The organism is Vibrio sp. 1288, from assembly GCF_033344475.1.
The window spans coordinates 115,344-173,014 of record NZ_JAWPOX010000005.1; the positions used below are offsets into that span (position 1 = coordinate 115,344).

The following is a 57,671-nucleotide window of genomic DNA, read 5'->3' on the forward strand; positions in this document are numbered from 1 at the left end:
ACTAAACTTACAAACAATACAGGACGTGTCTCCTTCATTTTGTGTAGATTCAGGCGTGCTGGTGCTATCAATTACACTCGTTTCCAACGCGAATGATGGCGCTGAAAACAGCGTACCCAACAACATTGCAAGCGGCGTCATCATCCACTTTGTTGTGTGCTGCATGTTTTGAAACTTCCATGAGAATTAAGTTTATTAGAATAAACTTAAAGACAAACAGATTATTGGGATGAAATTCCATAAAAATTCAGATAATCAACCCCAATAAACCTATCAACCATAAAATTACTCTTATGGTTAAATCCTTATTTAATTTTTTAATACTATTTATCTGAGTATTGTCGCGTTCTACTTTGCTTAAAAACGCACTTTAAAATGACTTTTTATAAACAAAGCCACTCACCACAACATTAAAGAAGCAGCAAAGCAACGCCATTAAAAAAAGTTAAAAGACAATTATTATCAACAATTTAAAATCAACAAAAACAGTTAAAATGAATGAGTCAAAATGTATAAGTTAAAATACAATAAAAATATAAGAACATCATTCCGTTTAATTTTAGTCGTTATTGTATTGAGAAAGTTTAATTTTCAATTTCTAAAATTGGTGGGATACACATAAGAGAAATCATCAAAACCATCCGTTGTTAATAATGAATTTCGCATTTAAAACAAAAGATAGAAACAAGATCAAATTCATGTTTTCTAATATATCGATTCAACCTTTCACAAGTTTGAATAGAAAACCAAACTTTCAGTCAATCTAAAAACAACAAAACATTCACCAAGTGAATATTCAAAAGATAAGTCAAAACTAAATAGCACATACGGTCAGCATATTTGTGAATTACTATTCATTAATTATTTTTTCATAAATTAAACATTAATGTGACCAGTTTCACACAATTGAACTGCGTACAACATAAAGTAAACGAAATTTAAGTGTTTACTGACTCAAAACGTGTCGATAGAACAGAGGTTAAACATCGAGCTGAAACACGTATTTCCCACCAAAATTTATTATACATAGCAGTGAGTTACCTGCATCCAAGCGGTTAAAATGCGTACTGATGTGACTCACTTTTGAGAGAGGAACATAAGAAGAGCAAAAGCACTAAAAGAGGATAATGCGATTTGAATAACCAGTGCTTCAAACCGCACTTATGAACTTATGCAGAGAAAGAAAGACTATCAGTTACTGTTGAATGGTTTTATGACCACAGTTTTCGCAGATCAAGTGACGTTCAAATTCATCCATAGAAGCAAGGAAGGCGCCGAACACTACACTTTTGAGAAAGCCAGCGATGAACTCTTTCTTGTTGCGATTTTTATCGCCTTCATAGCCACTTTTCTTTCTAACTAACACCACGACATGATGCGTTTCTACCCCACATGTAGGGCACATGAGGACTTCTGTCTTGTTCGACATCTTGGACTCCTTGACGAATTATCCCTTTCTGATGGCATGATTCTCTTACGCCCGTAAAGCGAGTCATCATGCCATCACTATCGATTCTTACTCTTCTTCGTTGAGACGACGAATCAACTTAGCTGGCGTGCCTCCGTATAGACAATCTGGCGGCACATCATGGTTGACTACCGAGTTCGCTGCAATCACCGAGCGAGCGCCAACTGTTACACCTTGGTTAATAACGGAGTTACCGCCAATCCACACATCATCTTCAATCGTGATGGGTTTACAAAACGTTTCCCAACGTCGGCGACTGCGGTAATCAACAGAATGAGAAGCGGTATAAAATTGCACGCTCGGTCCAATGAGCACGTGGTTCCCGATGGTAATTTTGGCACCATCGAGCATGACCACGTTCATGTTGATAAAGGTTTCTTCACCTATTTCGATGGTCTTACCAAATTCACAATGAAAAGGGGCCTGGACAATACAACGGCCTACCTTGCCAAATAGCTGCTTTTGCAATTCGTCGCGCTGACTTTCGTCGGTGTTATTATTGAGCGCTCTAAGTGCTTGAAGAGCATGGCTTCTAATGGCGTCAATTTCTTTGTCCATGCCATCAAAGACCTGGCCAGACATCATTTTTTCTAGTTCTGTCACTGGAAGACTCCTACAACCTGCAATTACTGCTTTCAGATTCTTCACAAGGTACGTGAACTGCGAAATAAAAAAAGAGAAAAGCCCGGACTTTTCTCTTTCCTGTTTTTATATTTTGTGGAGTCTGTCGGCTTACACAATTTCCCAGCTGTGGGTCATCTCAACACCTTCACCTAGCATTAAGCAAACCGAGCAGTATTTTTCTAGCGAGTCAGCCGCCACTTTTGCTACGACTTCTGGGTCAAGCTCGTCACCTGACACTTCAAAGTGGATATTCACTTGCGTAAAGATACGCGGCGCGGTTTCACGACGCTCTGTGGTTAGCTTGGCATTAACTGACGAAACCTTTTGGCCTGCTGTTTTCAAACCATCAACAACATCGACAGAGCTACAGCCACCAGCAGCCATTAGTACCATTTCCATTGGGCTTGGTGCGGTTGCACCACCATTGCCATCCATCACTACGGAGTGGCCCGACTGAGATTGCCCAAGGAATTTAAAATCTTCTATCCATTTAACTTCAGCTTGCATGATTTACCTCATTTAGCATCGCTTATTCAAGGCATCGTTGCCCTTACTAGCGGTGTGTTTCTTGTCGATACTTTAGCTCTATCGCATAAAAGGGCAACGGAATTTTCAACATTACTGTAATTTTTTCGCTCGGTTACCTTTCTCTATACGTAACACTTTTTATTTAAGTAACACTTTCTACAAAAATAACGATGAGGTAGCTATGAAGAATATGTCTAAGTTATTGGCCGGTTTCTCCTTCGCACTTCCAGTCTTGTTTCTACTATTGAGTAAAACAGGTACCGCCGATACGATGGATAAGCTGAAGGCTTCAGAGAATACAAGAATCGCAACGCTAGCTGGCGGTTGTTTCTGGTGTACAGAATCGGATTTAGAGCAACTGCCCGGCGTAATCGATGTTGTATCAGGTTATTCAGGTGGTCATATTGAAAACCCGACTTACCGCCAAGTCTCTTCTGGTAAATCTGGTCATATTGAAGTGATTGAGGTGAAGTACGATCCTGCTGTCGTGAACTACGAGCAAGTGCTGGACTACTTCTTCCGTCATATCGACCCTACCGACGATAAAGGTTCATTTGTTGACCGTGGTCCTCAATACCGTCCAGCGATCTTCTACCATAATGCGGAGCAAAAGCAGATTGCTAAGCAGTTTATGATGGAAATCGACAAGGCGATGCTCTATCCAAAACCGTTGAAAACAGAGCTGATCGAGTTTGAAAAGTTTTACCCTGCGGAGTCGTACCATCAGGATTACTACAAAAAGAGTAGCTTGAAGTACAAATACTACCGCTACGCATCAGGTCGCGATAAATATCTCGACGAAGTATTTGGTGAAGATCGAAAAGAAAGTCCTAAAACACTTCGACAGTTGATTGAAGAAAAAAAGCTGCTTTCGAAAGTGAAAGCGTACAGTAAACCTGCTCAGTCTGAAATCAAATCAAACTTAACAGAGCTACAGTATTACGTGACGCAAGAAGAAGGCACGGAGCGTCCGTTTGATAATGAATACTGGGACAACAAAGAAGCGGGAATTTATGTGGATATTGTGACCGGTGAACCGCTATTTTCTTCTACTGATAAATACAAATCTGGCACAGGTTGGCCAAGCTTTACTCGACCAATTAACCCGGGTTACATCGTGGAGAAAACCGATTATAAACTGCTCTACCCTAGAACGGAGATCCGCAGTAAGTTTGGTGATTCACACCTAGGTCATGTGTTTAAAGATGGTCCGAAGCCGACGGGATTACGCTATTGTATGAACTCTGCTGCGATGAAATTTGTACCTGTGAACAAGATGGCGAGTTTAGGCTACGGCGATTACCTGTACCTATTTGATAAGTAGTTTTAACCAAATTAGGAGTGAACATTCAGCGCGATGAAAGGTTTTAAATCCACCCTTCCCATGAAAGTCTGTCCGGTCTGTCAGCGCCCATTTTCTTGGAGAAAGAAGTGGGCGCGAAATTGGGAGGAAATCGTTTATTGTTCTGAGCGTTGCCGAAGAAATAAATCAACGAAAACGTAGGTCACTCCGACCCTCTCTGGAGTATGTTATTTCATTTGTATTAACGTTTGTACGCGTTCTCTTACCAAGGTAATAACGTCCCATCATAAGCCCAAAACGCCCCGCTATCTTGCGGGGTTGCTTTTTCTATCAAGCCTAATAAATCCTTAGCAACTCGCTCTGGCGTGAACAACTTTCCCTCTGGGACATTGGTTTGAAAAGGTGCCGACAAAGCGGTATCTGTGGTGCCAGGGTGAAGTGAAAGCACCGTGCCATGTTTGACCACTCTTTGCCATTCGATCGACATGGTTTTTAGGAACATGTTTAATGCGGCTTTCGATGCTCGATAGCTGTACCAACCACCTAACTGATTATCGCTAATGCTGCCAACTTTGGCCGAAATGGTCGCAAACTTGGGTGCAGTACTGCGCTTTAGCTTGGGCGTGAAGTATTTCGCCAACAGCAAACTTGGCAAAGTATTAACCGTGATGGTTTGCTGAAAGAAGTCTGCGTCGAGCGAGCTAAGATTCTTCTCAGGACCTTTCTCTTGGGTGTGCAACATACCAACACAGTTCACCAACCAATCGACGTGTTCAATCTGCTCACTGAACGCTTTTACCTGCTCGTCTTGCGATACATCCACTTGATGCCAAACGACATTTGGGTGTTGCCAATCTGGTTGCTGCTTACGATAAGTGGCATGCACGCGAGCTTGAGGAAACCGAGCTGCGGCTTCTCTCACCATCGCCAAACCAATTCCACCATTGCCACCGACGATGAGTATTTCCATCACAAGTTCTCCACGTTTTCTATGTAGTGCTCTGCGGTATCAAGAATCGCTTGGCGTTGTTGTTCTTCCATGTTGTCCCAAGAGCGGAAAATCATCCCGATTCGTGGATTGGCTGCGAGGCGCTTGTCGTGTTTGTTCATAAAGCGCCAATAAAGGCTGTTAAACGGACACGATCCTTCCCCACTCCTCGCCTTATTGTCGTAATAGCAACCCTTACAGTAGTCGCTCATTTTGTTGATGTAAGAACCACTCGCCGCGTAAGGTTTGGTGCCAACAATGCCGCCATCCGCAAACAATGCCATGCCACGTGTGTTCGGCATTTCGACCCATTCAATCGCATCAACATAGATACCGAGATACCACTCATCCACTTGATCTGGGTCGATCTCGGTTAGCAAGCAAAAGTTACCAGTGACCATCAATCGTTGGATGTGGTGTGCGTAGGCGTAATCGAGGGACTGCCCAATCGCATTGCGCATACAAGCCATTTTAGTTTCACCATTCCAGAAGAAATCTGGCAGCTTTCTTTCTGCGACCAATTCGTTGTTTTTCGGGTAATGAGGCATGTTCGCCCAATAGACCCCTCGAATGTACTCTCGCCATCCTAAGATTTGGCGAATAAACCCTTCAACTTGAGAAATGTCGATGTCCGCGTTGGAATGAAATGCCTTGAGTGAAGCATCAATGACTTCTCTCGGGTGCAGTAATTTGCTGTTAAGCGAGAATGAAATTCGGCTGTGATACAAGCTCCACTTAGCGTCGTGCTGGCCTGTCATGGCATCTTGAAAACGTCCGAATAACGGCAGACAGACTTGGCAGAAATGCGCGAGTAAAGAGAGGCTTTGCGCGCGATTAATCGGCCACAACAAGTCCCCTTCGAGATTTCCGATGGTTTTGATGTCATGTCGTGCCAGCCGCTCAATAATGCCGTGGATGTCAGTACTGAACATCAAAGGTTGTGGCAGTTGTTCAATGTCTTTGGCTTTGAGCTTGTTACGATTATTGGCATCGTAATTCCATTTTCCGCCGACGGGCTTTCCGTCTTGCATCAAGATGTCGAAGCGCTTGCGCATACGGCGGTAAAAGTGCTCCATCATGATGTGTTTACCTTGAGGAAACTGCGATTCTATTTCCTCAAACGGCAACAAAAAATGTTCCGAGTCGACACAACGCGTCACGACCCCATCAAGCTTTAGTTTGGCTAACTGCTCCAGAAGACGGTATTCATCCGGGCGTTGATATTCAAACTTACTTGCACCAACTTCACTCGCGTAGTGTTGCAAGACTTGCTCAAGATCGTCGAAGGATTGTGTGTCATCCAACGTGAGGTGCAGAACTTGGTGACCTTCACTCTGACGCTCTTTCGCAAACTGTTCCATTGCGGAAAAGAACGCACACACTTTCTGAATATGATGCGTGACGTAAGTATTCTCTTGCTTGAGCTCCGCAATCAGGTAAAGCACTTGCTCATCCGGTTGCTGAAACCAAGAGTGCTCACTGTTAAGTTGATCGCCCAAGATCAATCGTACGGTTTCAAATTGCATTACGGTTTCTCCGATGACGAAGCTTTGTCACTGCTGCCCATCACAATCGGCCAATCGACCATGTCTACACTATCCAAATGCGCGCCAGGACAACGACCTTGCCACCTATCGATGAACTCCATGTGCGGGTCGTACATTTCGGTTTGCTTTTCGAGGTTGAATTGTCGTGAACCACGCGGATCAGCACCAACGCCCGCTAGGTATTGCCAATTTCCCCAGTTTGATGCCACATCGTAATCAACCAGTTGTGACTCAAAGTACGCCGCGCCATAACGCCAATCGAGGCCAAGCTCATGCACTAAACAACTGGCGACTAACTGTCTGCCACGATTCGACATATAACCGGTTTCATTAAGCTGGTGCATACACGCGTTCACGATAGGAAATGGCGTTTCACCTTTCTTCCATTGTTGAAAACGGTGCGCATAAAAGCTGGTGAGTGGTGCTTGATTTTGGATGCCACCGAATCGGAACAGCTGCCGCTTGTATCGACGGGCATACCAATAAAAGTATTCACGCCAAAGCAGTTCGAAGTAAATCCAATAGGTTGAATCATTTGCGCCATTCGCGGCTTCATAACGTTTCAACATGGCATAAATAGTTTTCGGAGAAACGCACCCATGAGCTAGCCAAGGAGAGAACTTGGTGGAGTAATCCATGCCATCTAAACCATTGCGTGTTTGTTTGTATTCACTGGCTAGTGTGGAAGCAAAATACTGGCGACAATGTTCAAGCCCGCGGCTTTCTCCACCATGAAACGCAGCTTTTGTGTCAAAGTAATATGCAGTAACGGAAGGAAGATTCACACCTAAGGGAATTGGAGGTAACGAACGGACACTCTCGTGGGGCCGAGAGATGTCTAAGCCTTCAACTTGCTTTCTAAACTGCGTGAAAGTGGTAGGCAGATTGCTCAAGTCAAATGGCAGTTGTTCTTCCCTTAACAGGGTCCGGATTGCTTGCTGTTTTATTTTTACATGAGACGCGCCTTCAACTGCGCGATCTAACGCTTGTTGCTCATCCGAACCGGGAAAGGCGTCAGCATATATATGTGTGACGCCGAAGCGATTAACAGCATACTTGATTGCTTGATCGGGCGTTAGTTCAACCGCCCATAATCGCTGACCAAGGTGATTCAAAGATTGATTGAGTTCACTAAGCGATGAGTCGAGAAACTGCAATTTCGCGCGCCCGAAAGAGGCTTCCTGCGCAAAGTGATGCAAGTAAGGCGTCATTGAAGGGTAGCAATACAAGCAAATTAACTCGTCCATTTCTACACTGGCGCTTTTCAACAGTGGGTTGTCGTGCAATCGCAAGTCGTTCGTGAACCAATAAAGTCCTATTTTCTTTTTCAATTCGCACCCTCAGATGTTAATTCTTCGTCTACGAGTTCTTTTCACGGAGACCCTGACGTTAAGCCTTTTGATTTACTTGCTTTTATACGAAAACGAGAGTTTGACGATCATTAGGTTACTAACGTTCACACGGAATCCATTTGCTGGATATCTCAAAACACGCAATACCACCAAATTCCTGTACATGTTTCATACTGATATTTTATAAAATTTGAATCCAACGGTATTGATCACGATCTTAATCACTCATTTTCTATATAAACCATGCAAAAGTGATAAAAATTAAAGCGACATTAGTTAATATCCGTTAATCTAAGCCCAATCCCATTTTGCTAGTACCATCGCAGAAATGACCGACGAGTTTAAGAAATCAACCGCTAATTTAAAAAAAGCGGTCCCACTGATGATCAAAAACCATGTTGCTGCCACGCCAGCCAACTACGCGCTTTGGTATACCTACGTTGACAAGACCATTCCAGAACTCAACTTTGAGTTAGACACGGTGTTAGAAAACTACGGTATTTGCCCGCCAGCAACCAATAAACAGCTTTACAACAACTATGTGGCCAGCAAAGCAGAAACCAGCCTTGAAGATCTTAGAACCAATGTAGAAGTTCTGCTACATGAAGTATCCAGTTCAATGAGCGATACGATTTCAGATACTTCCTCCTTTTCTGAGATGGTAGACAAAAGCTTTAATAAACTGGAAAAAGTTGAGGACAATAGCCTAAGCATTGAAGAAGTGATGGTGGTGATTCGTCAACTTGTCGCAGAGTCACACGAAATTCGTCACTCAACAAAGTTTTTGAATAGCCAATTGACTAACGCGAGTGAAGAAATTTCTCGCCTCAAAAACCAACTGGCTGAAGTACAGCAAGATGCGTTGTTCGATGGTTTGTCAAACCTATACAACCGCCGAGCATTTGACAAAGATCTCTCTTCACTTATCGCATCAAATCAGGCAATGACCTTAATCATGCTTGATATCGATCATTTCAAATCATTTAACGACAATTACGGGCACCTTTTTGGCGATACAGTGTTAAAAGCCATTGCCCGCCGGCTACAACAAAGCTGTCGAGATGGGATATGTGCGTACCGTTTTGGTGGTGAAGAATTCGCGTTAATTGTACCTAACAAATCTCTGCGAATTGCTCGCCAATATGCAGACACACTACGCCGGATGATAGAAAAACTGCGTATCAGAGATAAGCGCTCAGGCACACAAGTTCACAGCATTACCGCTTCTTTTGGGGTAGCAGAATTTGAGCCGGGTGATACGCCTGAAGCCTTAATCAATAAAGCCGATAAACAGCTTTATGAAGCAAAACAACTCGGTCGTAACCGCGTGATGCCAATTTAAATAAACTGACTAAGCGAAAACGACTTTTACGATGAAAAAGAAAACCCCGCGACGTAAAGTGCGGGGTTTTTGTATCCAATCATGAGTATCTTAATCGACGCTGTAACAGTAACTTAGAATGTAGTCGTCACCATTTTTTGCGGTATATTCTTTATCTTCACTGCATGCCATCGGCTTACCTTTTTTGTCGCCTTTGATTAGACTTATCCAATGGCGCATCGCGGTTGGTGCATTGCCAGTTAGTTCAGGATGAAACGTCGTGCGAGTTTCCAATTGAATATCGTCAATGTCCACTAATTCCACGCAACCAGTACCTTTGTGACAGCCAAACAGCACTTCTACATGATTACCCGAATCATCTTTAAACAAAATCGATTTTGGATCTTCCTTTTCACCAGTGTACGCCACGAAGTGTTTTGGGCTTTTCAGGCCGCTGTGTGTACCGTCTTTGAAATAAGCCAAAACATGGCGGTAATCAATCACGTAACTTGATACGTCTTGGTGCGACCCGTTCTCCAATGGGAACATGCGGTCAAGCAGTTGCTTCGCTTTTACTTGTTTCTCACTCTGCTGCTCGGCACTTACCGCTTCGACGGCAAATACGGCTTCAGCGATAAATGGGCGTTGTTGTTGTTGCATCTCTTTTTTATCGAAGTTCAGCATATTCATCGTCATATCCTCGCACTTAAAAACTCGTCCTAGAGTAAAAACTTAAATCCTTTATTTAAGTTTCAGGCAATTCTGTGAAGTGGATGGTTAATTTCCTTGCCTGCTCATTATGTAGACTAGCGAAATATTGACTACAATTTCACAACAAAAATTTTACAATGTGAATTTTACAAAATGTCTGTGTCAAAAAGCCTTATTCGTCAGTCTCATTTTCTTGGTACGAAAATTCGTAATCTAAGAAAAAACAACCATTTAACGATGGAGGATTTATCTGCCCGTTGTGTAAGAATTAATCCAGAGTACGCTCCTTCGGTTTCTTACCTTTCGATGATTGAGCGCGGAAAACGCGTACCGAGTATCGATATGCTCGAAGTGATCGCGGAAGTTTTTCAAAAAGATCCTGCGTGGTTTTTAGATGATGAACCCGAATTAGAAGCCATCACACCCAACAAAGGGAATCGTGGTGGGATTAGTGGCATGGCGCTGGAGCCGAGCTTCCTGTTCTCCAATGATATTCTTCAAATCGCGATACCAGAAATGCTCTCCCAAACAGGTATCACAGGGCGTCAATTCGCCCACTTACTGATCCGCGCACACCAAGAGAACCACCAAAACCATTTCCCAGACTTAGAACGGGCAGCGGAAGAAGTGGGCTTAAAGCGACTTAATCTGTCAGTGGAAGATCTGATCGACATTGCAAAAAGCATGGGGTTGGATATTCGCTGGGTAGACCGAGCGCCACAAGATGTGATTGATGAACTGGGCGTCAGCGCCAAACAGTTGATTACGTCTTTCATGGAGCCACCTGGGACTATTTATCTCAATAAACGAATGCGTGACTATCCAACCCGATTGAAGTATGACTTGGCGGTATATATCGGCCATCGAGTGCTCCATAGCAGCGATGCAATGAATAACGTTTTATCTATCGGGCATCAAAACAATTGGGAGCAAATGGACAGCCCTGTGTCGAACTCTGAACTCAATTCGCAAGATATCCTGCAAGCTTGGCGTGATTTTGAGTCCAGCTTCTTTGCCGGTGCCCTACTCTGCCCCAAAGTACCCTTTCGTCAGTTGCTTGACCGTTCTGGTTACGAGATTGATGTTCACAAAAAGGCGGGGGTTTCTCCTTCCGTTGCAATGCGTCGCATGACGGTGGTCTCGCCTTACCCTCATTGGCACTATTTTGATGCCTATGGCCCTGGCAAGTTAAAAGCCGTGTATCGCGGAAATGGTATTCCATTGCCTTGGGGCAACATGCGCAAAGTGAACGACCCTTGCCAGCACTGGGCCGTATTCCGACGCCTTTCCCAGCCTTTGGATACCAGTTCAGCGCAAATTTCGATTTTAAATGTTGGCGACGAGCCACGTATCTACTGCTGCGAATCGGTCAACGTATTTGATCCTGCGGGGAATAATCGCGTGCTATGTGCCGGTATTGATCTTAACCCTGCCATTTCTGCACAAGGTGGCGATGCCGTTTCCATAGCGGAAGAACTTAAGTCCCTTTGTGTCGCTTCCGGCGGAAGTAGTGTTATTCCTCCCCACATCAAAAAAGACTTAACGACTATCGCTAAGATATTAAACATCAACTGGATAGAGCGCGGGATTCAAACCCAAGCAAGGTTGATCTGCTCCAGAGGGGCGGTTTGTCCAAGACAACCTAGTTGTTACAGCAAGTGCGGAGAAGCTGATGAGACGGGCAACGATGTGAATATCATCAGGCTTTAGAAAGAAAAAACGCCAATCACAATATACGTGATTGGCGGTATATACTTGTGAACAATTTGTATTCACTAACAACGTCAGTTGGCTAGGTGACCCTCGGCTTAATAAGGGTCACTCTAAGTAAAGCACGATGCGTGCCAACTTTAAAAAAGCCGTTTTTTAGTAGATCCAGATGCATATCGTTGCTTTATTAACCATTAATTTCGCAAACTGCATTTGCAAAATGCAACATTATGCAAATATGCCACTTAATGCACTGCTAATAACGACTCTCTCAGCAAAGTGTCTGTGGACATATGAAGTCACATATTCTTGTACCCAAATGATGATGAGATTTCGGGCTCCCAACTTTACCATTCCTCTAACCCCTTATTGAAACTGGGTTCAGGCTCATCCGCCATGCTTTTGTTGATACATTCTCTCATCGGCTATTTTCATCATTTGCTCAGGAGATGACATTTGCGGGTCAAATATCGCGTACCCAATACTGGCTTTCAAATAGATAAGCGTTTCATCGTAAATGACGGGCGTAGAGCATAGCGCTAATCGAAGTTTTTGTAGAAGAGACTGAACATTTTCTTCCGTTCCTGGGTGATGGACTACAACTAAGAACTCATCACCGCCCATTCTGGCCACGATGTCTGATTTACGCAGAGAGCTTTTTACCCTTTCAGCCGTAGCGATTAAAACTTTGTCACCTGCGTCGTGACCATAGGTGTCGTTAATGTGTTTAAACCTATCTAGGTCAATATTAATTAAGGCGAAGCTATAACGCTTTTTATAACGTTTCGCTATTTCGAACTGCTGCTTGTAAAACTTCATAAAATAGCGACGGTTTGGTAAATTCGTGAGTTCATCGTGTAAAGCTCTGTCATCTGCAATGGTATACAGTCGATAAATGGCGAACAGCGCGAGGCTAAGTGCGAATATAATGGGATAGCCGATTACTCTAGCTAAATGCAACTGATGCCAAGAGATTTGGCGATCAGCTTTGCCTCCAGAGAAAACCACCATACTCCACCCACCATAAGGAAAATGAACCATCTCTTTTGCATATGCCATGCTATTTACACTTTGCGCGCCAAAGAAAGCATCACCAAATGAGCCACCGCTATCGTAACCACGGATCATTAAAGGGTAACGATACGAGAAATCAATTACGCCGGTTTCTCTCATCAGAGCATCGAAATCAATCACCGCACTGATCACTCCCCAGTAGTCCTGATTCATTGGAGGATCAAGAAAAACAGGCACACGCACGATCAAACCTCGGCCACCTTGAATCAAAGTCACTGGCCCTGCGATGAAAATTTCTTGTACATCCTTGGCTTTTTGCACCTGTACCCACTGCTGTGGCACTGCGCGGTAATCAAGGCCGATTAGGCGCTCATTACCTTGGCGTGGAAATACATGACTAATTACATCATTTTTCGCGATACCGATGATTGTAATATGTTTACTTTTATTTAGGATTCGGTGAGCGGCGATACTCAATTCTTCTTCTTGGTTTTTAGGAAGTAAAGTAATGAGTGTCGCTAAAGTACTGGCTTTGTAGATATCCGCCATAAGTACCGCTTCCAAATTGGAACGGAGAATGGAAAGTTGTTCTTTGGCCTCAACTTGAACTCGCTCTTTGTGAAGCTCTTGCTGGTTTCGATTTAACAGCTCAATAACCCCAATACACAAAGCGAAAAAGGTGAGGAAGAACAATGCAAAATAGCATCGCTTTCTGGGTAAATAACGCATTTTCTCCCCACAACTCGTATACAACTACGAGATTTTTTATTTATTGTTAAAATTCTTATTATCACAAGAATAACCAATCATAATCAGAAAGGTAACAGTGATTGACAACTTTTATGTTTTAGGTGTGAGATGATGCATCAACAAGGCGATTTATTTGGCGGCGATCTATGGCAAGAAGTAGAAAGAGGAAAACTTTATTATGATCCTCATTTTCTTAGCCATCTTGAGGCGGATAATTACTTTGACCAACTTCGAAAGACACTGCCATGGCACCAAGAACACATTACTATGTTCGGCAAGTCAGTACTTCAACCTCGCTTACAAGCGTGGCACGGTGATGCAGCATATACTTACTCAGGCTTAACCATGCAGCCTCACCCTTGGACTCCTGAGTTAACTCAGCTCAAAGTGCGTTGTGAATCAGTTGCTGATGTCACTTTTAATTCTGTTCTCGCTAACTTATATCGACACGGGCAAGACTCAATGGGCTGGCACCAAGATAATGAACCAGAGTTAGGTAGAAACCCTGTTATCGCATCTTTGAACTTAGGTGAAACACGTCGATTTTTGCTTAGAAATTTACATTGTAAAACTGAGATTGAATATGAGCTTTCTCACGGCTCCTTACTGATTATGGCTGGCGAGCTCCAGCATCACTGGAAGCACTGCGTACCAAAAACCGCGAAAACCAAAGATGAACGTATCAACCTGACTTTTAGGCAAATTTTCAACTATTGACTCAGCTTTTACATTCTCAATTAATATTGATGGTAGGTTTAGGTTCAGGACTTCATAGGGAATGGATTTATGCGTATTAAACCTCTTAGCTTAGCGGTCTTACTCTCTTGCTCACTTACCTTTGCAGCTCAGGCATCACAGGAAGAGGTACCGCTTCTCGATAATACTCAATCAGCGCAGTTGATTCGTAGTACCTACGAACAGGAACTGTTCACTTTCCCGGCGTTTAAAGAGGGCCATTTTGGCTTACGCATGTACCGCCAAACATTAGATGAGAAATATCACGCTGCCATTTGGACCGACATGGCACAAGTAGCCAGCCGGTTAAACCAATTTGCTAATGAAGTTGTTGAACCAGAAGACATCATTCTCTATTCATCTCAAAGGCTGACCACGTATCAAGAGAAAGAAACCGAACGAGGGCAGCGACGCTATACCGTGACTAAACACCATCCTGAGTACCTTTATCTTGGTGTGGATTTGCTTGGCGCAATGGCAAGAGCAAACGAATACGGCCTAAAGCATAAACAAGACAAAACGCTGAGAAAAATTATTAGGCGCTACGATTTCTCGCGTTACGTTACGGACAAAGAGATGATAGAAGCATGGGCAGCTCAGCTTGCAAACCAAGTCTACTGGCTTCGTCAGTTAGGAGAGCAAGATGTGGTCGAGGAATTCACTCAAACCTTCCGTGACACCTACCCCGACGATAAAGATAAGATGCTTTCAGCTCAGCAGTATTGGAACAAACTCTATGGGATGACGCACATCATCTTTGCCGATTCACAGTATTATCAGGAGCGAGTAAGCGAGAAGAAACACCAATGGATTTATGATTACTTTCGCAACAATATCGACACTATCCTACTGCGCGCCAAAGAAGACGTGATTGCGGAAGTCGGCATTTCGTTTTTGTTAGCAGGCTTGGACCATGATCCGGTCGTAAAGAAAACCCGCCAAGCCATTCGTCACGCAATCAACGCAGAAAAAGGGATGATTCCGTCGGTCGACGGTAACTTTGATCTCAAGTACGGCGAACACCGTAACGTGCTAGCCATCATGCTGCTCGATTGGAAAGGGGTACATAAAGCGCCAACTTATCAAGAGCACCCAGAGGCTTTTAAATCGATACCTTACGGCTTAATGCCCAAGCCTTAGAAATAACAAAACCCGCCATTTAGGCGGGTTTTTAGTGTGTATCTTCAATCTAAATTAGAGAGAGATAAAAATGCCCGCTAAGCACGCACTCATCAGGTTAGCGAGTGTACCAGCAGCAACCGCTTTTAGGCCTAGACTTGCAACATCTTTGCGGCGCTCAGGTGCCATCACGCCGATAGAACCCAACTGAATCGCAATTGAGCCAATGTTCGCAAAACCACACAACGCAAAAGTGATAATAATTTGAGTATGCTCAGACAGTGTCGCTTTGTGCTGCACAAAATCGATAAACGCAACAAACTCATTCATCACCACTTTCTGACCAATGTATGAACCCGCAGCTAGGATTTCGTGGCTTGGCACACCAATCAACCATGCGAGAGGTGCAAACAAATAACCAAAAATCGCTTGTAGCGTTACGCCAGAGAAACCAAGTATCTCACCCAAGTTTTCTAGCCCCGTGTTCACCATCGCGATAACACTCACGAAAGCGATAAGCATGGTACCAACAGCAACAGCAACTTTCATACCGCCCATAGCACCGCTTGCTAGCGCATCAATTACGTTGCTTTCTTCTGATTTATCTAGCTCAATATTGTTGTAATCGCTTGGCGTTTGACGCTCAGGAACGATAATTTTTGCCATCATCAAACTACCTGGCGCTGCCATAAAGCTTGCCGCGATCAAGTATTTGAGGTCGACACCCAAACCAGCATAACCACCAAGCACACTGCCCGCCACTGAAGCCATACCACCAGCCATCACGGCAAACAGTTCAGAGCGAGTCATGTTAGAAAGAAATGGACGAATAAGAAGTGGTGACTCGCCTTGAGATAAGAAGATGTTCCCTGTTGCAACCAAAGACTCTGCTTTACTCGTACCCAAGAACTTCTGGATAGCGCCGCCAATAAATTGAATCACTTTTTGCATAATGCCCAAATAGTAAAGGGCGGAGATAAGAGCACTGAAGAAGATGATGATAGGAAGGACACGAATAGCGAAGATAAAGCCAGAAGAAGCGAGGTCACCAAAGAGGAATTTAATCCCTTCATCAGCAAAGCTGAGTAGCCCCGCGACCCCATTACTTAAACTCGCCAGCGCCGCTTGACCCAACGGGAAATAGAGCACCAAAGCAGCAAACCCCATTTGTAGCATCAAGGCGCGAGATACAGTTTTCCAATTAATGGAAGAACGACCCTCAGAAAGTAGGAAAGCACAACCTAGCAGTGCAACAATACCAAATAGACTAAATAGAACACTCATGAGCTGGACCTACTAAACGTTGAAAAAGAAAAAAGAGCCAAAGGAATTGGCAGAAGAAAGGGACAACGCAGCGAGTGATAACTCACTTTTAGATCCAGAATGTAGACAGAACGAATAGTTCGACATCTTATTTTTACCTTATACAAGCAATTGAACGTAGCTGGTCCGGTCCGTGGGGTCATTCACTGCTGGCGAGCATGTTGCTTGGCCTGCTCCATGTGACGGCTTGTATGGGTAAGGGTCTTGAACAACTAAACCCTAATTCCCGCTTAAACGGGACGCAAGTATAGCCAACAAAAAGAGATATTCATCACATTTATTTACGCAAACGTTCAAGCGTTCAAAATTTAGGCAAAAGTACTCTTTTGTCGTCATACTATTAATAAAAGTAAGGGTATAAGGATAGGCGTTGATGGTAAAAAACATAAAAGTGACCAATAAATATGCAATCAAACTCGAAAGAGCCAAAATTCGTCATTTTGCTCTCGCCAACAGGTGGATTTTGGTTATACAATTCGCGTTGCTTCTTTCGAGGCCTCTGAGTATTCAGAGCATCATGATGCCGAGATGGTGAAATTGGTAGACACGCTAGCATGAGGTGCTAGTGCCTTTGGTGTGAGGGTTCGAGTCCCTCTCTCGGCACCATTATCCTTCTTCCCTAATTTTGTTCGAGTGTAATGCAAAGTTCTAAGCAGGCAAGACAGTCTACAGATGCTAATCAACTTCTGAGTGAGCTTGCGGTTCACGCTTTATTACACCTGCACTTTAAAATTCACGCGTCCTCGCATGGCCTCTCCCTTAAAGAACGTAATGACTTACTTCAGAAATGGCTGAAACCAAAACTGAAGAGTAATCGCTATAAGCTGATTAAAAAGCCGTTAAAATCTTTGACTCAGCAGGCAAAAGGTGAGAACGGAAATCTGGAAGCATTACTCGAGCGCTGCGTCGGTGCAGACAAACCCAGCAACCCTCAACCCGATCTAGATAGCTACTTGCTGCTGATCAACGAGATTGAGAAGAAACTGGGGACTACCGTGTTATTATCGCGACCGGAAGACGTCGACTTATCTCACGACCAACACGGCTGTTTGCTGTGTGTGCTTTCGGAGAACTTAAATCAGCACTTTGATGGCAATAACGCCCTAATCGCTCCTATTTCGATGCTGTTCCGCGGACCAATGAGTCAACGCTCACTTTTCCTTGGCAGCATTTACGCCAGTGGTACCTTCAATTATGAAGTGCAGTATCAAGACGACCAGTTCGTTCGCATCACGTTAGAGTTAGCCTAACTGTAACGCTAAGAAATAAACGAATCGAAAAAGGCCGCGAAACTCGCGGCCTTTTGATTATCTAGATTTAAACTTGAGTTAATCGATCTCTTTAAATCGAGCAGTAAAGTGGCGCAGCACTGGTGGCTCGTACTCGAAAGTGAGCCCTTTTAACTCATGTGCACGATTTTTCAGTTCGATAATCGCATCCGCAATGTAATCCATATGATCGTTTGTGTAGACACGACGTGGAATGGTCAAACGCATCAACTCAAGCTCTGACGCTTTTTGTTTACCCGTTTCCGGATCTCGACCAAGCAGCAACGATCCTATCTCTACTGCTCGAATACCCGCTTCCAAGTACAAAGCATTACACAATACTTGCGCAGGAAACTGATCAGCTGGAATATGTGGCAAAATCTTAGCGGCATCCACAAACACCGCATGACCACCCGTTGGGTATTGAATCGGAATACCGCCTTCACGTAAGCGCTCACCTAAGTATTGAACTTGGCTAATTCTATAGTGAAGAAAATCCTCATCCGCGGCTTCATACAAACCGCGAGCGAGCGCTTCCATATCACGCCCAGCCATGCCGCCGTATGTTACAAATCCTTCCATGGGTACGCAGCGCGTCTGCACCGCCTGGAACAACTCCTTATGATCACGAATACAACACATGCCACCAATGTTTACCATCGGGTCTTTCTTAGCTGACATGGTGAGCATATCACCGTACTGGTACATCTCACGGATGATTTCCAGAATCGATTTATTCTCGTAACCCGCTTCACGCTGCTTGATAAAGTAGGCGTTCTCACAGTAACGAGCCGAGTCAATCACCACTGGAATATCGTACTTGGTTGCAATCTCGTACACACTGCGCATGTTTTCCATCGACACAGGCTGACCACCGGAGCTATTACAAGTAATCGTGGTGATAATTGCACAGATGTTATGCGAACCGTGCGCTTCAATTGTTGCCACCAGTTTATCGATATCAAAATTGCCCTTCCAATCATAAGACGTAGTGGTGTCGAATGCTTCTTCCGTTACCACGTTAATCGCTTTACCGCCATTGAGTTCAATGTGACCCGCAGTGGTATCAAAATGGTAGTTCGAGATAAATACTGGCGTTTCACCACCACGCACCTGACGCATACGCTCAATCAAAGCGGGGAACAAAATTTGCTCGGCACCACGCCCTTGGTGTGCAGGCACGGTGAGCTTATAACCGAAGAAGTGCTCCACTGCATCACACAGGTTGTAGTAATTTCGACTCCCCGCATAGGATTCATCCCCCATCATGATGCCAGCCCACTGATTATCACTCATGGCACCAGTGCCAGAGTCAGTCAGCAAATCGATATAAACATCATCACTACGAAGAAGAAATGGATTATAGCCCGCTTCTTTTAACGCGACTTCACGGTCTGACAAAGTCGTCATTTTGATTGGCTCAACCATTTTGATACGAAAAGGTTCTGGAATACGTTTCATTGTTAATTTCCTTATACGCATTGCCCTACGCAGTTTCACGTAAGACTAAAAAACAAATAGATAGAATGCTTTTCAATGCGATTGCATTGAGGAAATCAACGAGAAGAGATTTTACTAAGAAGAGACAAGCAGTAGTCTAGGTTATACCAGAACGACAGCACCAAACGGCTATCGAGAATATCCTTTATTCTCATCGTCTTCGTCCTCCTGATAAAAATAAAAAGTCAGAAACCCCATGTCTCTGACCTTTTCAATATAGTGCAGTTTTCAATCAACTTTCAGTGAGGTTACCCTCATTTTAAGAAGGTCTCGCCCTTTTCATTCTGCGTTTGATATTACTTTCTTTGACTAGGTAATCGAAAAGTGGCGCGAATAAGTTAGCAAATAGAATCGCTAACATGATGCCTTCTGGATAAGCCGGGTTCAGCACTCGGATAAAAATCGTCATCACGCCGATTAATACTCCGTATGCCCATTTCCCGTTATTGGTAAAAGCTGCCGAGACAGGGTCTGTCGCCATAAAGAAGGTACCAAACGCAACCCCACCAATCACGAAGTGCCAGTAGAACGGCATGGAAAACATGGGGTTAGAGTCTGAACCGATCGCATTCAATAGTAATGAAGCTCCGATTAAACCGACCAACACGCCCGCAACAATTCTCCACGACGCAATCTTCATAAAGATGAGAACCAAGCCTGTTAGTGCGATCAACAACGTGGAGACTTCACCCATTGAGCCTGGTAAATTACCAACAAAAGCATCTCCCCATGAAATTGTTTGTCCTGTCATATTATTTATCAAAGCACTTTGCCCGCCTTCATACCATTGACTAAGTGGAGTAGCGCCAGAGTAACCATCAGCCGCGACCCACACAGCACCACCGGACATGTTGGCAGGATAGGCAAAGTATAAGAACGCGCGCCCTGCCAGAGCTGGGTTTAGGAAGTTTCGTCCAGTACCACCGAAAATCTCCTTCGCCACAACAATACCGAAAGTGATACCTAAAGCCGCTTGCCATAGTGGAATTGTCGGAGGAAGGATCAGCGCAAAGAGTATAGAGCTGACAAAAAAGCCTTCATTTACCTCATGCTTTCGCACAATAGCAAACAGAACTTCCCAGAAACCACCAACGATAAACACCGTCGCATAAACCGGGAGAAAGTAAGTAGCACCAAGCCACATTTTACTTCCCCACCCCGCTTGTGAAACCGCATCTAACGAGCCCCATACCCAACTCAGTTGCCATGAAGAAACAAGCGCTTGCTGAGCTGAGGCTTGATCCATTCCATACAACAAGGCATCACTCGCTTGCTGGCCTATGTTGTACATACCCCAGAACATGGCAGGGAAGACCGCCAACCACACCATGATCATAATACGTTTTAAATCGATGCTATCTCGAACGTGAGTCATGCCCTGGTTTACCTTACCAGGCGTGTAAAAAATGGTTTCGACAGCTTCGAAAAGTGGGTAGAACTTGTGATACTTCCCACCTGGACCAAACTTAGGTGTCGCTTTCTCAAAGTAATCTTTAAGGCTCATAACACTCCTCCTTTATCTAAAAGATGGTACGCACATGTGTAAAAAGCGATCGTTTTTTAATCTCTTCGTCTTCCTTCTTCGTATTTCACCTTGTTCGCCACTCTTCTGTCTCCTCTTTAAATCCGGCGAACAGTTTATCCAACGAAAAAGGGACCGCTCATGGACACACTCGCCATTGACCTAGCTAGATTCCAATTTGCCTTTACTGTCTCTTTCCACATTATTTTTCCAGCTTTTACGATTGGTTTGGCAAGTTATCTCGCTGTATTAGAGGGCTTGTACTTAAAAACGGGCAACAAACAGTACATGCAAATCTATAAGTACTGGCTCAAAATCTTTGCCATCAGTTTTGGTATGGGTGTGGTGAGTGGCATCGTGTTGAGCTATCAATTCGGTACTAACTGGAGCGTGTTTGCCGACAAAACAGGCCCAATCCTAGGCCCACTAATGGGTTATGAAGTTTTTACTGCGTTTTTCCTCGAAGCGGGGTTTCTAGGCGTGATGCTTTTCGGTATGGATAAGGTGGGTAAGAAGCTTCACTTCGCCGCGACTTGTATTGTTGCATTCGGGACGTTTTTGTCTGCGTTTTGGATACTTTCGGTTAATAGTTGGATGCAAACACCAGCGGGCTATAGTATCAACGAAGCCGGACAGTTTATCCCAGAAGACTGGTGGGCGATTGTCTTCAACCCTTCCTTCCCTTACCGGCTCGTTCATATGTTGCTCGCCGCTTACCTTACTACTGCTTTTGTTGTAGCCGGCGTTGCCGCTTATCACTTGCTAAAAGCAAACCATAACCCTCTAGCCAGAATTATGTTCTCGATGGCAATGTGGATGGCTGCTATCGTGACACCAATTCAAATCGTTGCTGGAGACATGCATGGATTAAACACCCTTGAACATCAACCCGCCAAAGTCGCCGCGATGGAAGGGCACTATGAGTCTCACCAAGGCGCGCCATTGCTCCTCTTCGGTATCCCTAACGATGAAGAAAAACGTATGGAATACGCACTGGAAATCCCCAAACTCGGTAGTTTGATTTTAACTCATGACCTCAACGGTGAAGTGAAGGGATTAGATGCTTTTCCAGAGGAGGAACACCCTCCTGTATCTATCGTTTTCTGGTCTTTCCGAGTCATGGTCGCACTTGGTTTTGGCATGCTTGTTATTGGTTTGTGGAGCCTTTGGCTAAGAAAACGTCGCAAACTTTTTGATTCGAGGGCACTTCAACGTATTTGTGTGCTGTTTGCCCCAGCGGGGTTCATTGCAGTTTTAGCAGGCTGGATAACTACCGAAGTCGGTCGACAGCCTTACACCGTATACGGTCTTTTAACCACAGCCAATTCGGCATCGCCTATTGATGCCGCCGCGGTGAGCGTCTCCCTGACGGCGTTCATCGTGGTTTACTTTGTGGTTTTTGGAGCTGGCTTCTTCTATCTCCTACGTTTGATGCGCAAGTCTCCAACTCGATATGAAGAAGGTCTAGATAGCCGACTTCCTGATGGCACGAAAACCGATGCCATCACACATTCTAACCATCTAACCTAGGAGCTTACTCATGGATTACGCATTAATTTGGTACGCTTTGATTGGGCTCGCCGTTCTGATTTATGTCGCGTTAGATGGCTTTGATCTCGGTATTGGTATCCTATTCCTCAGCGCTAATGACGATGAAGAGCGCGACATGATGATGAACAGCATCGCTCCTGTTTGGGATGGGAATGAAACTTGGCTAGTTCTTGGCGGAGGTGGGCTTTTTGCCGTGTTCCCCCTCGCCTACGCGGTCATTATGCCAGCACTCTATGCTCCCCTGATTTTAATGCTACTCGGGTTAATTCTGCGTGGGGTTTCTTTTGAGTATCGCTTCCGAACACAACGCGGAAAGTTTTTATGGGATAGCGCTTTTTTCATTGGTTCACTCACCGCGGCATTGATGCAAGGCATTATGCTCGGAACCCTGCTCCAAGGTATAGAGGTTAGTGAACGAGCATACGCAGGTGGATGGTTTGATTGGCTTTCACCATTTAGCGTATTTTGTGGCCTGGCGCTTGTTTGTGCTTATATTCTGCTCGGTTCATGCTGGTTATTAATCAAGCTTCCAAAAGAGCTGATGGGGCGCTATTACGTGGCCGCGCGACGATGGGGACTAGCGATGGTAGCCTGTATATTCATCGCCAGTTTGTGGCTGCCATTGAGCCAAAATATCGTATTTGAACGTTGGTTCTCATTACCAAACTCGCTACTGTTTTTCATTTTACCAATTATTGCAGCGGCACTTATTTGGCAGCTATTCAAAGCCTTACTCGACCACAAAGCCGTCCGAGCCTACGTTCTTGCGATCGGCCTGTTTCTTGTGTCCGCGATGGGTTTCGGTGTCAGTACATTCCCTTACTTGGTCCCATTCGCACTCACTTATCAAGACGTCGCTGCGCCAGATAAGAGTTTGGCATTTTTACTTGCCGGTGCGGTGGTATTACTTCCTCTGATCATAGCCTACACGGCTTATTCGTACTGGGTGTTCCGCGGCAAGATGAAACGTGGAGAAGGATATCACTGATGAAACTAAAGCCCATTTTGTGGTTCATTGGCATTTGGCTGGCAAGCGTGGTCGCCTTGTTTATCATCAGTTCGTTGATACGAACTGCGATATTGTAGGCCCAGAGTCGACTGCACCACATCTGAAGCCATTGAGGTCTATACTCAAGCAAGAGTAAAACAACGGAGTGTTTTTATGACCTTAAAGCGGTTTCTGGTAACTTTGATTCCTTTGACGGTTCCACTGTTTTCACCAAATGCATTGGCCGTAGACAAGCAGATGTCATCCGCCATGAAAAGTAAAATGCGGTCTATTTGCTCCGCAACAAACGAGCAGGGTCATTGGCAACTTGCTGAAGCAACTCCTGACGCCAGACGCTCACTCAACATGGTGCTTTATCAAATGAATGCCGATGATAAATTGAAAGCAATTCATGAGGTGAGAACGAAAATGGTCGGCGGCACCCATTATGCGTTTGAGTTCGAGTTGCAAGATGGTCAAGTCTGGAATGCAATTGTATTGCACAGTGCCCGAGGCGATTACATGATCGAAAGACACGCAAAGAAAGGCGAACTCTGCCCTAAATAGCAATAGACACTACGACTCTACAGCCGACACAATAAAGTCGACTGATTCAGTCGCCTTTATTGTTGGTATGTTTAGGTATCGCTTCAAAAGCTTGGGAAAAGTAATAGCTTTCAACCTGAGGCCTAACTAAATCACAAGCTAACCCAAGGTCATCATTTTTTGTGAAAGGTAAATGTTCTGATAGAACCTCTTTTGACTTTTTATCAACCGTTTTAAAAGATTCAATAATTCTTAGAGGAACGTGAAACTGATGATCTCTCACGAGAAAGAAATAGTATTGGAGATGCTCGCCATATGTCGCAGCGTTATTAATCTCGCTACCAATTTTCACAGCTTCAACACGACTGCCTTCACAATCAAATTTAAACACATTGGTAATTTCTGCTTCCATAGAGCCTGGTACATAAACGATATAGCCAGCACTGAGCTCATGACCAATTAATACATAGCTCTCGTCGCGCTCATGCAGTTGATACGCAAAAGAATGAAATGCACTACAAAGTAAAATGAATCCAAGCCGTTTCTTCATTTTGTCTTCAACTCATCTATGACTTTACGTACGAAGTTTGCCTTAGCATCCGTATATTTTTCGATGGTAATTTCAGCTTGTTCCATCAAAGAAAGTTTTAGAGAAACATGAGGAAAGTGCGCAATACCTAGTACCATATCGATAATAGGTTTGGCAGGCATATCCAAAATGGCAGTACTGCCAATATGCTCGATTTGAGTTGACATCATCTCCGTCACTAACGCCAGTTCAGATCGGCTGCGTGCAAAATCCTGTCGACATGCAGGATCATGCTTAACAACACCTACGTTGTAGTTGGCTAAACCTAGTTTCATCCATCCCTCTCCTAATAAATCCAAATATCATAAGAAGGAAATTATCCAATCACCAAAGTAAAAGCCAAACTTCCGGCACACCCGACACTAATTACTCAACAAATAGAGTCATCTCTGGTGTACTTTTGGTTTGGCTTTCTACTGTTAAACCGTCTCGGTTTTCGCCTCTATCTTCTCATTCACCTTATCGCAAATGTACTCCCCAATCGGCATTGCAGATGTCGCTGCGGGAGAGGGTGCGTTACAAACGTGCAGGCTTCTTGCGCTTTCGGCAAACAAGAAGTCATGAACCAAGGTTCCGTCGGATAACACCGCTTGCGCACGAATACCCGCTGGATATGGTTTGAGATCATCGACCTTGATGCTTGGGCAGTATTTATTGACCAGCTTGAGATAGCCCGGCTTCCACCACGAGTTCTTAAACTCATCCAATCCGGTTTTTAGATGCTTTTGTGTCACCTTCCAGAAACCGGAGAAACTGAGCATTTGCATGGTATCTTGCAAGCTGAAGTTAACCTTGTCGTACCCTTCTCGCTTCCAGCCTTGCACCGCATTTGGACCTACGGTCACACTGCCATCAATCATGCGAGTCAGATGGACGCCCAAGAATGGCAAGTCAGGGTCGGGAATTGGATAAATAAGATGATTCACCACTTGGTCGTGTTTGCTATCTAAGCGGTAGTATTCACCACGATAAGGGATGATCTGAAAGTCAGTTGGAATACCCATCATCTTAGTCATGCGATCCGCCATCAAGCCGCTGCAAGTAACCAAGAACTTAGTATTAAGCTGCATCGTTTGACCGTCTGAAATGCAGGTCAGTTGGACTTCCTCGTCCTTCTCTTCGGCAGCCACCACTTTGGTTCTCAAGCTGATTTGACCGCCGAGTTTTTTGAATTCTTCCGCCATCTGCTCAGTGACCAAACGATAATCGACAATACTGGTGGTTTTGACATAAATCGCGCCCAAGCCTGTGATGTTTGGTTCAGCCAGTTTGAGTTGAACTTCATCGAGTAGCTTTACGTCGATGCCGTTGACATGGCAGCGCTCATAGAGGGCATTCATGCGTTCGACTTCTTGCTCATTAGTCGCAACCAACAACTTGCCACAGTTCTCCACCGGAATATCGTGCTCAGCACAGAACGAAATGGTTCGCTCTACCCCACGCTTACAAAAGTCGGCTTTTAAGCTGCCCGGAGCATAGTACACCCCAGCATGAATCACACCGCTATTGTGTCCGGTTTGGTGCTTGGCAAAACCGGACTCTTTCTCAACCAATAAAATGGATTTGTCTGGGTGACGTTGTTGCAGTTGCCATGCTGTCGATACGCCGACGATACCGCCACCGACAATAATGTAGTCATAGACTGATTTCATACGACCTCTTATAAAACCGATAGTTGAGATTGTTGCAATTTGAACTTGCGACCACTGTAAATGAACACCGCGACAAATACCGCGCAGCTTGCCACACGAACCAACATTGGGATGTCGTGCCAAACTAGCAATGTACCTACCACTACCAACAAGAGACGCGTCAGAATGTTTAGAGGACCTTCCAAGTAGCCTTCAATCGCACCAATCAATGCATAGGTACCGATGATGGCAAAGAAGCCCACGGTAATCACTGACGTCACATCCCAACTGACTAAGCCTGTATAAGCAATCAACAGCGGTACAAGATACAAACCTTTGGCAATTTTCCATGCCATCAAACCAGTGCGCATTGGCGGTGTTTTAGCGATGGTCGCTGCTGCAAATGCGGTCAAACACACTGGAGGCGTAACGTTGCTGTCTTGCGATAACCAGAAGATGATGAGGTGAGCAGCCAGCAACGCCAAGCCTACCGCTTCCATACCCAAACTTTGCTCTAGTAGGGTTTCAATAAAGTCCGCAGGCACTAGCGCCACCATTTCTTTTGCGGTTTCCAACGCCATTGGTGCGTTAAGCAGTTCCAACTTTTCTGGCGCCGCCAACATGAAGATGGCTTTTGCTTGTTCAGGCAATTGACCCGATACCATCAATTCAAGCAATTGGTTTTCTGCAATCAACTTGTAAAGCGCAGGGGCAGACAGTGTTCCCAATACAATATACGCCGCTGTCACAGGTAAACCCATACCCAAAACAAGAGAAGCGAGCGCAATCAGAACGATCATGATGAACAAGTCACCATTCGCCCAACCGTCGATCATCAATGAGAAGGTGTTGCCGATGCCTGTTGTACTGATCACGTTGATCACCAAACCAATACCCACCAGCAATACGGCGGTTGTCGCCATGTTTTTCGCACCTTGTGAAAGTGCTTCGATGATCGCTTTTGGTCCCATCTTGTGATCTTTCGAGAACCAAGAAGCCACCACCACAGAAATGATCGACAAGCCCGCAGCATAAGTTGGCGTAAAGCCTTGAACCAACAAAGTAACCAACACCGCCAGCGGGATAAGGTTGTGCCAACCGCTGATCAGCACTTTCAATAGAGATTCATCGCTGGTCGTGATTTTTTGAACGCCGCTGCGTTTGGCTTCGATACGCACAAAGAACGCAACAGATAAGAAATAGATAAGAGCAGGAATAAAAGACACCGCGATGATATCAACATACGGAATTTGCGTGTAAGACGCCATGATGAAAGCACCCGCGCCCATTACTGGTGGCATCAACTGACCACCTGTCGACGCCGCAGCTTCAACCCCCGCCGCAAAGCGTGAAGGGAAACCTGCTTTTTGCATCAAAGGAATACTGATAACACCGGTGGAAACCGTATTTGCCACACTTGAGCCAGATACTGAGCCCATCAATCCCGAGCCAATCACTGCTATAAAACCGGGACCACCGATGATTTTACCAGCCGCAGCACGTGCCACATTGATGATGTAATCACCGACACCAGAGCGCACAAGAAACGCCCCAAACAGAATGAACATGAATACGAAAGTCCAACTGATGCGCGAGATAGAGCCAAACATGCCCTCAGAAGAATAGAAGCTACGGTAGAGCAAGGTTTCCATGCTCAAGCCAGGGAAGTGGAAAATACCTGTCGCCCACTTACCCCAAAGCACAACGTAGCTTAAACACACCACAATCAGAACTGGAATAAACCAGCCCATGGTGCGTCGGATCAGCTCAATCACGATCAGGATTGCCATGATGGCGAAGACCCAATCGCTGGTCACGAACTTCACACCGCGTTCATACAGCGCATCTTCGGCATAGGGAATGTAGAGCAAACACGCGACCGCGCCCATAGCAATTAACACATCGATGCCGAGTGCAATCTTACTCTGCTTAAGAGAGATATGAGCCGGATACCAAAGCGCACAAATCACCGCAAAGCCAGCAAAGTGGGTCGCGGAAATCCATAACTCTGGTAACGTCGATAAGGTATTAAACCAAATGTGCAAAGCAGACAACACCACGCCAAACACTGTGATTGTGGTGGTTACCCACGGAAAATCAGTGCGTGTGGGCAGCTCAAATTTCTGCAATTCCTTTTCTATTGAGTCGCTCATCTCATACTCCAAGCTCTGGCGGCTTTTTCCATCTTAGAAATCGGTAGGGATAAAATGCCCCGAGCCGAAACTCGGGGCGAAGTTGGCGTTATTTCGCCATTAGGTCTGATGGGATTTCGATGCCCATTTCTTTGTAGTAACGCACCGCACCTGGATGAAGAGGCACTGGCAAGCCTGCAATTGCTTTCTCAATTGCCATTGCTTTGGTTGCTTTATGAATACCTTGTAGGAAAGGCAGGTTCTCGTAGATCGCTTTGGTTAGCTGGTAAACGTCCTCTTCCGAGATATCTTCACGAACTGCCAAGAAGTTAGGCTGTGCAATGGTTGTGATCGGCTTATCTAGACCCGGGTACGTGTTCGCTGGGATCTCGTACTTCGTCCATAGGTTGTAGTTGCCGTTCGCCTCTTTGATTTGCTCGTCAGTAAACGAGAGAATCGAAATGTCTTTACCCAGCGCAGCAAAAGCTTGGGTTACTGCACCAACTGGCACACCCGCAGGCGTGTTCATGCCGTCAATGGTGCCGTTTTGAAGTGCGCTCGCACTGCCGCCGTAGCCCATGTACGCAAGGTTGAATTTATCAGGGTCGACCTTCAGACCTTTCATGATTTGGCGACCAGAGTTCTCAGTACCAGAATTCTTCTTACCGATGGAGAACTTCTTGCCATCGAGGTTGTTCAGGTCAGTCACTGTGCCCGTTTTTGCTAGGTCAGAGCGAACAATAAAGTGCTCAACGTTTTGCCACAGCATAGAGACTGAGCGCAGTTGTTCTTGGCGACCGCTCTTCTCATAAGGACCTTCACCAGACCAAGCCCACGCACCGTAAAGACCTTGTAGAATCGCGAACTGTGCTTCGTTTTCATTCAGCAGTTTAACGTTTTCACCAGAGCCCGCAGAGCTGATTGCAGAAAGGGAGAAGTGGTGCTTTGGTGCCAACTTCACTTTGCTTAACGTCGCCAACGCTACGCCCACAGGGTAGTAAGTACCACCTGTCGATGCCGTTGCAAGAATATAGCTACGATCTTCTGCCGCAGCGTTAGCAGCAATACCAAAAGAAGTCACAGCGACAGCCAAAGCTTTTACCAGCTTATTCATTTTCATTATTACTCTCCGTGTAGTCGTTTCACGATTGGGGATTTACATCATGTTAAACCTTTATTAACAACACATTCCCTAGAGCAATTGAAATGCCAACTTTTAACCCTTTGTATTTATTGAACTAAGAGCTGAAAGACATCAAAAATGAGCAAAATCATGCTGATTTGATAGCAAAGTAATGAGCAAGATCTTGCTCATTGAAGAGGAGAAGGTTGCACGCCTAGATCGCAAAAGGTTAATAAAATGTGATCAAGACAAAATAAATGCACGATTCACTAATAAGCAATATTTTGCCGATGCAATTTTGGATTGAATTGCAACTAATGAGCGTCTTAACAATAAGAAGAAAAAGCGCATCATTCTAAACTGCTCAATTTATCAGCTGAGGTTTATAGCCTAAACGACTACAAATAGCACAAAAATACAGCAAAGAAAGCCATGTTACAAAAATGAAAAGTCATTTATTCTAATTTTTAATTTAAAAAGCAGCTCGATCCACCAGTTCAGAAATAAACATTGACCGTATCAACTTATTTTCTACTTCGGGGTTGTGCCAATGGCCCTATGTTCGTTAGTGTAACAACACGCCAAGGCAAACGTATTCCTTGGTATTTTTTCGTCTTTAAGGATCACCCATGTCAGCAACTGCGCAATTACAATTCGCTTTAAAACGCCCATCTGGCGTTGCTGCTGCGATCCTCCTGCTCTCTCTGAAACTGATTCAGAGCTGACAGGCTATATCTAAACTTTCTGTCAGCTTGAGAAGAAGCTGACGGGAACACCACATACTCCTCCCATTCCTTTCAGTTTCTTCCAAGCGAAACATAAGAGGAATAACAATGTTAAGCGCACGCAATATCGCCGCTTTGGGCTTCATGACTTTCGCCATGTACTTAGGCGCGGGTAACCTGATCTTCCCTCCATTTTTGGGTTACCAAGCAGGTGAAAACTTTCTGAGCGGGATGTCTGGCTTCCTCTTGACGGGTGTAGGTCTGCCTGCGATGGCACTGGTGATGGTGGCTATCGTAAACGGTTCAGACAAATTAACCGCTGCCCTACCTAAACCTTTGGCGACCAGTTTTTGGGTGATGGTGTTTATCGTGATTGGCCCTGCGTTCGTGATCCCACGTGCAATTACCGTGGCTTACCAATTTAGCTTTGCGCCAATGTTTGGTGATGCAGCTTTGGTGCCTTTCACTATTGCCTTCTGTGCTATCACCATTCTATTTGCCCTATATCCGGGTAAATTGGTCGACAACCTAGGCAAGATCTTAACGCCTGCCTTGATGGCAATCTTGATCATCATGTCTGTGACGGCTTTGGTTTCTCCTGCAGGTGAGCTAACTGCCGCAACGGGACCATACCTATCTGGTGCATTTGCTGAAGGCTTAACCCAAGGTTACATGACCATGGATGCATTAGGTTCTATCGGTTTTGGTTGGATTATCTTCCGCGCGATTCGCAGCATGGGTGTGGATTGCCCGAAAGCCACCGCAAAATACACGCTAATCGCAGCTTTGATGTACGCGGTTGCCATGGCGTTTGTTTACATCTCATTGGCTTACATTGGCTCGACAAGCTCATACTTGGGTTCTGAGTTCAGCAATGGTGGCGACATTTTAACGGCATTCACCTTCAGCCACTTCGGCGCGTTTGGTTCACTACTACTAGGTGCCGTGATGGTATTGGCGTGTTTGACTACTGCTATCGGCGTAACCACCGCAGGCAGTGAGTTCTACGACAACACTTTCAGCAAAGTGAACTACAAAGGCTGCGTTATCACGACCATGGTATTGGCTGGTTTGATCGCCAACGTAGGTCTAGAGCAACTATTGGCTATCACATTGCCAGCGGTTGTGGCGCTTCACCCAGTCGCGATTGCGTTGATGATCATGGCACCAGTGCGCAACATGATGTCGCAAATCATGGTGGTAGCAACCGCATTCACTGCTCTAACGTTTGGTTGTGTTGATGCGCTGCACATCCTAGGTTACATGCCAAGTTCCACTGATGAGTGGATGGGTAATTACATGCCTCTGTACAATGACTTTGCTAGCTGGATTGTGCCTAGCGTATTTATGATGATTGTTGGTCTGCTGTTTACGACGAAAACCAACCAAACCGAACAATTCGAGCTGGTGAATGAATAGCCGTTTAACATAAGACATCGCTCAATAAGTGCGTTACTATGTAGCTCGCTTATTGATATCAGGCAAAGGAGTTGCCTGAATGAAAGATTGATATGGGTCGCCTATGGATAATCAGTATCTAGACATCAGAACACTGAACTTTATCGTTATTCTGTTCTCTTGCATTTACTCTATTAGTCTGCTTTGTTATCAATACACTCAGGGTAGAGTCAAAGGCTTAAAAACCTTCTCGATATCACTACTGTTTATTGGTTTAGGCCCTTTTTTACTTGGCTTTAGAGGCTCTGCGCCAGACTGGCTGACCATCGTCATAGCCAACACTCTCATATTAGTCGGCTTCTTGCTTACGCTATATAGCGTAAGCATTTTTCGTCAATACCCTTTAAAATTGGCTCACTGTCTTACCTTGTTAACACCTGTTTTCAGTGGTTCATTTTACTATTTCACCTTCCATGACCCTTCTATCAAAAGCCGCATTATTTATCTGAGCATGTATATTTGTATCGTCACCTTCTTTAGTGGTGTCGCCATGCTTAAAGGTACCCAAAAGGACTTAAAGCTCCCTGTTAAAGCAATGGCTTACTCTTTCTTTGGATTTAGTTTTTTTATGGGATTTAGGGCGCTTTGGAGTACTTTTTCAGGTGAGTTACCAAGCTTTATGGTCGCAGGCCTTATCCATCAGCTGACTTTCTTATTTAGCATCTGCCTGATCGTTGCTTTGAGCTTTAGTATGCTGTGGTTAATTAACGGACGCTTGGTGCAATCCATTAATGATCTCTCTCATTTAGATGCACTCACAGGGCTATATAATCGTCGAGCCATGGAAGAAATCGTTCCAAACTTGGTTAATAAAGCACATAAAAAAAGCCAAGCAATCAGCATTATTATGACTGATGTAGACAAGTTCAAAGCGATTAATGATCACTATGGTCACACGGTTGGCGACTCCGTCATGGCAACGATCTCCACTATTTTTAAAAAGCATCTTCCTGAGTCAGCCTGCATTGTGCGATTTGGTGGTGACGAGTTCATGATTGTTTTGCTCGAAAAAGCACAGCAAGCCAAAATTTTCGCAGAGCAAATTCGCCTTGCGGTCGAAACTGAAACCGCTTTGCAATCATTTAAAACTGAAGTGACCATGAGCTTTGGTATCAGTCAGTTATCTGAGGGGCAATCACTTCAAGAGGCGCTTGCTGAAGCAGACGAAGCGCTATATAGCTCTAAACATACTGGAAGGAACCTCGTTACCTTGTTTGGAGAAGGGAAAGACCTAAATTATAAGTTTGTCCCAGCTCCAGCCAAAAGCGCATAACGTGTTTGTTATGCCAATGATTTTACATTAGCTAGAAATCGCACTAAGTATAGTCGGAGCGATTCAAACCAAACTTCTGCATCTTTTGGTTAAGGGTTCGACGTGGTAAATCCAACTCCTGCATCACCTCATTGATGCGTCCATGATGCCTGACTAAAGAATCATGTAGCACCTTACGTTCAAAGTTATGTAGCTGAATCGCCAACGGCACGCCCGCATGCGTCTCTTCGGTTGTTGAGGATGGTCGACTGGAGAGAATTTCCATCACGGAGACGGTTTCATCCAATGCAAAACGCATCGCTACATTCCTAAGCTCACGTACGTTACCGGGCCAAGAGTAAGCAAGAATGGCCTTTCTATCGGCTTCACTCAGCGGACGACTCTCAGGATTACTTTTCAGAGCAAAGTGTTCGAACAAGATCAACGCATCTTCTTCTCGCTCACGTAGCGGTGGCAAATAGATCTGCGCCACATTAAGACGATAGTACAAATCCTGACGAAACTCGTCATGATCATTGAGATCTTCTTTCGCGGCGGCGATCACTCTTAAATCAACCGAGATCTGTTGGTTACCCCCAACGCGCTCAACCGTATGTTCCTGTAATGAACGCAACACTTTCACCTGCATCGACAGCGGCATACTCTCGATTTCATCAAAGAATAAAGTGCCTTTATCCGCGTATTCCAACTTACCAATGCGCTTTTTACCCGCTCCGGTAAATGCCCCTGCTTCATGCCCAAACAGCTCACTTTCAAACAGATTCTCAGGAATTGCACCACAGTTGATTGGCACAAAATGATGGGTTCTGCGTTGGCTTTCATTGTGCAAACTGGTCGCTACCAGCTCTTTACCACAACCTGTCTCACCGTAAATGATCACGTTGGTATCAATGCGTGCTAACTTGGCTACTTGTTCTCTAAGCTGTTGCATCACTCGGCTTCGCCCAATCAACACCTCTTCTAAGCCGCTAACGCTAGATAGGTACTCTTGGCGATCTTGAGTAGACGTTTGTGCGCGATAACTCTCGACCGCTTCGGTCACTCGTTGGGATAAACGCTCTGGCTGAAAAGGTTTCTCGATAAAATCGAATGCACCTTTTTGTAATGCGCCTACCGCCATATCGACGTCACCATGTCCGGTGATCAAGATAACTGGCGTTGGGATGTGATTAGCAATCAGGCTTTCTAGTATCGACAAGCCGTCGGTGTCCGGCAGGCGAACATCACTGACAATCGCATCAAATTCTTGGCTAAGAATGGCCGCTTTCCCCTCTTCTCCTAAACTGAATGCGGTCACGTCGAACCCCGCCAGTTGCAGCCACTGACTGGTAGCCTGACGAACAATGTCATCGTCTTCGATAAGTGCAATTTTAGGGGTGTCGTCAAAAGCCATGAGTTACTACCGTAGGTGGAATAGAAATCGCTCTTTGCTAACGGTAGCAAAAACCACTGAGGAGAAAAGGAGCTAGATCTCACTTCTTGCTTACAAGTCTTTAACATCCAACCAGTTAGGCGCACTCTTTAATGACTCTCGGTGAGAACGCACTAGCTGAACGGAGTCAGTATGCAGCGCAAAAGGAATGGCAAAACTTGGCTTGTGGTCGTAATTGCAGCAGTGCTGATGTTGTCTTGTTATAGCGCCAGCAGAGAGGTTGCTCGTCAATGGTTGAGCGTACAAACTCAAACCGAAGCTCAACAAAAACTGCTCGACTATATCGGTGAAGTTCGCCGTGCACTCAAACGTTTCTACCACTTACCTTACCTCGTCACCAATAACCCAGAAACCATCGCTTTTGTGAAAGGGAATCTGACTTATTACGAACCGTTGCAAACCCAACTGACTCAACTAGATAAAGCCGCCAATACGGAAGGTTGGCTAATCCTGTCTAACTCTGGCGAAGTATTGGTCTCGAGTTTAATCGAAGAGCGCTTTAGCTTGTCTGACCGAAAAGCCATTGTGGAACAAATTCATAATCAAGGCGGCGGTGTTTCCTTGGTGAACAAAACCAAAGGTTCGAGCCCGTTGTATTACCTTGCAGCTCCTATCTACGACGGTCTGGATATCGCAGGCATTGTGGTGGTGCAGATCAACCTCAGCTTGTTGACCGAACAGACCATTACTAGCCAAGACATCATTACGTTGCAAAATCGCCAGCAACGCTTTTTCCTATCAAGCAGCTCGCTTTATAACGCAGACTGGTTTAACGAACCGAGCAACACCGTTCAGTTAGAAACGCAGCGCTTATACGACAACACCAATATCAGTGTGTGGACGCTCAATCAGCAACGCTATTTTGCGCACACCGTTAAATTGGATGATTTGAATTGGTACGTCAGCTACCTCACCCCTTCTAAGCCGATTCAACAAACCATCAACGTGATTGGTTGGAGCGTAGCGGCGCTGCTCTTGTTGGTTGTATTACTCGTCATCATTGGTCTACAACGTCGACAAAAGCACATCAATCAACAACGAATTCAAGCCCTGTTGGAAGAGTCTCAACGCCGCTTGAAACAGATGATCAATAAAACCCACGTTGGTTTGCTATTGATTGATGAACAAGGGCAACTGTTCGATCTCAACCCAATGGCGAAGCGTTTGTTCTGTTTACCAGAAAGCGTCAATCGACATGCTTTTGCTTGGGAGTTATTCGACGCAGGCAATCCCAATTCCACCACACTTAAGTTGCTCAAGGATTTACCTAAACATAAAGAGCTCGCAGAGATCAGCACGGTCGAAACCATTGCCAGACGCAGTGACGGAAGCGTCTTCCCTGTCTTGTTCTCGCTAACCAGTTTCCCTTGGCATGGCGAGCAGTATTTCCTTGCGACGATCATCGACATCAGCAAGCGGAAAAAAGCCGAGCAATCACTGCAACAGGTCAACCAAGAACTGGCGCAGCGGGTAGAAGAGCGTACTCAAGCGCTAAAAGAAGCACAAAGCCAATTAATTGAATCGAGCAAAATGGCCGCTTTGGGTCGCATGTCGAGCGCGATCACTCATGAGCTCAATCAGCCACTGACGGGCTTGCGCACCCTGCTCACCACGAACGAGCTACTAGCGGAACGCGGTGAAACCGAGATGATGAAAGCCAACAACGTATTGGTGCAGAAGCTGATTGATCGCATGGCAAGCATGACCAGTCAGTTAAAGACGTTCGCCTACAACAAACCAGAAAGCCTACAGGCGATTTCTCTTACCTCCGCACTCGAAGAGACCTTACGCGTTTATCAATCCCAATTAGACAAGGTGGATGTGCGTGTGCGCGTTCCTCATGATTTACCTAATATCATGGGTGAAGAACAACGACTGCTTCAGGTGCTCGGTAATCTTGTCTCGAATGCGCTAGACGCAATGAACAATACCACCAACCCGCAGCTCAGCTTGATCGTCAATCCAACTGTTAATCAGGTCGAACTGATCATCAGTGATAATGGCTGCGGCGTGTCGGATGAGATGCTTGAATCCATGTTCGAACCCTTCCAAACCTCAAAGAAAATTGGTGAAGGATTGGGGCTGGGTTTAGCGATTACGGCCAACAATATGCGTGATATGAACGGACAAATTACTGTGCATAAGAATGAACAAAATGGGCTGACTTTCACTTTATTGTTCAAATCAGCCTAAGGTGATATTGATTACAAAATCATCATTAGAACTAGGCATCCCCGCTGTTTGAGAAAAACACGATCTCGATACAAGAATCCCTCCTTGACCTACACTATTCTCAAGCAAATAAGACGAATAACTTCCGAACGATAAAGAGTGAGAAACATGATTAAGTTTCCTGAACATTTTCTTTGGGGCGGTGCCATTGCTGCAAACCAAGTAGAAGGGGCGTACAACCTTGGGGGTAAAGGGTTATCGACATCAGACATGCTGCCAAACGGTATTTTGAGTCCGCATCAAACCCGTGAAGAGCGTACACCGGGTATCAAAGACGTGGCGATCGACTTCTACAATCGCTACCCAGAAGACATCGCGCTGTTCAAAGAGATGGGCTTTAACTGTCTGCGTCTCTCTTTGGCATGGAGCCGCATCTTCCCGAACGGGGACGAACTAGAACCTAACGAAGAAGGTTTGGCGTTCTACGATAAAATTTTTGACGAACTTGCCGAGCACAACATCCAACCTTTCGTGACATTATCTCACTACGAAATGCCTTACGCACTGGTCGAGAACTACGGTGGTTGGGGCGATCGTCGCGTCATCGAATTCTTCGAACGTTATGCTCGCACCGTGCTGGAACGCTACAAAGACAAAGTGAAGCTGTGGTTAACGTTCAACGAAATCAACATGTCTCTACACGCACCATTTACTGGTGTTGGTTTGCAAGAAGACGCCAGTGAACAAGAGATTTACCAAGCGATTCACCACCAACTAGTCGCCAACGCAAAAGCGGTAAAACTGTGTCAGCAAATCGTACCAAACGGCAAGATTGGTAACATGCTGCTTGGCGCAATCAACTACCCATATACCTGTAACCCTGATGACGTGCTTGCTGCAATGCATGAAAACAACAAGTGGTTGTTCTTCGGTGATGTACAAACACGTGGTCAGTACCCAGGCTACATGAAGCGTTACTTCCGTGAAAACGGCATCGAAATTCAGATGGAAGCAGGCGACTTAGAAGAAATTGCATCGGCAAGTGTCGATTTCATCTCATTCAGCTACTACGCAAGTGGCTGTGCAAGTGCAGACCCGAAACAGAAAGAAGTGGGTAACATCGTCGATAGCGTACCAAACCCATATCTTGAAAAGAGCCAATGGGGCTGGCTGATCGATCCAAAAGGTCTTCGCGTTCTGCTGAACTTCCTTCACGATCGCTACCAAAAGCCACTGTTCGTCGTAGAAAATAGCTTAGGCGCGCGTGATGAAATCGATGAAAACGGTGAGATTCAGGATGATTACCGCATCGCTTACTTGAACGACCACCTTGTGCAAGCACACGAAGCGATTCTTGATGGCGTTGAGCTGATGGGCTTCACCAGTTGGGGACCAATCGATTTGGTCGCGAACTCAACCGCTGAGATGAGCAAACGTTACGGCTTTATCTATGTCGATCGTCATGATGATGGGCAAGGAACGCTAGAACGTAAACGCAAGAAAAGCTTTTTCTGGTATCAAGACGTGATTCGTACTTCAGGCGGTTCATTGAAAAGATAAGCCTGTTGTCTAGGTATAAAGTGCAACTAGGCATTCGCCTAAACCATCAAGCCCTGCAATTGCAGGGCTTGAATTTTAAGGTGTTTATTCATTTAGAGATTAAACTGCAATCTCTCCACCGTCTTCACGGCGAATAACCACTGTCGCCGCTCGTGGGCGCACAGAAACACCAGCAGGTGTTTCTTCGGCTGCATCTTCACTGTATGGCCAGTTACCTGGGTGCTGAATATTCACAAACAATGATTTGTAATCAGGGCTGATGGTAAAGCCTGTTACTTCACAACCATTTGGTCCGACAAAGAAGCGTTTCAATTCAGCTTGATTATCCGCACCAATCACAGCTTGATCACCATTCTCATCTGTTAGCTTAGATGGCACAACAGCCAACATTTGATCATTGGTGTAAGACGTGACTTCATCTGCGCCGTTGTCCGTTTGAATCCACAAAATACCACGGCCATCAAACGCTAATCCGTCTGGGCTCGCAAACTGGTTTAACTCATTCAAGCCAGAACGGTTGGTATCTGCATCACCATTTGCTGGCGAACCAAACACAAAGATATCCCAAGTAAAGTCAGTTGCTGAAGCACCTTCATCCCAACGAATAACATGACCAAACTTATTATTTAAACGTGGATTCGCAGGATTGGTTTCATCTGTACGGCGCGTATTGTTCGTCAATGTTAAATATACTGAACCCGTGAATGGATCAACCGTACACCACTCTGGTCGATCCATTGGTGTTGCCCCAACTAAATCCGCCGCACCCGCAGTATTGATGATAATTTCAGCCAGTGAATCAAAGTGATCCGCTAATGTACCACCAGCGGTTGTTACGCTATCAAGCGTTAATGGTAACCAAGTACCTGTGCTGTCTTCATTGAAGCGCGCCACATACAGTGTGCCTTCGTCCATGTACTTGTCACCCATCGCCAAGCGGTTATCAGGGTTAGCATCTGCTGGATCCCACGCTGCCGCAGATTCAAATTTGTATAGGTATTCAAAGCGAGAATCGTGACCAGAATAAAATACCACTGGTTTGCCTTCTTCAAGCTTACCGAAAGTACAGCCCTCGTGACGGAAACGACCTAGCGCAGTACGTTTCTTCGCACGTGAGTTTTGCGTGTAAGGGTCAATCTCGACAATGTAACCGTGACCATTGGCTTCATTACGGTAATCATCCATCGCACTTGCTCCTGTTGGAGCCACATTAAAGCGAGAGAACTCATCAAGACGCTCTTCTGCATTTCCTGCTAATGTCTCCCATAGGTAACGAGTGCTTTGGTCATCGACACCAATGCGATCTTGCTCTTCTGTACGAGTCCCGGCGTTAACAAAGTAACCTGGCCAGTTCTCTTCACACGTTAAGTAAGTGCCCCACGGCGTGTAGCCGTTGCCACAGTTGTTTAACGTACCACGCGCTTGGCTGCCATCTGGTGAGAAACGAGTGACAGTTAAAGATGTGTGGGCTACCGGGCCAGACAAATCCATGACTGTCGCACCAGTATAACGACGGTTTAGTGGGTCGGTATCAACCAACTTCCACATGTTGTCTTCCAGTTGAATGCGAACCACTGATACACCGTGCGCGTTAATCTCTTTGCGCACTTCATCTACAATGGTACGTACGCCATTTTCAACCGTCGGACCGTTTGGATGCAGTGCTGATGTGTCGATGTACTCGTGGTTAATACATAGCAAGCCATCTGTAGTGCTATCGTTCAATGGGAAAAAATGCATGCCGTCATGGTGCATGCCTAGCGCATTTAACTGATCGGTACTGGTGTTGGTACCATCATTTTGCCATGCGCTGCCTTGCGCATTAAGTGGTGTTCCCCAAGGTACTAGTACTTGTGCGGTGTAGCCTTGTGGAATTGAAACTGCGTCAGTGAGTGAGCCAGGGATAGATTCAAAGTTAAGAACGGCTTTAGATGCGCCCGAACCACTGCTTACTGTACTCCCTGAGTCAGACGAGTTACAACCAGCCAATCCGAAAGCACCAAACGCTGTCATCGCACTGATACCTAAACCACCTTTCAGAATGCTGCGTCGAGATAGGCTCGCTTCTAATACTTCTTCAAATGGTTTGTTTTCACTTTGGTTATAACGCGTCGCGTCAAAGGTTTCCTTGCTCATTTTTACTTTCCCGATCTTATAGTTTAATTAATAAATAAGTGATTAGTTGAACGGCAAGAAGTTTGGATAAGAAAAATGACAAAAGTGCTTAAAACATATGAAACTTGTGTTTCAACAATACTGCAAACCAACCAACACAGCTAACGAAGCAATTAAATTCTGGTCACATAATCACCAACTGTATCGCTTCATTCTGATTTTACTTGGGCTAAAGTATGATAGAAGGTATAAGGTGTACGAAATCAAATCATCTACGAGAGATAATCATGAAATTAGACAAGATCGATAACAAGAGCCGTCGTATCCGTAAAAAGCTGTTCTTAGGTGAGTTCGCAATCCTAGGTTTCGAGATCAGCTGTGAAACAGACATTAACGACTTCGACCGTTACGATGCATTCGTTGATGACTTTATCGACTACATTGACGAGCTTGGTCTTTGCTTCGGTGGCGGTGGTCTAGAACTGTTTGAAGGCTTCCTATGTTCTACTGACCGTTACGGCAGTGCGACTGAAGAACAGAAAGCGCAAGTTATCAAATGGTTAGAAGCACGCCCAGAAGTGAAAAGCGCGCAAGCGGGCGAACTAGTTGACGCCAACTACCTGTAACTAAAGGGCAACCTGTAATACGCAGAGCTCAATAAATGGTAGAGAAAGCTGGTCTTAAGACTGGCTTTTTTATTTTTTGAAGAATGCGATAGTAAAAATAGGTGGGTTGGGAAGTTGCGCGGAGTGAATGTGATTGTGGTGTTTTTGAGCTGGCAATCAACGGGAAACTGCGTTCCACAGCCAGCTCGTGCCTTTAGGTATAATTAACTATGATTTTTTAGCTGGTGCGTCTTTCGTGTCTTTCCAGTATTGAATACGCACACGATGTAGCTGAGCTCTTCTAGTCTTTTTCATAGTAAAGTCCCTCATCTTATATAAGTAACGCTCCTCATGGAGCTTATTGTCTAAGGTCGTATCCCCTTCAATCTATAAGGGAACCAATCATTTAACCGTGACCAATTTCACAACATAATGATAATTACCGGTTTCTTGCAGCATGTTTTTACTGGCAAACGGCATATTATCTATCTGACACGGTTAACTTACTCACCAGATATGACAGAAAAATGGCAATCAAGTTCCCTACTTATACTGTCATTGAATCTTAATAAGGATTAACAAGGTGGGCATTTCAGATTTACCATACTGTTTATAAAAACCGCAAGAATTTTTATTTCTTTTCAAACAAATCTCTACTCAAGATCAATTCACTTTCATCTTTATCGTCTCCCTTTTAACGCATTGTGATCCAGTTCAATCCACAGAACTCGGAACAAAAAGCGCACATTAATACATTCACCACCAAACTTGTGCGAGATCTCTTACAAGAGTTGTAAGCAAATAGATTAATCACCTCTAAGAGCAATGCCAGAAAAAACATTAAATATATGATTTAAAAGTAATATTTAAATTCACTTAAAATAATAAGTAAAAATAATTTAGAAAAGTTAATTGAGTCAAATCAGCAAAACATCAATACTCAATTTGTCGACAGGATGTTGGCGGGAACAGGAAAAAAGCCTAAAGGATTGGGTATCTTCAGGATGAAGATTTGATAACTTAGTATGAGTTGTCAGCAAGGATGTAGTTAAGCTCTAGGATAGAGTTCGCCCGTCAGGATGATAGGCAAGAATGGACACCGCTAGGAAGGCGATGAACAAGGAACTCGGTTAAAGGACTTAGCCACAATCAAGGATAGATGCAGGGAGCACCTATTAGTAGCTGGATTGCTGCGAAAAAGAATAAGCCCCGTCTGGGAAACCAGGCGGGGTTTTATTTTGTCTGTAATGTATTGATAACGATTCATCTTTTATCGTTTAAGTCTTCTCTGTTTTCATAAAACACCGTGCTATCATTTTCTTTACGTCTCCCAACAAAGCTCTCAGAAAATCACACACTATGCTTAATCCTGTTTGGTTACATACATTTAAGACATTGATTGAAGTCGGTCATTTTACGCAAACGGCAGAAAAACTTTTTATGACTCAGCCTGGCGTCAGCCAACACATCAAAAAATTAGAGCAAAGCTGTCAGCATGCCTTGATCAAGCGCGAAAACAAAAGCTTCGAATTAACCGAGCAAGGCAGGATTGTCTACGCATATGCGCTCGAGTTAGAAGATAGAGAGAAGAAGCTGCTCGAAGAGCTCAGTTTTGATGATGCGTTTTCAGGCCACTGTAAACTGGCTTGTTCTGGTGCAATGGCGTTAATGTTGTATGGGCCCATTTTGGAGAAGCAAAAACAGCACCCGAGCTTATCGTTACATTTAGAAGCCGCGCCAAATCAATCTATTCTCAACGCCATAACGCAAGGGCACATCGATATTGGTATCGTGACTGATGTTCCCAACAAAGGTCTGTTTCACAGTGAGCGAATTGGTAAAGAGAGGTTGTGCTTGGTTCTGCCAAAGCATTATCAAAATAAGCAGATAACGCCACAACTCTTGCATGACTGTGGTGTCATTAGCCACCCTGATGCCGAGCATTACATGACGCTGTTTTTTGACCAATGTGAAGAACCACAGCTCCAAGAAATTAAGATGAGCGATTTACCATTATCCGGCTACGTAAATCAATTGAGCCAAATTTTGCTGCCTGTCAGCAAAGGACTTGGCTTCACCGTGCTGCCTCAAAGTGCGGTCGACAATTTTCCACTAAAAGACACGTTATACATTGCTCAACTGAAAAACACTGTATGTGAAGAGCTATTTCTGGTTCGTAAGCGCAGTCGTGCTCTACCTCTGCGCTATCAGACCATCAAAGAAGTGTTATTGGATGTGATCGGTGGTGCGCATCAATGATGTTAGCCACTCTTCGCTGGTAATGCGTTCCTCTTGGCAATCCACCCAATATGGTTTGCCAGATAACCAACTTTTCGACGCAACTTCTTTTATAAACACATCCACGGAATCAACGTCATCTTTGGCGTAATCCCATTTATTGCGCATGTGTTCTGCTGCTTCTTGATTAGTGTACGACTTGCCGTTGCGGATAAAAGTGCAAGAGGATTGCTCAACTCGTTTTATCAACGTCGAGATATCTTGCTCTACCCCTGCTAGTGCAAAGGTAGGCAGAATGCTTAATGTAAGTAACAACGTCCACTTTGCTTTCATCGCACCTTTATCCTTATCCCTGGCCACGTAACTACTAATAGTAACTACTGATAAGTGACTTAACTATTCTGGTGTTTGGCTGCTTAGCTCAGCAATTATTGCCACCATGCCCGAGCAGGCTGAGGCTCCGCAATCGCCAAGCGTTGACCAATCTCAGGGCTAACTAACGTTACACCGCGCTCTTCACTGATGTCTAACGCGCGTTGCATCGGTTCATTCCAATCGTGCATCGATAAATCAAACGTGCTGTTATGGATCGGCATCATCACTTTGCCCTGCACATCAATGTGTGCTTGAACGCTTTGCTCTGGGAACATGTGAATGTCTGACCAAAGTTCATTGTATGCGCCGGTTTCGATCATAGTGAAGTCAAACGGACCGTACTTTTCACCAATCTCTTTAAAGCCATTGAAGTAACCAGAGTCACCACTGAAGAACACTTTGTGTTGTTGTGCATTAATAACCCAACTGCCCCACAGTGTCGTATCGCGGTCTGTCAAACCTCGACCGGAGAAATGCTGAGTCGGAGTCAATGTATATTCAATGCCGTCGACAGAATGTGACTCCCACCAATCTAGCTCGATCACTTTCTCCTTCGGCACACCCCAATTCACCAGTAATTGGCCAACTTTTAACGGCACCAAGAAAGTGCCCACCTTGTCGCCTAGCACTTTAATAGAAGCTTTATCTAGGTGATCGTAATGGTCATGACTGATCACCACCACATCGATAGTTGGCAAATCTTCTATCGTGATGGGGGTTTGGTGAAAGCGTTTTGGCCCTGCCCATTGTACAGGAGACGCGCGATCACTGAATACAGGGTCGGTCATCACCAGTTTTCCATCGAGCTTCATTAATACGCTTGAGTGACCCAGACGATAGATGACGTCATCTTGCTCTTCTAACAGTTGCCGCGCTGTGATCGCATGCACTGGAATTTCAATCGTTGGTGTTGGGTTAAGGCGCTCAGTCGTAAAATACGCTTTCATGATTTCGAACATGTCGCCCAAACCGCTTTTGTATTCCAACTCTGTATTTGCAAATTTGTCCGGGTATGTTGGCGCTTTTTCAGTATCAACATTAGAACAAGAAATCATTGATGTACCCATCGCGAACGCTCCTACTGTGGCTAGCAAAGTTTTTTTCATAAAAAGTTAACCCGAACAAAAGTAAACTACACGGTGCAGTTTACTTTCTAATTATCAAAAGTAAACTACTTAGTGTAAAATAGATCAAGAAATGATCTTCTTAACTTAGCAAGCTTATGAATGTAAAAAGAAAAAGTCGTAGCGAAACCAAAAGAGAAGCCATCTTGTGCGCGGCAAGGCAAGCGTTCCAAGAGTTTGGGGTGCAAAACACCAGCATGGATAAGCTCTCTGCAATCGCACAAGTCTCTAAGCGCACGGTCTATAATCACTTCCCTTCTAAGGAAGCGATCGTGACGGAGTTGCTGACTGAGCTTTGGCGTTCGTCAATGATGGAAAGCGATATTAAACGCTTGGCCACTCTGCCACTTAAAGATCAATTGATTGAATTACTCTACAGCGAGATCATTGTGGTGACGGAACCAAACTATATTGAGCTGGCAAAAGTGGCATTTGGGCACTTCTTATTTAAGCCGGAAGATCTCAAAGAACAAGCAGAACAAATGTCGAAACAGGAAACCGCCCTGTACCGCTGGCTTACGGAGAAATCGAACAGTGGCGCTTTGCAAATTGATGACGTACATATAGCAAGTACTCAATTGCACAACTTACTTAAAGGCAGTGCATTCTGGCCGCAGTTAATGGGAATTCGCCCCTCTTTGTCGAATGAAGAATCTAGGCTGTTAGCTACCCAAACGGCGGAACTTTTTTTAAGTCACTATCAAAACAGCTAAAAACAGCGGTCAAATTGGCCGCTTTTTTAAGCGATAACTCGTGACAAAGCGATGAAATTTTTGCTCAATTTTATTTATCTCACCCTTGACAGTCTCATACCGCAAGGCGTGAGCGTTTGATAAAATATTTTTGTCGTGTCGACGATGCTTTTTCGTTTTCATCTCACAAAAAAACGCCCTAAGGTGCGCACCTCTGACGACGTGGTTGTTCAACCACAATTCTAAATCGTTGAAGTAAGTAGGTTATGTCATAACATGATCACCTGCCTACTGCATTCTATGCTCTATACTTATATTTTAATTTGGTACTGACTTACTAAGGAATTGCCATGCGTATTGCTATTCTCTCTCGTAATGAGAATTTATATTCAACCATGCGCCTAAAACAGGCGGGTGAAGAACGTGGGCATCAAATCGATGTGATCGACACGCTTCACTGTTATATGGACATTACGAGCAACAACCCTAAGATCCGCTACAAGGGTGAAGAATTACCGCAATACGATGCTGTTATTCCACGTATTGGGGCATCTATTACGTTTTACGGCACTGCTGTTGTACGTCAGTTTGAAATGATGGGTACATTTTGTGTCAACGAATCTGTCGCGATCAGCCGCTCTCGTGACAAGTTGCGCTCATTGCAACTGCTATCACGTAAAGGCATCGGTTTGCCACGCACTGGCTTTGCTCACCATCCTGACAACATTCAGGACGTGATCAAAAACGTTGGTGGCGCACCTCTAGTAATTAAATTGCTAGAAGGCACTCAAGGCATTGGTGTTGTACTTGCTGAAACAAATAAAGCGGCAGAAAGCGTGATTGAAGCTTTCATGGGTTTGAAAGCTAACATCATGGTGCAAGAATTTATCGAAGAAGCAAAAGGCGCGGACATCCGTTGTTTTGTTGTCGGAAATAAGGTGATTGCCGCAATGAAGCGCCAAGCAAAAGAAGGCGAGTTCCGTTCTAACCTTCACCGTGGTGGCTCTGCACAACTCGTGCGTTTGAGCAAAGAAGAGCGTGCGACCGCTGTAAATGCAGCGAAAGTGATGGGCTTGAACCTTTGTGGTGTGGATATCCTTCAATCTAAAAATGGCCCAGTGGTAATGGAAGTGAACTCTTCCCCTGGTCTAGAAGGCATCGAACTAGCAACGGGTAAAAACATTGCAGGTATGATCTTCGATTTTATCGAGAAAAACGCTAAGCCAAATTCAAACCGTACTCGCGGTAAAGGTTGATTTTTGTTTAACGCACAAGAGAGCCAAAAACCGGCTCTCTTGTTACTCGTCGCTAGGATGACACTATGAATCAGAAAATGATCATTGGGAATGCCGAAGCTATTTGCTTGCCAGAGTTAGGGATTACTCACCTTGAAGCGCGTATTGATACAGGCGCTCAAACCTCTTCATTACATGTAGACAATATTGATTGCTTTGAAAAAGATGGTCAGTCTTATGTTGCATTCGATCTACACCCAGATGTATACCATTTAGAACAAGTGGTTCGCTGCACAGCGAAACTAAAAGCAAACCGTAAGGTTAAATCTTCTAACGGTACTTTTGAGCACCGCTGCGTGATCACAACGATGCTGCGTATGGGCGACCAACAATGGCCAATCGACATTACGTTGACTAACCGTGAAAAAATGACTTACATGATGTTGTTAGGTCGTCAGGGCATGGCAGACAAAGTGCTCGTTGATCCTAGCCAATCTCACTTATTGGCATCTTAACCCCGTAGCTTCAGATGAGTGATCGAACGTTTTTGTTGAGCATCACTCGTCTGGCTTTATCTTCGCCTACTTCCTACGAAATAACGCAAACAACAATCCCTTCGCTTTAACTTTTGTCACTCGCCAGTGCGTCATTGGCTTAGTTGGCGCTGTATTCAAAATGTGCTGATACGCTTTTTCATCCAAAGTCACCTCTCCCCCATGTGCCAAAAGCAAACATTGCGGATTCATCTCAAACACACGCTTTAATGATTGCCGATATTGATTCGGATGAAATATGGGAAACGGCGCAATCAGATGCTTTTTCACCTGCACCATTAAATCCGCCACATACAACACATCTTGTTCAGAATGATAAACCGACAGATCTCGATCAGTATGCCCTAGCGTTTCTAGCACCTGCCAATCATCAAATCCAGGAATAAACTCTCCATCAATAAGTTCAATATCTGGATTTAACTTGCGGGAATACCAAAGGTTTTGCTTTGGTTTACGCATCCGATTCGCCATCCAGCGTGCTAACATTAAATCGGTCAAATGCATTAGCCAACCGTCTACACCGCTATACCACTGGCTCTCTCGCTTTGCGGCCAATAGCTTACATCCTGTTAAATCACGTAGTTTGTGCGCACCACCAGCATGGTCTGGATGCATGTGGGTCACAACAACCAACTTTAGGTCAGAAAAAGGACGATGGAGTTGATGTTCAATAAAGTCTTTAAGATGAGGAATGTCTGCTCGACTGGCACCATCAAGCAACAATAATTTATCGGGATATTCGGCGAGATACATGGTCTGAATGTACCCCTGAATTCTGTGCAGCTGCAAAATATGTCCTTATTTTAGTGAGATGCTTCATGACCGAACCCTTACTGGTCAGACCAACTATAACAGCAGAATGGACGCTTCGGTAAACAAATATTCACACGTAGCGACGACAACAAATCATAATCGAGATGATAGATTTTAATCATTAGACTCAAAGGCACTTTTATCCGTTAATGCGCGCACACGGAGTTCGTGTCAGGGTATGAGGTAAATGCCTCATGATTTGCTTTTTTGTACTTTTCCTTCTAATTAATTAAGGAGTTAAGTACATTTTTGTGAGAATCGAGTTGGAAAAAGCAACTAAATTAGACCGCATCCGCGCGGACTACAACGTTCACTACTGGAGCCAAGGTTTCTACGGCATTGATGACCAAGGCGAAGTATATGTATCACCACGTAGTGATCGTGCACATCAAATCCCTTTCAGCGCTATTGTAAATGAGCTAGAAGCGAAGCAGTTAAATCTGCCTGTATTAGTACGCTTCCCGCAAATCGTGCACCAACGTGTGCATGGTATTTGCCACGCATTCAACCAAGCAATTGAAGAATACCAATATCCAAACAAATACTTGTTGGTGTACCCAATTAAAGTAAACCAACAACGTGAAGTGGTGGATGAAATTCTAGCGAGCCAAGCTCAACTAGAAACCAAGCAGCTTGGTCTTGAAGCGGGTAGCAAGCCAGAATTGTTGGCGGTACTTGCATTGGCTCAACAAGGTAGCTCCGTGATCGTGTGTAATGGCTACAAAGACCGTGAGTATGTGCGTCTTGCACTGATCGGTGAAAAGCTGGGTCACAAGGTATTCATCGTACTAGAGAAGCTTTCTGAGCTGGATCTGGTACTAGAAGAAGCGAAAAGTTTGGGCGTAAAACCGCGCCTTGGTTTACGCATTCGCCTCGCCTCTCAAGGCGCAGGGAAATGGCAAGCAAGTGGCGGTGAAAAATCGAAGTTTGGTTTATCAGCATCGCAAGTGCTTAGCGTTATTGAACGTCTTAAACGCGAAGGCAACCTAGACGCGATGCAACTGGTTCACTTCCACCTTGGTTCACAGATGGCAAACATCCGTGATGTACGCAATGGTGTGAACGAGTCTGCACGTTTCTACTGCGAACTACGCGCACTCGGTGCAAACATCGAGTACTTCGATGTGGGCGGCGGCTTGGCAGTGGATTATGACGGCACACGCAGCCAATCATCGAATTCGATGAACTACGGCCTTGCAGAATACGCACGTAATATTGTGAACACAGTGGGCGATGTGTGTCTGCAATACGAACAACCAATGCCAGTGATCATTTCGGAATCGGGTCGCTCGCTAACAGCGCACCACGCTGTATTGATTTCTAACGTAATTGGTACCGAGTCGTACCTACCGGAAGAAGTACATGAGCTTGATGAGGACGCTCCGCTTTTGCTACAAAACATGTGGCGAAACTGGGAAAACTTGCAAGATGGTACAGACGCTCGTGCGTTAATTGAGATTTACAATGATACCCAAAGTGATTTGGCAGAAGTGCACTCTCAATTTGCTACAGGTGTGCTTAACTTGGAACAACGTGCGTGGGCAGAACAATTGTCACTGCGCATTTACTTCGAATTAAGCCGAAAGATGAGCACTAAGAATCGCTTCCACCGTCCGATTCTGGACGAGTTGAGCGAACGTCTTGCGGATAAGTTCTTCGTGAACTTCTCTCTCTTCCAATCTCTACCAGATGCTTGGGGTATTGATCAGGTGTTCCCTGTTCTGCCACTTTCTGGTCTTGGCGAGGCGGAAGAACGTCGTGCAGTGATGTTGGACATCACATGTGACTCTGATGGCGCGATCGATCACTACGTTGATGGTCAAGGCATCGAGAGCACGCTACCTGTACCAGCTTGGAGCAAAGACAAACCGTACTTAATGGGCTTTTTCCTAGTAGGCGCATACCAAGAAATCCTTGGTGACATGCACAACCTATTTGGTGATACCCACAGTGCTGTAGTCAATGTTGATGAACATGGTCAATTTGAGATCAGTTACATCAACGAAGGTGATAGTGTAGAAGACATGATGCGCTACGTTCATATCGACGTGGATGCGATTCGTGACAATTATAAACAATTGGTTTCACAGCGAGTTGAAGCCAATGAACAAGCACAAATCCTAGCAGAACTAGAACAAGGTCTAGCAGGATACACCTATTTAGAGGACTTCTGATATGAATGATTTGTTTACTAAAACTGATTATTCGCTTTACTCCAACTCTATGTCGTTTTTACGTCTGCCGTACATTCGTAACCCGGTATCGGCAGACGCAGACGTTGTGGTGTTGGGAGTCCCTCTGGACATGGCAACATCTGGTCGTCCAGGTGCGCGTATGGGTCCAGATGCAATTCGCCGTGCCTCAGTCAACTTGGCATGGGAAGGTAAGAAGTTCCCTTGGAGCTTCAACGTATTGGATAAACTGAAAGTGATCGACGCAGGTGATCTCGTGTTCGATTGCGGTGATGCGGAAGATTTTACTTACCGCCTTGAAGCGGCAACCAGTGAAATTCTAAAAAGTGGTAAAACCATGTTGGGATTGGGCGGTGACCACTTCATTACGCTACCTATCCTGCGTGCCTATGCGAAGCATCATGGCCAAATGGCGTTGATTCACTTTGATGCTCATACGGACACCTATGCAAATGGCAGTTCATACGACCACGGTACGATGTTCTACCATGCGCCGAAAGAAGGTTTGATCTCAGCAAAGAACTCAATACAAATCGGCATTCGTACGGAGTACAAACAGCAAGATCACGGCTTCAATGTGATTAATGCGATGCAAGCGAATGACATGTCGGTGAACGAGATCCTAGAAGAAATTCGTCGCACCGTCGCAGACAAGCCAGTATATGTCACTTTTGACATCGACTGCTTAGACCCGGCCTTCGCACCGGGAACTGGTACACCAGTTTGTGGTGGCTTGAACTCAGACAAAACGCTGAAAATTATTCGTGGTTTAGCCGGCATGAATATCGTGGGTATGGATGTTGTCGAAGTATCGCCTCCATACGACCACAGTGATGTTACCGCACTAGCGGGAGCAACCATCGCACTAGAAATGCTTTACGCATACGCATCTGAGCGCGAATAGACATAATCATTTCTAAGGGAGCTTCGGCTCCCTTTTCTTTCTGATGCCTTCCTCTACCTTTTATTCACTCGTTTCATCTTGAACTCAGATCAACCGAGCAGACGCTTTATTTTTGCACTTTAACCATTAAAACCAGTTACCTATAAGGCTCATTCTATTCACGAAAAGTAAAAGATTTAACTTAATTAGACAAAGAAATGCATCTCTTTTTGAAAACAAAATCGGATTAGTTTTTCTAATTGAAATCATAGATTTTTATCTTGCTCAACTTCACACTTTTCGATTGCTAATTATACAAGCAAGCACTATTATCTCGCGCAAATACCCCCCGCAACACAAGAATTCAGTTAGCACTCTGTAAAAGAGTGCTAAGGGTTTTTACGTCTTAAATTTTTTGGAGAGATACGCAAATGTCTGCTTCGTTTCCATTAGCGAAACTTACCTTTTTAATCGCTATATTGACTGCCGTGGGTCAAATGACCCAGACAATGTACGTGCCTTCAATCGGTCATATGGCGGGCGAGTTTTTGGTATCTGCGTCATCACTTCAAGCTGTGATGGCTTGTTACCTAATCCCATATGGCTTGTCGCAATTTGCGTATGGCACACTATCGGACCGCTTGGGACGCAAACCGATCATCATCGTCGGGCTGCTTATCTACATCGCGGGTACACTGGTGGCATTATTTGCACATCAATTTGAATGGTTCTTGATCGGTAGCTTTATCCAAGGCTTAGGTATTGGCTGCGGCGGTGCGATGTCACGCACTCTGACTCGCGATTGCTTTGAAGGCTCTGATCTACACAGAGCAAACAGCTTAATTAGCATGTGTGTGATTTTCTCACCATTAATGGCACCAGTATTAGGCGGTTACCTAACAGAAGCTTTCGGATGGCGGTCAAGCTACTTGTTCTTAGCGCTATTTGCTATCGCGGTTGTGATCACCATGATGACAAGCATGATGGAGACACTACCAAAAGAGAAACGCAAATTCGAACCAGTAGCCAAAAGCTACACACACGTTTTGTCTGACCGTCGCTTTCAAGGCTTTTTGATTTGCCTGGTTGCAACATTCGCTGGTGTGGGTGTATTCGAAGCGGCGGCTGGGGTGTTGTTAGGTGGGGTATTAGAATTACCGGCAACAACGGTAAGTTTGCTGTTTATATTGCCGATCCCAGGTTACTTGGTGGGTGCAGGCTTATCTAGCTACATCGCAAGACGTCGCTCTGAGCGTCGTGCTTTAAATGTAGGCTTGGTCTCTATTTTTGTGGGCTCTGCTATTGTGCTCATCCCAGGCTTGTTTGGTTTAACCACTGCATTAACGCTGGTTGGAGGCGCAACCGTGTACTTTTTGGGTGCAGGTATTCTCTTCCCAGCAGCAACAACTGGAGCGATTGCGCCATTCCCATACCATGCAGGAACAGCAGGCGCGACATTGGGTGGCATGCAAAACTTGGGGGCAGGTGTCGCAACTTTGCTCGCGTCACTATTTCCAGCGCATAACCAGATGCCTTTGGGCATTTTGATGATGGCAATGTCGGTAATTGCAATGCTTGGGTTAATGTGGGTGAATCGAGCACACAATCACTCAAACGAAGTACCGCAAGTTATCTGATCATTATCAGCTTACTTTCAAAGTCCAAAAGGGACACACTCAACAAGTGTGTCCCTTTTTTCATATCACACTATATCGATTTCCCGATGAGAATGATTTAACTTTCGAATTGATATTTGTTAAAAATAACAGCTGCTTACACAATGTGTTTTCAGCTCCCTTCAAATTGAGTATCCAACTCGAAATATTGAGGATTCTCACTTTTTCGGTATACCCCATAACAAAGAATGGACAACTGAAAACCACTAACAAAATGAAAGCCCAGCCCTCAGGATGAGGCCACTTGGGTGTACAATAAGGATAAAATCAGATGCGTTTCACTTTAACTACGTTGGCCGTCTCGGTCGCGCTTGTCGCCGGATGCAGCAATCAAGGAATCCCCAGCATGACTCAATACTCCCAAACACAGATCGTTGCTCAACAAACTCAAGCTCCGGTTGCGAAAAAAGTCCCTCACTCGATGACTATTCATGGCGATACCCGCGTTGATAACTACTACTGGATGCGTGACGACGAACGTAAAGACCCTGAAATTTTACAGCACCTAGAGAAAGAAAATCAGTACGCAGAAACCGTTCTAAAGCACACTGAAACACTTCAAGATACGCTATTTGAAGAAATTAAAGGGCGCATCGCAAAAGACGACAACTCAGTACCGGTTCGTAAAGGCAACTATTTCTACTCCAGTGAAGTGACCGGAGATAACGAGTACGAAGTCCATTTGCGAGCTAAAGACTTTGCAGGCAAAGACAAACAAATCATTTTAGATGTCAATGAACTAGCAAAAGAACATGAATTTTTCAGTATCGGCGGCCTATACGTTAGTCCGAATGAAAACTTATTGGCGTATGGCGAAGACACATTAAGCCGCCGCGTGTACACCCTTAAGATCAAAGACCTGACAACAGGCAATTACCTACAAGATGAAATCGAAGGGGCCTCAAGCGCTGTCGCATGGCAGAACGATAACAACGCCTTTTACTACATCAAAAAAGATCCACAGACCTTATTGGGCTACCAAGTTTATCGTCATGTATTGGGCACACCACAAAGCAGCGATGAGCTGATTTTTGAGGAAACCGACAGCGCCTATTACACCTCACTAAGCAAAAGCAAAGATGGCGAAGATATTTATATCTGGCATTCGAGTACAGAAACCAGTGGGGTCTCTATCATTGATGCGAACAACCCTAAAGCAAAGGCGAAACCGTTCTATCCTCGTGAAGATGGCATTGAATACAGTATTTCTAAGCTAGGCGATTGGTACTACATTTATACTAACTATCAAGCCGTCAACTTCCGTTTGATGAAAGTTCATCAAAATGACATGCATGACCGCTCTAAATGGCAAGATGTGATTGCCGCAGACGACAACAATCAACTTGTCGACTTCGAGTTATTCGATGATCACATCGTCTATGAGCAGCGCTCTAACGGCCTAGCAAGCGTCACTGTACGTCAGCTTTCAACAGGAAAAGAATTCCCCCTCACATTTAATGACGATGCGTTTGCTGCCTATTTGACAGGTAACCTAGAGCTGGATAACGAGAAAGTTCGTATTTATTACAGCAGTTTAACCACTCCAGGAACCTACTACGATTTCGATCTAAAAACGGGCGGGTCAGAAATCATGAAGCAAACACCTGTACTTGGTGATTTTAATCCTGACAATTACCAATCAGAACGCATCATGGTCACAGCCCGTGACGGTAAAGAAGTACCCGTTTCTTTGGTGTATCGTAAAGACTTATTTAAGAAAGATGGTACGAATCCACTCTACCAATATGGTTATGGATCTTATGGCGCAACCATTGAGCCAACTTTCCGCTCGACACGTTTGAGTCTATTGGATCGCGGCTTTGTTTACGCCATTGCTCATATTCGTGGATCTGAAATGCTTGGCCGCCCTTGGTATGAAGACGGTAAAAAACTAACCAAGCAAAATACATTCAACGACTTTATTGATGTGACTAAAGGTTTGGTTGAACAAGGCTATGGCGCGAAAGATAAAGTCTTCGCTGTTGGTGGCTCTGCAGGAGGCCTCTTAATGGGGGCTATCATCAACCAAGCACCAGAACTGTATCGCGGTATCGGCGCTCATGTTCCGTTTGTGGACGTGGTAACCACTATGCTCGATGAATCAATTCCATTGACCACCAACGAGTATGATGAATGGGGTAACCCAAATAACAAAACATACTATGACTATATGTTGAGTTACTCGCCTTACGACAACATCAAGGCGCAAAACTACCCGAACATGTTGGTAACGACTGGCTTGCACGACTCTCAAGTACAGTACTTTGAACCAATGAAGTGGGTCGCCAAACTTCGTGAAATGAAGACAGACGATAACGTCTTGTTGTTCAAAACCGATATGGAAGCCGGACACGGCGGCGCATCTGGTCGATTTAAGCGCTTAAAAGAAGATGCGCTAGAGTATGCCTTCTTCCTCGATTTACTCGATAAAAAATAAGCGTATTAATAGAACTGTATCTCTAACAACAAAAAATGCCCGCAAGTTGCGGGCATTTTTATAGACGCACTCTCTAAACAAAGAGTGGGGTTACCTAAGCACAGAATGACTAGCGTCTCTTATAGCCAAAGGATAGCAGAAAGAAAAACGCCTACTCACAACGAGTAGGCGTTAACACAATAAATGTGTTTAGGCAGTAGAAACTGGCCTATTTATTAGAAGTAGTAACGAGCACCTAGAGTCCAGTAGTCGTTCTCTTCATTGTTGTAGTCGTTACCTAGATCAAACTGGTAAGCTGCAAACGTTACGAAAGCAGGAGTTACAGCGTACTCTGCTTGTAGCGCAGTTTCGCTTGAAACTGTCTTATTGTCTTCTTCGTCTTCTACGCCTTCGTAGTTAACGCTGAATGTCCAATCGTTTACGCCGTATGCCAAAAGAGCTTCAAGTTGAGAAGTGTCTTTACGCATTTGGTAGAAGTACTCGTTCATACCGTATACTACTGCTGCGTATAGACCTGAACCGTACTGACCGTAGTTTACAGAGAATAGGTGTGATTCAGCATTCTTAGTACCTAGAGTCGCGTTTTTAACATCACCGCCGCTGTATACGTAGCCTAGACCAAAGCCAGCTACAGAACCGCTCAATGCAACTTGACCACGTTGCTCGTATGTTGTTGCATCTGAAGTTTGCTCACCTTGCCAACCTAGACCTAGGTTGAAAGCAAAACCTTCACCAAATTCAAAACCTTTACGGTAGCTAAGCATTTTATCAGCACGAGCTGAGCCTAGGTTGCCGTGGTTGTCGTACAAAAAGTCGTTCGCAAACGCGATTGGTAGATCCGCAACGCCAGCGACATCGTAGTAAGGTGACCATTGAGTACCTGCTACTAAACGGCCAAACTGCTCATGAGTAGCACCGATGTAACCTAGACGAGTTTTGAATGACTGTTCACCACCATTTAGGTAGTTAAGCGCCCATTCACCTTTAGCGTCGATAGTAATACCGTTGCCAATGTCTTTCTTACCCGCAACGTTAATACGTGGAGACACTTGGTGAACTTTTACATCTTCTTCGAAATACTCACCCACGCCAACTGAAACGTGACCGCCGATCGATAAAGATGTACCATCGCTGTTGTAAACTTCTGCTGCGAAGGCCTGTGAACCACATGCTAGTGCCGCCACTGCAACGGCTAGAGTTTTCATTTTCATTGTTAACATCCGTATAGTTGTTTGTACCGGTTCGCTTAGAAACAGATTAAATCCGAATCAATCGCAACGAACACATAACAAAGTAGTAACGAAATAGAAATGAAACAAACACTTTCTTATGCAACCAGTGGTATTAATGCTCACATTTTGAACTGAGTCACAAAAAAATAGGGAACTTTTCATTCCCCATCATAAAATCTGTGGCTTTTTACGTGTCACATCTCCCAACGTGCGAGTGGCTTCTCAGTTTTGATACCCTTACTGCCCCAGCGGTCAATAACATCAATTTGCAGTATGCGGCTCGGTTTAATAAGCGATGTCAAGGTTTTCGACGGTCGTTTATCCGTCACTAACCATAGCGTTTTATCTTGTTCAAACTGAGCTTTTAAAGATAATTTGTCTTCTTCTGTCCACTCGAGTTCCGGCTTAAATTCGCGCCCAACCACAAACAATTGGTTGCCAGAGGCAAAGTCCTCTAATGACTCACTCATCAGTACCACTGAATCGATGCCTTTATCGAAGATCTCTGCCTGTTGTTGGTTGATCAGTTCACGCACATTGAGCATAAGAGCCTGTTGATTCGTTTGAATCGCCTTTTGGTGTTCAGGATATACACGTTGTAGATCCTCTCCAACAATGCCCGCCATTCGGATTAAGTTTGTAGGGTTCAGCCATGCGTACTTCGATGTTGACCCGTTTTCCAATGTCAGTACTGCAACTCCTTGAGCTCTAGGAGAAATGGCCTGCGATGCAGCGATTTCAATCAAGTGAATGTTGCCCTGTCGAGCGTAAACATAAGTCGGGTCTTGTTTCCAAATCGCACCAAGAGTAACAGCAACCGTCGCGGCTTGACCCGCTTGCTTAACTTGCTCTGTACCTTTATTTGCGAACCAGTTCTCAAGACGCTCAACGCCGTAACGCTTTGGAGGCAGATACTGAGTCTCTATCCCTGTACCTTTCATGAGTTGCTCAGACAACATGTACGTGACGGGAGTGCTGGTTAAAATGTCTTTGGCGCTTGCCAACGATGGAAGTGTCGTCGCTATAACCAAACCAAAAGTTATCGCTAATTTTTTTATCTTCATGTTCATTACTTTATAAAAAGGGTTACGCTTTTTGGATAATTCGGTAAACCGTTGCTGTTAGGAAAAATGCCGCAGAAACAATGATGATGGATGCGCCTGATGGCACTGGTAGCTCAAGCTCCATCGGCAGTATGGTTCCTACTAAACACGCAATGGTTGCCAATAAAGAAGAAAGGAGAACAAAACTGCCCATGCGTTTAGTCAATAACCGAGCCGTTGCACCAGGAATCAGTAGCAATGCACCAACCAATACCGCGCCAATAATCTTTACCGCGGCGATGGTGACCAAGGTGATCATCATGACAAATAAGTAATCATAAAAGCTGGTATTAAAGCCGCGTACACGTGCAATATCCGGGCTAATACAAGTCAGCAAAATGCGGTTAAACGTTGGAATAAGAAGCAGTAATATGATCAAACAACTGATCGCTAAAATAAGGATATCGTTGTCCGTCACAGTCAAGATCGAGCCA

General features: G+C 44.8%; 48 protein-coding genes and 1 tRNA gene (2 of these 49 cut by a window edge). 24 read left to right on the top strand and 25 right to left on the bottom strand.

Annotated features, from left to right (window positions below; all coding sequences use genetic code 11):
* The 4 genes from R8O11_RS05820 to R8O11_RS05835 all read right to left on the bottom strand — a co-directional run.
* A protein-coding gene (locus R8O11_RS05820) for a hypothetical protein (protein ID WP_042523383.1) crosses the window boundary here: on the bottom strand, nt 1-165 show its beginning. The gene continues 705 nt to the left of window position 1, outside the view; 165 of the gene's 870 nt are visible here — the first part of the coding sequence; it begins with the start codon at nt 163-165; its stop codon lies off the left edge, out of view.
* Between the two features lie 1,030 nt (nt 166-1,195).
* The gene (locus R8O11_RS05825) at nt 1,196-1,429 is read right to left on the bottom strand and encodes a hypothetical protein (RefSeq protein WP_005497910.1); all 234 of its coding nucleotides are present in this window, start codon (nt 1,427-1,429) and stop codon (nt 1,196-1,198) included.
* Between the two features lie 87 nt (nt 1,430-1,516).
* Nucleotides 1,517-2,071: a sugar O-acetyltransferase gene (locus R8O11_RS05830; protein ID WP_042523386.1), complete on the bottom strand. Its 555-nt coding sequence runs from the start codon at nt 2,069-2,071 to the stop codon at nt 1,517-1,519.
* A 129-nt stretch (nt 2,072-2,200) separates the two neighbouring features.
* Nucleotides 2,201-2,599 carry an OsmC family protein gene (locus tag R8O11_RS05835; protein WP_005374132.1) on the bottom strand — a complete coding sequence of 133 codons (399 nt, stop codon included), beginning with the start codon at nt 2,597-2,599 and terminating at the stop codon, nt 2,201-2,203.
* Between the two features lie 202 nt (nt 2,600-2,801).
* On the opposite strand from R8O11_RS05835, the gene msrB reads away from it, so the two are divergent.
* Both msrB and R8O11_RS05845 read left to right on the top strand, forming a co-directional pair.
* On the top strand, nt 2,802-3,944 hold the full coding sequence (msrB, locus tag R8O11_RS05840; protein WP_318193990.1) for a peptide-methionine (R)-S-oxide reductase MsrB: 1,143 nt from the start codon (nt 2,802-2,804) through the stop codon (nt 3,942-3,944).
* 33 nt (nt 3,945-3,977) lie between these two features.
* On the top strand, nt 3,978-4,124 hold the full coding sequence (locus tag R8O11_RS05845; protein WP_315957384.1) for a DUF2256 domain-containing protein: 147 nt from the start codon (nt 3,978-3,980) through the stop codon (nt 4,122-4,124).
* 61 nt (nt 4,125-4,185) lie between these two features.
* On the opposite strand, the gene R8O11_RS05850 is transcribed toward R8O11_RS05845, so the two are convergent.
* The 3 genes from R8O11_RS05850 to R8O11_RS05860 are packed head-to-tail and all read right to left on the bottom strand — an operon-like array spanning nt 4,186 to nt 7,789.
* A complete protein-coding gene (locus tag R8O11_RS05850; protein ID WP_017819732.1) occupies nt 4,186-4,893 on the bottom strand; it encodes an SDR family oxidoreductase in 708 nt (235 codons plus the stop codon).
* Complete coding sequence (locus R8O11_RS05855) at nt 4,893-6,437, bottom strand: cryptochrome/photolyase family protein (protein ID WP_238855209.1); 1,545 nt, start codon at nt 6,435-6,437, stop codon at nt 4,893-4,895. Before R8O11_RS05855 ends, R8O11_RS05850 begins: the two co-directional genes overlap by 1 nt.
* Entirely contained in the window at nt 6,437-7,789 is a 1,353-nt protein-coding gene (locus R8O11_RS05860) for a DASH family cryptochrome (RefSeq protein WP_025768046.1), read from the bottom strand. The genes R8O11_RS05855 and R8O11_RS05860 overlap by 1 nt, the downstream gene beginning before the upstream one ends.
* 349 nt (nt 7,790-8,138) lie before the next feature.
* On the opposite strand from R8O11_RS05860, the gene R8O11_RS05865 reads away from it, so the two are divergent.
* Complete coding sequence (locus tag R8O11_RS05865) at nt 8,139-9,152, top strand: GGDEF domain-containing protein (RefSeq protein WP_005374150.1); 1,014 nt, start codon at nt 8,139-8,141, stop codon at nt 9,150-9,152.
* Nucleotides 9,153-9,242: 90 nt separating this feature from the next.
* Here R8O11_RS05865 and R8O11_RS05870 read toward each other — a convergent pair whose 3' ends face one another.
* Complete coding sequence (locus tag R8O11_RS05870) at nt 9,243-9,821, bottom strand: malate synthase (RefSeq protein WP_005374156.1); 579 nt, start codon at nt 9,819-9,821, stop codon at nt 9,243-9,245.
* Between the two features lie 174 nt (nt 9,822-9,995).
* On the opposite strand from R8O11_RS05870, the gene R8O11_RS05875 reads away from it, so the two are divergent.
* Nucleotides 9,996-11,552, top strand: coding sequence for a DUF3612 domain-containing protein (locus R8O11_RS05875; protein ID WP_225466069.1), 1,557 nt, complete (start codon nt 9,996-9,998; stop codon nt 11,550-11,552).
* Nucleotides 11,553-11,939: 387 nt separating this feature from the next.
* Here R8O11_RS05875 and R8O11_RS05880 read toward each other — a convergent pair whose 3' ends face one another.
* The gene (locus R8O11_RS05880) at nt 11,940-13,295 is read right to left on the bottom strand and encodes a diguanylate cyclase (RefSeq protein WP_053307138.1); all 1,356 of its coding nucleotides are present in this window, start codon (nt 13,293-13,295) and stop codon (nt 11,940-11,942) included.
* 132 nt (nt 13,296-13,427) lie between these two features.
* Here R8O11_RS05880 and R8O11_RS05885 point away from each other — a divergent pair, with 132 nt between their 5' ends.
* Nucleotides 13,428-14,033, top strand: coding sequence for an alpha-ketoglutarate-dependent dioxygenase AlkB family protein (locus R8O11_RS05885; protein ID WP_005374161.1), 606 nt, complete (start codon nt 13,428-13,430; stop codon nt 14,031-14,033).
* Nucleotides 14,034-14,102: 69 nt separating this feature from the next.
* Nucleotides 14,103-15,191: a DUF3541 domain-containing protein gene (locus R8O11_RS05890; protein WP_005384167.1), complete on the top strand. Its 1,089-nt coding sequence runs from the start codon at nt 14,103-14,105 to the stop codon at nt 15,189-15,191.
* Nucleotides 15,192-15,245: 54 nt separating this feature from the next.
* Here the strand turns inward: R8O11_RS05890 and R8O11_RS05895 are convergent, their stop codons facing one another.
* The gene (locus tag R8O11_RS05895; RefSeq protein ID WP_017635515.1) at nt 15,246-16,454 is read right to left on the bottom strand and encodes a NupC/NupG family nucleoside CNT transporter; all 1,209 of its coding nucleotides are present in this window, start codon (nt 16,452-16,454) and stop codon (nt 15,246-15,248) included.
* 561 nt (nt 16,455-17,015) lie between these two features.
* Here R8O11_RS05895 and R8O11_RS05900 point away from each other — a divergent pair.
* Nucleotides 17,016-17,099: transfer RNA gene (locus R8O11_RS05900), tRNA-Leu, on the top strand.
* Nucleotides 17,100-17,131: 32 nt separating this feature from the next.
* Nucleotides 17,132-17,743 (top strand): DUF2913 family protein, encoded by a 612-nt coding sequence (locus tag R8O11_RS05905; RefSeq protein ID WP_054574504.1) that lies wholly within the window; start codon nt 17,132-17,134, stop codon nt 17,741-17,743.
* Between the two features lie 78 nt (nt 17,744-17,821).
* Here R8O11_RS05905 and R8O11_RS05910 read toward each other — a convergent pair whose 3' ends face one another.
* Together R8O11_RS05910 and R8O11_RS05915 are read right to left on the bottom strand one after the other, a co-directional pair.
* A complete protein-coding gene (locus R8O11_RS05910) occupies nt 17,822-19,222 on the bottom strand; it encodes a tryptophanase (protein WP_033906253.1) in 1,401 nt (466 codons plus the stop codon).
* Between the two features lie 298 nt (nt 19,223-19,520).
* Nucleotides 19,521-20,765: an NADH:ubiquinone reductase (Na(+)-transporting) subunit B gene (locus R8O11_RS05915; RefSeq protein ID WP_033906252.1), complete on the bottom strand. Its 1,245-nt coding sequence runs from the start codon at nt 20,763-20,765 to the stop codon at nt 19,521-19,523.
* Nucleotides 20,766-20,924: 159 nt separating this feature from the next.
* Here R8O11_RS05915 and R8O11_RS05920 point away from each other — a divergent pair, with 159 nt between their 5' ends.
* The 3 genes from R8O11_RS05920 to R8O11_RS05930 all read left to right on the top strand — a co-directional run bounded on the left by R8O11_RS05920 (nt 20,925) and on the right by R8O11_RS05930 (nt 23,889).
* Nucleotides 20,925-22,313 (top strand): cytochrome ubiquinol oxidase subunit I, encoded by a 1,389-nt coding sequence (locus R8O11_RS05920; RefSeq protein WP_033906251.1) that lies wholly within the window; start codon nt 20,925-20,927, stop codon nt 22,311-22,313.
* A 10-nt stretch (nt 22,314-22,323) separates the two neighbouring features.
* Nucleotides 22,324-23,322, top strand: coding sequence for a cytochrome d ubiquinol oxidase subunit II (gene cydB / locus R8O11_RS05925; RefSeq protein WP_033906250.1), 999 nt, complete (start codon nt 22,324-22,326; stop codon nt 23,320-23,322).
* 174 nt (nt 23,323-23,496) lie between these two features.
* The gene (locus tag R8O11_RS05930) at nt 23,497-23,889 is read left to right on the top strand and encodes a hypothetical protein (protein WP_033906249.1); all 393 of its coding nucleotides are present in this window, start codon (nt 23,497-23,499) and stop codon (nt 23,887-23,889) included.
* Between the two features lie 46 nt (nt 23,890-23,935).
* On the opposite strand, the gene R8O11_RS05935 is transcribed toward R8O11_RS05930, so the two are convergent.
* The 5 genes from R8O11_RS05935 to R8O11_RS05955 all read right to left on the bottom strand — a co-directional run bounded on the left by R8O11_RS05935 (nt 23,936) and on the right by R8O11_RS05955 (nt 29,340).
* Complete coding sequence (locus R8O11_RS05935) at nt 23,936-24,418, bottom strand: hypothetical protein (protein ID WP_033906248.1); 483 nt, start codon at nt 24,416-24,418, stop codon at nt 23,936-23,938.
* Complete coding sequence (locus tag R8O11_RS05940) at nt 24,415-24,732, bottom strand: GrpB family protein (protein ID WP_033906247.1); 318 nt, start codon at nt 24,730-24,732, stop codon at nt 24,415-24,417. Before R8O11_RS05940 ends, R8O11_RS05935 begins: the two co-directional genes overlap by 4 nt.
* A gap of 144 nt (nt 24,733-24,876) precedes the next feature.
* The gene (gene lhgO / locus R8O11_RS05945; RefSeq protein WP_005374181.1) at nt 24,877-26,109 is read right to left on the bottom strand and encodes an L-2-hydroxyglutarate oxidase; all 1,233 of its coding nucleotides are present in this window, start codon (nt 26,107-26,109) and stop codon (nt 24,877-24,879) included.
* An 8-nt stretch (nt 26,110-26,117) separates the two neighbouring features.
* Nucleotides 26,118-28,241: a TRAP transporter permease gene (locus tag R8O11_RS05950; protein WP_318193991.1), complete on the bottom strand. Its 2,124-nt coding sequence runs from the start codon at nt 28,239-28,241 to the stop codon at nt 26,118-26,120.
* Between the two features lie 88 nt (nt 28,242-28,329).
* Nucleotides 28,330-29,340: a TAXI family TRAP transporter solute-binding subunit gene (locus tag R8O11_RS05955; RefSeq protein ID WP_017635521.1), complete on the bottom strand. Its 1,011-nt coding sequence runs from the start codon at nt 29,338-29,340 to the stop codon at nt 28,330-28,332.
* Between the two features lie 836 nt (nt 29,341-30,176).
* Here R8O11_RS05955 and brnQ point away from each other — a divergent pair.
* Together brnQ and R8O11_RS05965 are read left to right on the top strand one after the other, a co-directional pair.
* Complete coding sequence (gene brnQ, locus R8O11_RS05960) at nt 30,177-31,487, top strand: branched-chain amino acid transport system II carrier protein (RefSeq protein ID WP_318193992.1); 1,311 nt, start codon at nt 30,177-30,179, stop codon at nt 31,485-31,487.
* 103 nt (nt 31,488-31,590) lie between these two features.
* Complete coding sequence (locus R8O11_RS05965; RefSeq protein ID WP_054576191.1) at nt 31,591-32,799, top strand: GGDEF domain-containing protein; 1,209 nt, start codon at nt 31,591-31,593, stop codon at nt 32,797-32,799.
* A gap of 43 nt (nt 32,800-32,842) precedes the next feature.
* Here the strand turns inward: R8O11_RS05965 and R8O11_RS05970 are convergent, their stop codons facing one another.
* Nucleotides 32,843-34,192 carry a sigma-54-dependent transcriptional regulator gene (locus tag R8O11_RS05970; RefSeq protein WP_017635522.1) on the bottom strand — a complete coding sequence of 450 codons (1,350 nt, stop codon included), beginning with the start codon at nt 34,190-34,192 and terminating at the stop codon, nt 32,843-32,845.
* A 171-nt stretch (nt 34,193-34,363) separates the two neighbouring features.
* Between R8O11_RS05970 and R8O11_RS05975 the strand changes: the two genes are divergently transcribed.
* Together R8O11_RS05975 and R8O11_RS05980 are read left to right on the top strand one after the other, a co-directional pair.
* A complete protein-coding gene (locus tag R8O11_RS05975) occupies nt 34,364-36,424 on the top strand; it encodes a sensor histidine kinase (protein ID WP_318193993.1) in 2,061 nt (686 codons plus the stop codon).
* Between the two features lie 147 nt (nt 36,425-36,571).
* Nucleotides 36,572-37,963, top strand: coding sequence for a glycoside hydrolase family 1 protein (locus tag R8O11_RS05980; RefSeq protein WP_017635524.1), 1,392 nt, complete (start codon nt 36,572-36,574; stop codon nt 37,961-37,963).
* Between the two features lie 99 nt (nt 37,964-38,062).
* Here the strand turns inward: R8O11_RS05980 and R8O11_RS05985 are convergent, their stop codons facing one another.
* On the bottom strand, nt 38,063-40,099 hold the full coding sequence (locus tag R8O11_RS05985) for a PhoX family protein (protein WP_017635525.1): 2,037 nt from the start codon (nt 40,097-40,099) through the stop codon (nt 38,063-38,065).
* A gap of 266 nt (nt 40,100-40,365) precedes the next feature.
* On the opposite strand from R8O11_RS05985, the gene R8O11_RS05990 reads away from it, so the two are divergent.
* Together R8O11_RS05990 and R8O11_RS05995 are read left to right on the top strand one after the other, a co-directional pair.
* Nucleotides 40,366-40,704, top strand: a complete 339-nt coding sequence (locus tag R8O11_RS05990) for a YggL family protein (protein ID WP_005374208.1) — start codon at nt 40,366-40,368, stop codon at nt 40,702-40,704.
* Nucleotides 40,705-42,042: 1,338 nt separating this feature from the next.
* Nucleotides 42,043-42,942 carry a LysR family transcriptional regulator gene (locus R8O11_RS05995; RefSeq protein WP_017635526.1) on the top strand — a complete coding sequence of 300 codons (900 nt, stop codon included), beginning with the start codon at nt 42,043-42,045 and terminating at the stop codon, nt 42,940-42,942.
* Here the strand turns inward: R8O11_RS05995 and R8O11_RS06000 are convergent.
* Together R8O11_RS06000 and R8O11_RS06005 are read right to left on the bottom strand one after the other, a co-directional pair.
* Nucleotides 42,910-43,254 carry a DUF5329 family protein gene (locus R8O11_RS06000; protein ID WP_017819716.1) on the bottom strand — a complete coding sequence of 115 codons (345 nt, stop codon included), beginning with the start codon at nt 43,252-43,254 and terminating at the stop codon, nt 42,910-42,912. The two genes, R8O11_RS05995 and R8O11_RS06000, sit on opposite strands and share 33 nt — an antisense overlap.
* Before the next feature lie 95 nt (nt 43,255-43,349).
* Nucleotides 43,350-44,363, bottom strand: coding sequence for an MBL fold metallo-hydrolase (locus R8O11_RS06005; RefSeq protein ID WP_206954821.1), 1,014 nt, complete (start codon nt 44,361-44,363; stop codon nt 43,350-43,352).
* 155 nt (nt 44,364-44,518) lie between these two features.
* Here R8O11_RS06005 and R8O11_RS06010 point away from each other — a divergent pair, with 155 nt between their 5' ends.
* From R8O11_RS06010 to R8O11_RS06020, 3 genes are all read left to right on the top strand, one after another.
* A complete protein-coding gene (locus tag R8O11_RS06010; RefSeq protein WP_025768062.1) occupies nt 44,519-45,133 on the top strand; it encodes a TetR/AcrR family transcriptional regulator in 615 nt (204 codons plus the stop codon).
* A gap of 329 nt (nt 45,134-45,462) precedes the next feature.
* A complete protein-coding gene (rimK, locus tag R8O11_RS06015) occupies nt 45,463-46,368 on the top strand; it encodes a 30S ribosomal protein S6--L-glutamate ligase (RefSeq protein ID WP_005374224.1) in 906 nt (301 codons plus the stop codon).
* Between the two features lie 65 nt (nt 46,369-46,433).
* Complete coding sequence (locus tag R8O11_RS06020; protein ID WP_005384193.1) at nt 46,434-46,862, top strand: ATP-dependent zinc protease; 429 nt, start codon at nt 46,434-46,436, stop codon at nt 46,860-46,862.
* 66 nt (nt 46,863-46,928) lie between these two features.
* On the opposite strand, the gene R8O11_RS06025 is transcribed toward R8O11_RS06020, so the two are convergent.
* Nucleotides 46,929-47,654, bottom strand: coding sequence for an MBL fold metallo-hydrolase (locus R8O11_RS06025; protein ID WP_005384195.1), 726 nt, complete (start codon nt 47,652-47,654; stop codon nt 46,929-46,931).
* Between the two features lie 323 nt (nt 47,655-47,977).
* Between R8O11_RS06025 and speA the strand changes: the two genes are divergently transcribed.
* From speA to R8O11_RS06045, 4 genes are all read left to right on the top strand, one after another.
* Nucleotides 47,978-49,888: an arginine decarboxylase gene (speA, locus tag R8O11_RS06030; protein WP_031778854.1), complete on the top strand. Its 1,911-nt coding sequence runs from the start codon at nt 47,978-47,980 to the stop codon at nt 49,886-49,888.
* Nucleotide 49,889: 1 nt separating this feature from the next.
* The gene (gene speB, locus R8O11_RS06035) at nt 49,890-50,810 is read left to right on the top strand and encodes an agmatinase (protein ID WP_318193994.1); all 921 of its coding nucleotides are present in this window, start codon (nt 49,890-49,892) and stop codon (nt 50,808-50,810) included.
* A 410-nt stretch (nt 50,811-51,220) separates the two neighbouring features.
* On the top strand, nt 51,221-52,426 hold the full coding sequence (gene emrD, locus R8O11_RS06040; RefSeq protein WP_318193995.1) for a multidrug efflux MFS transporter EmrD: 1,206 nt from the start codon (nt 51,221-51,223) through the stop codon (nt 52,424-52,426).
* A gap of 310 nt (nt 52,427-52,736) precedes the next feature.
* The gene (locus R8O11_RS06045; RefSeq protein ID WP_081008300.1) at nt 52,737-54,902 is read left to right on the top strand and encodes a S9 family peptidase; all 2,166 of its coding nucleotides are present in this window, start codon (nt 52,737-52,739) and stop codon (nt 54,900-54,902) included.
* A gap of 215 nt (nt 54,903-55,117) precedes the next feature.
* Here R8O11_RS06045 and R8O11_RS06050 read toward each other — a convergent pair whose 3' ends face one another.
* The 3 genes from R8O11_RS06050 to R8O11_RS06060 form a co-directional block, all read right to left on the bottom strand.
* Nucleotides 55,118-56,113 carry a porin gene (locus R8O11_RS06050; protein WP_017635534.1) on the bottom strand — a complete coding sequence of 332 codons (996 nt, stop codon included), beginning with the start codon at nt 56,111-56,113 and terminating at the stop codon, nt 55,118-55,120.
* A 215-nt stretch (nt 56,114-56,328) separates the two neighbouring features.
* Entirely contained in the window at nt 56,329-57,198 is an 870-nt protein-coding gene (locus R8O11_RS06055) for a metal ABC transporter solute-binding protein, Zn/Mn family (RefSeq protein ID WP_318193996.1), read from the bottom strand.
* A 22-nt stretch (nt 57,199-57,220) separates the two neighbouring features.
* A protein-coding gene (locus R8O11_RS06060; RefSeq protein ID WP_005393560.1) for a metal ABC transporter permease crosses the window boundary here: on the bottom strand, nt 57,221-57,671 show its 3' portion. Its footprint extends 425 nt past the window's final position; the window shows 451 of its 876 coding nt (coding positions 426-876); the start codon falls outside the window, past its right edge — the gene reads right to left on this strand; it ends in the stop codon at nt 57,221-57,223.

Bases quoted from the DNA above. Each gene is read 5' to 3' on its own strand.
- R8O11_RS05825 (WP_005497910.1), bottom strand. From the start codon at position 1,429: ATGTCGAACAAGACAGAAGTCCTCATGTGCCCTACATGTGGGGTAGAA.
- R8O11_RS05835 (WP_005374132.1), bottom strand. From the start codon at position 2,599: ATGCAAGCTGAAGTTAAATGGATAGAAGATTTTAAATTCCTTGGGCAA.
- msrB (WP_318193990.1), top strand. From the start codon at position 2,802: ATGAAGAATATGTCTAAGTTATTGGCCGGTTTCTCCTTCGCACTTCCA.
- R8O11_RS05845 (WP_315957384.1), top strand. From the start codon at position 3,978: ATGAAAGGTTTTAAATCCACCCTTCCCATGAAAGTCTGTCCGGTCTGT.
- R8O11_RS05850 (WP_017819732.1), bottom strand. From the start codon at position 4,893: ATGGAAATACTCATCGTCGGTGGCAATGGTGGAATTGGTTTGGCGATG.
- R8O11_RS05855 (WP_238855209.1), bottom strand. From the start codon at position 6,437: ATGCAATTTGAAACCGTACGATTGATCTTGGGCGATCAACTTAACAGT.
- R8O11_RS05865 (WP_005374150.1), top strand. From the start codon at position 8,139: ATGACCGACGAGTTTAAGAAATCAACCGCTAATTTAAAAAAAGCGGTC.
- R8O11_RS05870 (WP_005374156.1), bottom strand. From the start codon at position 9,821: ATGAATATGCTGAACTTCGATAAAAAAGAGATGCAACAACAACAACGC.
- R8O11_RS05875 (WP_225466069.1), top strand. From the start codon at position 9,996: ATGTCTGTGTCAAAAAGCCTTATTCGTCAGTCTCATTTTCTTGGTACG.
- R8O11_RS05880 (WP_053307138.1), bottom strand. From the start codon at position 13,295: ATGCGTTATTTACCCAGAAAGCGATGCTATTTTGCATTGTTCTTCCTC.
- R8O11_RS05885 (WP_005374161.1), top strand. From the start codon at position 13,428: ATGCATCAACAAGGCGATTTATTTGGCGGCGATCTATGGCAAGAAGTA.
- R8O11_RS05890 (WP_005384167.1), top strand. From the start codon at position 14,103: ATGCGTATTAAACCTCTTAGCTTAGCGGTCTTACTCTCTTGCTCACTT.
- R8O11_RS05895 (WP_017635515.1), bottom strand. From the start codon at position 16,454: ATGAGTGTTCTATTTAGTCTATTTGGTATTGTTGCACTGCTAGGTTGT.
- R8O11_RS05905 (WP_054574504.1), top strand. From the start codon at position 17,132: ATGCAAAGTTCTAAGCAGGCAAGACAGTCTACAGATGCTAATCAACTT.
- R8O11_RS05910 (WP_033906253.1), bottom strand. From the start codon at position 19,222: ATGAAACGTATTCCAGAACCTTTTCGTATCAAAATGGTTGAGCCAATC.
- R8O11_RS05915 (WP_033906252.1), bottom strand. From the start codon at position 20,765: ATGAGCCTTAAAGATTACTTTGAGAAAGCGACACCTAAGTTTGGTCCA.
- R8O11_RS05920 (WP_033906251.1), top strand. From the start codon at position 20,925: ATGGACACACTCGCCATTGACCTAGCTAGATTCCAATTTGCCTTTACT.
- cydB (WP_033906250.1), top strand. From the start codon at position 22,324: ATGGATTACGCATTAATTTGGTACGCTTTGATTGGGCTCGCCGTTCTG.
- R8O11_RS05930 (WP_033906249.1), top strand. From the start codon at position 23,497: ATGACCTTAAAGCGGTTTCTGGTAACTTTGATTCCTTTGACGGTTCCA.
- R8O11_RS05935 (WP_033906248.1), bottom strand. From the start codon at position 24,418: ATGAAGAAACGGCTTGGATTCATTTTACTTTGTAGTGCATTTCATTCT.
- R8O11_RS05940 (WP_033906247.1), bottom strand. From the start codon at position 24,732: ATGAAACTAGGTTTAGCCAACTACAACGTAGGTGTTGTTAAGCATGAT.
- lhgO (WP_005374181.1), bottom strand. From the start codon at position 26,109: ATGAAATCAGTCTATGACTACATTATTGTCGGTGGCGGTATCGTCGGC.
- R8O11_RS05950 (WP_318193991.1), bottom strand. From the start codon at position 28,241: ATGAGCGACTCAATAGAAAAGGAATTGCAGAAATTTGAGCTGCCCACA.
- R8O11_RS05955 (WP_017635521.1), bottom strand. From the start codon at position 29,340: ATGAAAATGAATAAGCTGGTAAAAGCTTTGGCTGTCGCTGTGACTTCT.
- brnQ (WP_318193992.1), top strand. From the start codon at position 30,177: ATGTTAAGCGCACGCAATATCGCCGCTTTGGGCTTCATGACTTTCGCC.
- R8O11_RS05965 (WP_054576191.1), top strand. From the start codon at position 31,591: ATGGATAATCAGTATCTAGACATCAGAACACTGAACTTTATCGTTATT.
- R8O11_RS05970 (WP_017635522.1), bottom strand. From the start codon at position 34,192: ATGGCTTTTGACGACACCCCTAAAATTGCACTTATCGAAGACGATGAC.
- R8O11_RS05975 (WP_318193993.1), top strand. From the start codon at position 34,364: ATGCAGCGCAAAAGGAATGGCAAAACTTGGCTTGTGGTCGTAATTGCA.
- R8O11_RS05980 (WP_017635524.1), top strand. From the start codon at position 36,572: ATGATTAAGTTTCCTGAACATTTTCTTTGGGGCGGTGCCATTGCTGCA.
- R8O11_RS05985 (WP_017635525.1), bottom strand. From the start codon at position 40,099: ATGAGCAAGGAAACCTTTGACGCGACGCGTTATAACCAAAGTGAAAAC.
- R8O11_RS05990 (WP_005374208.1), top strand. From the start codon at position 40,366: ATGAAATTAGACAAGATCGATAACAAGAGCCGTCGTATCCGTAAAAAG.
- R8O11_RS05995 (WP_017635526.1), top strand. From the start codon at position 42,043: ATGCTTAATCCTGTTTGGTTACATACATTTAAGACATTGATTGAAGTC.
- R8O11_RS06000 (WP_017819716.1), bottom strand. From the start codon at position 43,254: ATGAAAGCAAAGTGGACGTTGTTACTTACATTAAGCATTCTGCCTACC.
- R8O11_RS06005 (WP_206954821.1), bottom strand. From the start codon at position 44,363: ATGGGTACATCAATGATTTCTTGTTCTAATGTTGATACTGAAAAAGCG.
- R8O11_RS06010 (WP_025768062.1), top strand. From the start codon at position 44,519: ATGAATGTAAAAAGAAAAAGTCGTAGCGAAACCAAAAGAGAAGCCATC.
- rimK (WP_005374224.1), top strand. From the start codon at position 45,463: ATGCGTATTGCTATTCTCTCTCGTAATGAGAATTTATATTCAACCATG.
- R8O11_RS06020 (WP_005384193.1), top strand. From the start codon at position 46,434: ATGAATCAGAAAATGATCATTGGGAATGCCGAAGCTATTTGCTTGCCA.
- R8O11_RS06025 (WP_005384195.1), bottom strand. From the start codon at position 47,654: ATGTATCTCGCCGAATATCCCGATAAATTATTGTTGCTTGATGGTGCC.
- speB (WP_318193994.1), top strand. From the start codon at position 49,890: ATGAATGATTTGTTTACTAAAACTGATTATTCGCTTTACTCCAACTCT.
- emrD (WP_318193995.1), top strand. From the start codon at position 51,221: ATGTCTGCTTCGTTTCCATTAGCGAAACTTACCTTTTTAATCGCTATA.
- R8O11_RS06045 (WP_081008300.1), top strand. From the start codon at position 52,737: ATGCGTTTCACTTTAACTACGTTGGCCGTCTCGGTCGCGCTTGTCGCC.
- R8O11_RS06050 (WP_017635534.1), bottom strand. From the start codon at position 56,113: ATGAAAATGAAAACTCTAGCCGTTGCAGTGGCGGCACTAGCATGTGGT.
- R8O11_RS06055 (WP_318193996.1), bottom strand. From the start codon at position 57,198: ATGAAGATAAAAAAATTAGCGATAACTTTTGGTTTGGTTATAGCGACG.